Raw genomic sequence first — 55,197 nt, 5'->3', positions numbered from 1 at the left:
GTGGCGACCCCCCGCCGGTCGTGCGCTGCGACCGGCCGGGGGGGCGAGCGGGCCGTGGTGTGAGCGGGCCCGCCGTGGTGCGAGCGGACTCAGCCCACGCTGCCCAGGGCGGCGCCGAGGAGGGCGGCCGGGTCCGTCGGCCACCACTGGCCGTAGTCGATCGCGTAGACCCGGTTGAGGTCCGAGACCACGCCCCCGACCGTCACCTGCTGACGGATCGGGAGCTGATGGATCGTGGCGCTGGGGTTGAGGCGCCCCCCGGAGCCCCAGTCGTGCTGCCAGAAGTACTGGCCCAGCCCACGCTGCCGGCACCAGTCGATGGTCGGGGCGTTGGCGTACACGCCGAGCTTCATCCCCGCGCCGTGCAGGTGGACGCGCCACCGCTCGAGGTACGGGGCGATCTGGTTGTCGAACTGCCACCGGGTGGGGTTGTCGTCGATGGCCACGTACATGGGCACGCCGCCGGGGCCACCCGCCGAACGGTGGATACCGAGTCCGATGGGAGCGTGGCGGTCGCCGCCCGCGGCGCCCTCCTTCCAGTCGGCGGTGGCCTCCCTGCCGAACTGGTAACACGAGACCATGTTGAGGCCGTGCGCCCGGAAGTCGTCGACCTCACGACGCAGGAGCGGCTTGCCGGTCATCCACTCGGCCCCGGGACGGCGGTTCGAGCAGTACCGCACAGCGCCCATGTGACCGGCCGCTCGGACGGACGCGGCCGACGGCGGGCCCGACGCGTAGTCGAGCAGGGTGCCGATCGGGACGCCCGCGCCCGCGCCGGGGAGCGCGCCGAGCGGCTCGGGAATGGATGACTGGGCGCCGGCCGCAGGGGTGAGACCCGCGGCGAGGGCACCGGCTCCGGCCGCGCCGAGGCCGGCGCGACGGAGGAAGGTACGGCGGTCGAACGTCATGGCGGAACTCCGAGATCTCGGTCTAAGACGAAGGGCGGGTGTGACGCGTGGGATCCCACCCGCCTCACGCGAGTGTGTCACAAGAACATCGCGGCGTCTCCCCCCGCGTTACCACACGGGTGCCGGACCACGGCGCAGGCGCGACTGGTTGACTGTCACACATGAGCCGCACGCCCCGTTGGTCCGCCTCCGACATCCCCGACCAGACAGGACGTACGGTCGTCGTGACCGGGGCCAACGCGGGGATCGGACTGGCCACCACGCAGGCCCTCGTCGCGCGTGGCGCGAGAGTGGTCATGGCGTGCCGGGACCTCGGGAAGGCCGAGGCCGCCCGGGCCTCGCTACCGGCCGGGGATCGGGACAGGGCGCAGGTCCGTCAGCTGGACCTGGCCGACCTCGACTCGGTGGACGAATTCATCGCTGGAACCGCGGGCCGGGTGGATGTCCTGATCAACAATGCCGGCGTCATGAACCTCCCGCACTCACGGACCGCCCAGGGCCATGAGATGCAGTTCGGCGTGAACGCACTCGGTCACCATGCACTCACCCAGGGTCTGCTGCCGCAGGTCGACGATCGCGTGGTCTGGCTCGGGTCACTCGCGCACCTGCGGGGGCGTGTCGATCCCGACGACCTGAGCATGGACCTGCGCGGGTACCGACCCATGGCGGCCTACGCCAACTCGAAGCTGGCCTGCATCATGCTCGCCTACGAGTGGCAGCGGCGGCTCGGCCGGGAGGGCAGTGCGGTCCGGTCGATGGCCGCGCATCCCGGGTACACCGCCACCGAGCTCCTCCGGCAGAGCGGTCGCCCGGCCGCCGACCGGTTCTTCGAGTTGGGCAACTCGATCTCGTGGGCCGGCCTGACCCCGGAGATGGGAGCGCTGTCCGTGCTCTACGCCGCGACCGTGCCGGACCTGCCGGGCGCGACGTTCGTGGGCCCCGATCGCCTCGGTGGACTGAGGGGCCATCCCGCCGTCGCCCGATCGAGCCACCGGTCCCACGACAGGCGCGTCGCCGCAGCGCTCTGGGAGCGGTGCTCGGAGATGGCAGCGTTCCGGTAGCCCGTTCCGCGGTGGGGAAAGGGCTCCGCGGTGGGGACAGGGCCCCGCGGTGGGGTCAGGCGAACCCGGACGCGGCCAGTCCCTCGCGGAGACGGTCGAGGTGCTCAGGCGGGCCCTGGAGCAGGGGCATGCGGAGTCGATCGGAGTCGATCAGGCCCTGCATCTTGAGAGCGGCCTTGATCTGGATGGCCCCCTGCGAGGTGTGCATGATCGCGTCGACGGCCGGGATCAGGCGGGTGTGGATCTCGCGGGCCCGGGGCAGGTCGCCGGCGTCCACGGCGTCGATCATGGCCCGGTAGTCGTCTCCGGCCACATGCCCGACCACTGACACGACCCCGGTGGCCCCCAGCGCGAGGAACGCGAGGTTGAGCACGTCGTCTCCGGAGAACCACAGCAGGTCGGTCTCGGCCATGAGCCGGCTGGCCTCGAACAGATCGCCCTTGGCGTCCTTGACCGCACGCAACTCCGGGATCTCCGCCAACCGCCGGATCGTGTCCGTGGCCAGCGCGGTACCGGTCCGCCCCGGGATGTCGTAGGCCATCACCGGGCGGCCGGCGGCATCGGCGATCATGCGGAAATGCTCGACGATCCCGTGCTGCGTGGGCTTGTTGTAGTACGGCGTGACCACCAGGAGGGTGTCGGCGCCCCGCTTCACCATCTCGGTGGCCGCGCGGATCGAGTGCTCCGTGTCGTTGGTGCCGCACCCGGCCATCACCGCCACGCGGTCCCCCACCGCCTCGACGACGGCGGCGACCGCGTCGTAGTCCTCCTCGTCGGTGGTGGTGGCGGACTCGCCGGTCGTGCCGTTGACCAGCAGCCCGTCGTGACCGTGATCAGCCAGATGGACCGCGAGTCGCTGGAGGCCGTCGAAGTCGATCGAGCCGTCATCGTGCATGGGGGTCACCATCGCGGTGATGACCCGACCGAAGGGATTGTCCGACATGGGCACCAGGATAGGCGTTCCCGGATGATCGTTGGTCCGGTGCCGTCCCCGCCGCGGACGACCGGAGGCACGCGGGGCTCCTCACGGTTAGGGTCGTCACCACCCCGCACACACCACCCCGCACGCACCACCACAGGAGGACCGCATGAGTTCGGAGAAATCCCCCGGGACCCCGGAGGACCTGGGCAACACGATCGACGGCACACGGGTCGGCGACGGCAGCGTGCCGGATCCGGCGACCGCGCAGGACGCCTCCGGCATCGACCCGGATGCGCCGGGCAGCGGTGGGCACAGTGACGGACATGGTGACGGGCAGAGCGTCGGCCAGGACGGGACCGTGACTACCGGCTCGCGCGGCCTGGAGGAGCAGAAGCGGATCTACCAGACCCCGGAACAACCCGACCGCGCCCTGGGCGGAAGTGAGGGGACCGCCGACGGGATGTAGGCCCACGGCGGTTCCTACGGCGAGGGTCAGCGCACCTTGTCCGGGTTGGTGTCGAGGAAGCGACCCAGAGTGTTGTCGACGACGAGGTGTGCCACCTCGTTGGTCGTGGCGACCCCCACGCGCAGCGTGGCGACCAGAGCGTTCTGCAGCATCGAAACCTCCCAGCGAAAGATGTGACTGCGGTCACTGCCGAATGTCACCGTACGCCCGGGCGCGGAAGACCGTAGCCGTATCAGCGAAAAATGTTGGACGACCGTTCTGTTCGCCCGGCCCGGCCCGGGCGAGATCCACGATACTATTGTTGTTGTATCAGCTAAGGGTGGGGGTGCCGTGTCCGGTCCAGGGGTCAGAATCCATCGCTCGTCAACGCGTTCCCACACCGGCGGGGGATGGCTGGACTCGCGCCACTCGTTCTCCTTCGCCCGCCACCAGGACCCGATGAACACCCACTTCGGGCGGCTTCTGGTGAACAACGACGACCGGATCGCGCCGGGCAGCGGGTTCGACACCCACGGCCATCGCGACATGGAGATCATCACCTGGGTCCTGTCCGGCTCTCTCGTCCATCAGGACTCCGAGGGCCACAGCGGGATCATCTACCCCGGGCTCGCGCAGCGGATGAGCGCGGGATCGGGAATTCTGCACTCCGAGCGCAATGACGGCTGGCGCGACGGATCGATCCAGCACTCCGATCCGCCCACCGAGCCGGTCCACCTGGTCCAGATGTGGGTCGTCCCCGACTCCACGGGCGGGGACCCGGGCTACGACCAGCGCGAGATCGAACACGGCGAGCTAGAGAACCGCTTCGCCGTCGTCGCCGGAGGCCTCCGCGCCCACGCCGACCGGGCCGCCATCCGCATCCGGAACGACACCTCCGCGCTACTCGCGGCGCGCCTGCAGCCGGGCAGGTCGGTACAGCTCCCCGACGCGCCCTACCTCCACCTCTACGTACCCGTCGGCTCGGTCGACCTGGAGGGCTGCGGAGAGCTGTCGACCGGCGACGCCGCCCGGCTCACCGCCACGGGCGGCCGACGGGTCACCGCCGGCACGGACTGTACAGACGGTGCCGAGATCCTCGTGTGGGAGATGCACGCGGGGATGACGATGCTCGACGTCAGAGGGCACTGACAGTCACTCCCAGCCACAGACAGCAACAGACAGCTACCTCAGTCGGGGTCGGTGGACTGCGCGAGCGGGTTCGGCGCGCCGTCGTCCTCCTCACCGTTCGGGATCCGGTGCAGCGGGCCGATCGGTTCCGGCGAGGGAGTGGTCTCGTTCTTCTCGAACTCCTCGGGCGAGTACGCGCGGTCCCACTGCCTGGTCACCGTGGGCGTACGTTCGCCCAGATCGGCGGAGATCCCCTTGACCAGGCTGTACATCATCACGAAGCCCATGACGAAGAAGGGCAGACCGATGACGGTGATGACCTCCTGGAGAGCGGTGAGTCCGCCCGTCCCGGTTCCGGCGAGCAGCGTCGCGGCGACAGCACCCATGAGGACGCCCCAGATCACACGCTGGTGAATGGGCGACGGCGAGACCGTGTCGTCCTCGCCCGAGGCCATCATGTCCACGACCATCGCGGCGGAGTCGACCGACGTGGTGAAGAAGATGACGACGATCAGCACCGCAATCCCGGAGACGAGTGTCGCCAGCGGGTAGTTCGACAGGAACGCGAACAGCGCACCCGGGATGTCACCGTCGTCGACCACCGCTTCCACCAGTCCGCCGGGCCCGTTCAGTTCGATGTCGAACGAGGCCATGCCGAACACGCCGAACCACACGATGGAGAAGGCCACCGGGAGGACGAGTACACCGAAGACGAACTCGCGGATGGTCCGGCCGCGGCTGATGCGGGCGATGAAGATGCCGACGAACGGCGACCACGTGATGGTCCACGCCCAGTAGAAGACGGTCCAGGTGTTCTGCCACGTCGCCAGGTCACCGTCGGCCGGGAATACGTTGTTCCAGAACGCCAGTTCGGGCAGGGTCGAGGCATACACACCGAAGGTCTCCACCGTCCCCTTGAGCAGGAACAGGGTGGGACCGGCGATCACGATGAAGGCGAGCAACGCGACGGCCATGGCGATGTTGAAGGTGGACAGCCGCTTGATCCCCTTGTCCAACCCGGCCGCGACCGAGATACACGCGATCGTGGTGACGACACCGATGACGAGCACCTGCACCAGCGGCGACACGGTGATCCCGAAGAGCTCGTTGAGTCCGGCGTTGATCTGGAGGGTGCCGAGGCCGACGGAGGTCGCCACACCGAACACCGTGCCGACCAGCGCCACCACGTCGATGGCCTTGCCGATCGGTCCGTAGACGCGGTTGCCGAGGATGGGCGCGAAAATGGAACTGACGCGCGGGGGCATCTTGCGCTTGTAGATGAAGTAGGCGAAGGCCAGGGCGGGCAGCGCGAAGATCGTCCAGGTGTGCAGCCCGAAGTGGTAGAGGGTGAAGGCCATGGCCTCCTGGGCGGCCTCCCTGCTCCCCGGGTCCACCCCGCCGCGGGGCGGGGTCGCGAAGTGCGAGATCGGCTCGGCCACACCCCAGAACATGAGGATGGTGCCGATCCCGGCGGCGAACAGCATGCCGAACCAGGCCGCCGTGGAGTGCTCAGGCTCCTCGTCGTCGGCACCGAGCCGGACGTGGCCGAACCGGCTCAGCGCGATCCACAGCAGGAAGAGCAGGAAGATCGAGACCCCGGCGATGTAGAACCACCCGAGGTTGGTCATGATCCATCCCGAGGCGGCGCCGAACACCTCTCCCACCCAGTCCCCCGCCACGAACGTGACCACCACGAAGGCGACGATGACCGCCACCGTCGTGAGGAAGATCCCCGGGTCCGTCCTGAGTCTCAGTGCTCGCGTTATCCGTTCGGACATGGTCTCCCTCGTCTGTTCGGTGTGCTTGGCGGCGGACCCGCTCCCCGGAGCCCCGTGCTCAGTAGGCGAAGTTGTGCACCACGAACACTTTGCCGCCGGCGGAGTAGGCGATCCCCATTCCCGCCGAACGGTACCCCGGATCAATCAGGTTGTCGTTGTGGCCGGGTGAGTTCTTCCACAGGTCGACCAGACATACGGCCCCGCAGTGCGTCCCCGCGGCGACGATGTTCTCCCCGAAGCCCCGGCTCAGCAGGGCCTGGTTGTGGTAGACGGCGTCCTGGGCGGCCAGCCTGTCGGCCCAGGCCTGCGCCTCGCGGTCCAGATCGGAGTTGGGGGCGAGGGCCCGGAGGCCCTTCGACACCCGGTAGGAGTCGATCTCGCGGACGATGCCCTCGCGCAAGCCCCCTGAGACGTTCTGGTACATCATCTCCGTCGACCCGACCGCGGCCCACACCTCGGCGGGCACCGCGGCACGGGCCTGTGAGATCAGCCCGTCGACCACATGCTGCGGGATGAACGGCGGCAGGGCCTGGGCGGAGGCCGTGGAGACCCCACCACTCATCAGAGTGGCGGAGGTGACGGCGATTGTCGCGAGTGACGCGGTGAGCCTGGAGCGCATGGAGGTGATCATGCCGTTCCGGCGCGCCTGAAGCGAGTCGATTGACGGATGAGGTAGCGCCCGAGCGTAACAGCCGCGACCTGCGTAAATCAGTGTTACTGATGGTACTAAAGTTAACCTGGTACCAGGAACAGGCCGGCCCCCGGCAGGACCTCGACGGTCACCGGAAGTGGTGCCACGGCGTCACCGTCGGCGAACGCCTCCACCTCCGGAGCATCGATGCGCACCGTCCTGCACCGCCTCGTGGTGACCCCACGGAGGCCCACGTGGGTGCCGGAGTAGATCCTGCGGAAGTGCCACGCCAGCCGCGGTTTGGAGATCCTGCCGACGTAGCACACATCGAACAGACCGTCGGACCGATCGGCGTCGGGGGCGATCCTCATGTCTCCGCCGTAGGTCCGGGTGATGGCGAAGGCGCTGAGCAGGACCTCCGTCTCGACGGTCTCCTCCCCTGGCTCGCCGGCGTCGAAGGTCATGCGGAACGGACGGGGCCGGTAGGTCGGGAACTCGATGGCCGAGGCCAGGACGTATCGAAGGGGTCCCCGGAGAATCGACATCTCGTTGACGCGACGGTTGACCGCCGAGTCGAGCCCCGCGCACAGGACGGACGCGAAGAGGCGGGGCTCGCCACCGTCCGGGGTGGCCTGGCCCAGGTCCACCTGTTCCGCGCGACCGGCGACGACGACATCGGCGGCGTCCTCGGGACTGGTCAGCGGGATTCCGTACTCACGGGCGAGGTCGTTCCCCGTGCCTGCCGGGATGATGCCGATCGGGACACCCGAGAACGCCTGCGCCTGCACGGCCAGCGAGACCATCCCGTCCCCTCCGCACACGACGAGGGCGTCCACCCCGTCGGCGACGGCCTGTCGGGCGAGGTCGAGGGACTCCTGCGCGTGAGCCCCCCTCAGGGAGTCGACCTCGAGCCCATACGAGCGCAGCCTCGCTGCCGCCCTCTCCGCGATCCGCTCGCCGCGCCCCCCACCGGCGGCGGGGTTGACCAGCATCGCGACCGTCCGGATGCGGCGGTCGGACGGTGTCGCGCTCACGGGACCAGTGTCCCCGGGTTGCACACGCCCCGCGGGTCAACGGCGTCTTTGACCGCTCGCAGCATGCGCACCCCCACCTCGCCGATCTCGGCCGCGAGGTAGGGCTTGTGGTCCACTCCGACAGCGTGGTGGTGGGTGATCGTCCCGCCTGCACGCACGATGGCCTCGGACGCCGCCCGCTTGGCGTCCGTCCACTGGGCGATGGGGTCCTCGCCACGCTGGCCCGCCACCACGGTGAAGTAGAGCGAGGCCCCCGTGGGGTAGACGTGACTGATATGGCACATGACCAGCGCGCGGGTGCCGCTGGACTCGAGCGAGGCGCTCAGGGCCCCGGCGACGGCCTCCCGCAACGCGGGCAAGTTGGACCAGTCGGTGGCGGTCTCCAGGGTCTCGACCAGAGCGCCGTTATCGATCAACGAGTCTCGCAGCACGGGCGCACCGAAGCGGCCGTGCTCCCACGCCTCGGCCGGTCCGGCACCCAGCGACACGCCCCCGTGGGCGAGCAGCAGCGCCCGCGTCTCGGCGTGGCGGGACCCGGTGTGGTCGGCCGTGCCCTCGAAGAGTGTGAGGCACAGGCATCCGGCGGCCTGCCCCTCCCCGTCGTCCGGCCCCTGGCCGATCGCCTCGGTGGCGGTGGCCAGGTTCACGGCCGTCTCCGACTCGTCGGACAACCGGATGACGGTCGGCCCCGTGCCCTGTTGCTCGACAGCGCGCAGTGCCGCCGCGCCGGTGGCGAAGTCCGGGAAGCGGAACGCCTCGTGTCGGACCGTCTCCGGCACCGGGTGGACCCGCAACCGCACCCGGGTGCACACACCGAACGCGCCCTCGGACCCCAGCAGCCACTGCCGGAGGTCCGGCCCGGCGGCCGAGGCGGGAGCGCGGCCCGCCTCGATCACGCCGACCGGCGTCACCACGGTCACCCCGCGGACCATCTCGTCGAAGCGCCCGTAGCCGGCCGAGGCCTGCCCGGACGACCGGGTCATGGCGTACCCGCCGAGGGTCGCGTAGGGGAAGGACTGCGGGAAGTGGCCGAGCGAGAACCCGTGGTCGGCCAACAACGCCTCCGCCCGGGGGCCCGACAGGCCCGCCCCCAGGACCGCATCCCCCGACTCGGGATCGATCGACTCCAGGGCGTCGAAGTGCGCGAGGTCCGCCGAGATCACGGCCCGGTGGTCGCCGGCGTCCGGATTCAGGCCCCCCACCACGGAGGTGCCGCCGCCGAAGGGGACGATCGCGACCCCCTCGCGTCCGCACCACTCAAGGAGGGCCGACACCTCGTCGTCGTCGCGGGGTGCGACCACCGCGTCAGGGCAGTCCACCTGCGGCCTCAGCCGCCAGGACAGCAGGTCCGGTGTCGACTTCCCCCTGGCCCGCGGCAGTCGCTGCGCGTCGTCCGCGGAGACGTTGCCCTCCCCCACGATGTCGGCGAGAGCCATCAGGTCGGATTCGGTGAGGCGGGACGGGGAGGCCGTCACCGCGCCGGGATCGAAGCGTAGGCCGCTCTCGGCGGTCACCCCGAGCACGTCGCGCAGCAGGCCACGGACGCCCTCGCCCAGGTCCCTGGCCTCCGCCTCGGTGCCCCACCGGGACAGAGCCATGGGGGGCAGCGGGAGGTTGTCAGCGGAGTTCATGTCGCTCATACTGGAACAGTAAACCTCAATCTGTTCCGTTTTCGACTATTCCCCTCAGGAGGTCCGGTGACCTCGACCGCCCCGGCACCGTCGGCCGCCCGCACCGTCGGCACCCGCGACCGCGCGCTCACGGCCGCCCGCACCTCGATCCTCGAGATCGGCGCCACGCGGACGACGATGGTCGCGGTGGCCCGCCGCTCCGGAGTCGGACGGACCACCCTCTACCGCCACTGGCCGGACGCCACCGCCCTCTTCGCCGACCTGCTCACCCGCGAGCTCACCGAGGTCATGGAGGGCATGGAGGGCATGGAAGGCATGGCGGTCACCGAGTTCACGGCGCGGGTCGACCCCGCGCTACCCGGATCCGCGCCCCGCGACGCGGACGACCTGGTCCGGTTGCTGTGCACCTTCGCCGACGAGGTGCGGACGAACCCGCTGCTGGACGCGTTCCGCAGGCACGAGTCCGCGATGCTCTCCGAGTACGTCTTCCACAGGCTCGGCACCTCACAGCGCCACCTCATCGAGGTGCTCCGAGCCCTGCTCTCTCAGGTGATCACGAGCGATCCCAGACTCGCGGGACGCGACGCGGACCGGACCGCCGCCATGCTCTTCCTCGCCGTCCAGGGCCTGGTCCTGTCGGCACCGCTCGCCGATCCCCCGCTCGACCCGGACGGCTGGCGCACCGAACTGCACCTGCTCATCAGGGGGTACCTCGGCCTATGACCGCTCACGCCGCACCGGGCGGCTCGGCTCGCGCCGAGTCGCCGCACACCACCGCCCTGTCCGCCGCGCGGCGGGCGCGCGAGCTCGCTGAACTGCGCGAGCGCGACACCCCCGTGGATCTGGTGGTGATCGGCGGGGGCATCACCGGTGCCGGGATCGCGCTCGACGCCGCCTCCCGCGGGCTCGAGACCGTCCTCGTCGAGGCACACGATCTGGCGTTCGGCACCAGCCGGTGGTCCTCCAAGCTCGCCCACGGAGGGCTGCGCTACCTCGCCACCGGCAACGTCGGAATCGCCCACCGCTCGGCCGTCGAGCGCGGGATCCTGCTCGAGCGCACGGCCCCCCATCTCGTGCGCCCCCTGGCACAGGTCGTCCCCGTGTACCGGGACACCCCGCCGCTGGGGGCGGTCCTCCCCGGACTGGGGTTCGCCGCCGGCACGTTACTGTCCCGCCTCGCCGGCACGCGGGCCGACAGGCTGCCCGGCGCGCGCGTCCTGCGCGCGGGGTCGGTCGCGCGGTACGTCCCGGGGGTGAGGCGCCACGGGCTGGCGTTCGGACACCTCAACTGGGACTGCCAACTGGTCGACGACGCACGGCTGGTCACCGCGGTGGCTCGGACCGCGGCCGGGCACGGAGCCCGGGTACTCACACGGGTGCGCGTCCTGGAGGCGACCGGAACGCAGGTCACCGTCCGCGACGAGCTCGGCCGGAACCCCGGGGAGGAGGAGGGAGACGACGAGTTCACCATCTCCGCGCGAGCCGTTGTGAGTGCCACCGGCGTCTGGGCCGGCGAGACCACACCGGGCGTGCGCGTGCGACCCTCGCGCGGCACCCACCTCGTGATCAGGTCGGCCGCGCTGGGCGATCCCGCGGGCGCCCTCACCGTGCCCGTGCCTGGCGAGACCAACCGCTTCTGCTTTGCCATCCCCGCCGAGTTCGATCGGCTCCACGTGGGCCTGACCGACGTGGACGCCCCCGGGCCGATCCCCGACGTGCCGACGCCCGACCGACACGAGATCGATTTCCTTCTCGACGTGATCAACCGGGCCCTCGAGACCGAACTGACCCGGGACGATGTAATCGGGACGTTCGCGGGACTGCGCCCGCTGGTCGACTCGGGTGACGGCGACACCGCGGACCTCTCGCGCGAACACGCGCTGGTCACCGCGGACAACGGTCTCATCACCATCACCGGCGGCAAGCTCACCGAGTACCGACTCATGGCCGAGCAGGCGGTCGACCTGGTCGTACGGAAGACCGGCGTCGCCGCGGCACCGTGCCGCACCGCCGACCTGCCGTTGGTCGGGGCCCCCGGCCACCACGAGCGCGTGCGACCGAGCGCCCCGGCGAGTGCGCTCCCCGCCACCCCCTCGGACGGGCGACCCGCTCCTCCGGCCGATCGGGGCCGCCTACCGGCGTCGCTGGTGGCGCGTTTCGGGCAGGAGTCCGCCACCGTGGTGACCGAGAGTCTGCTGGACCGGCCCCTGGAGCGCGTCGCGGACGGGCTCGACGTCACCCGCGCGGAGTTCTCCTATGCGGTCACGCACGAGGGCGCACTGACGGTCGATGACATCCTCGACCGACGCAGCCGTGTCGGGCTGGTGCCCGCAGACCGCGCGGCCGCCGAACCCGTCGCGCGGGAGGCACTCGACGCCGCGCGGTGATCTGCGGACCGGCGTCAGGACAGCGTGCGGGGTGCCTGGAACTCGGCCTCGAACCGCTCGAAGGAGAACGCCCCGATCGCCCGAGCCCGATCGAGTCCCAGCTCGCGGATCGCCCCGGCGAGCCGGGCGATGTCTGGGTCTCCGTCCTCGGCCCCGGCGGTGATAGACACGCGCGCACCCCCCAGCGGACGGAACCGGCCGCCTGCGACCTTCGCGCCAGCGCTGACCAGGACCGGCTTGCCGTCGAGGACCTGGATGCAGTTCATCCCGAGGGAGTGACGACCGGGCACCGGCACTCCCATGCGGGTGTCGAGCCTGAGGTCGATCCCCCCCGTCCCGGAGGACCCGACAGCCCCCAGACGGGCGTCGTCGAGCGCGCCGCCGGCCGTGCCGACCATGTCGCCCTTCCACTTGGGGAAACCCCAGAGCTCATTGCCGGCCGCGAGGGTGAAGTCCTGGTCGACCGGCAGCTCGTGGATGTGCTGCCGCACCCCGACTCCCGGGACCTTGACCTGGAACGCCAACCCCACCTCGTGATAGCCGCCCAGGACATTGCCCGGGACATCGTGGTAGCGGACGTGGATCATCGTGACCGGCGTCCGGCCACCCGGCAGCGAGACCGGCTCGGCCCCGGCGGAGTCCAGGACGGCGGACTGGGGCCCGGCGGCGATCAGCCGCCGGGCCACTGTCGTCCGCGACAGGAATGCGGCGCCCGAAATCGAGGCGGAGACGACGGGGACCGGGAACGTGATCTGGCGACCCGCGACGACACGGGTGGTGGGAGAACTCATACCCCGACGTTAGCCGCTGCGGTAACAGGTTTCAGTGCATTTCGGGGCTAACGTCCCGGTCCGACCGGCACCGCAGAACCCCCGGCCACCCTCACCCGTGACCGGGGTGCCCGGTGTCTCAGGTGGGGTCCGACAGGTCCTCGGAGGGTACGGCCGCAAGTTGACCGCTGGACTTGCCCTTGTACCGGGGCCGCAACAGGTTCGACGGCGAGAGGATGTCATCGACCTCCTCCGCCGAGAGCAGACCCATCTCCAACACGACCTCGCGGACGCCGCGACCCGATCGCGCACATTCCCGCCCCACCAGGTCACCGTTGTGGTGCCCGATGACCGGGTTGAGATACGTGACGATCCCGATCGAGTCCATGACGTTGCGGCGCGCCACCTCCACGTTGGCGGTGATGCCCCGGACGCACTTCTCCGTGAGGGTCTCCATCGCGGACGTGAGCAACGAGATGGACTCGAACATCGCCTGGGCGATCACCGGCTCCATCACGTTGAGTTGCAGCTGGCCCGCCTCGGCCGCCATCGTCACCGTGACGTCGTTGCCAATCACCTTGAAGCAGACCTGGTTGACCACCTCCGGGATCACCGGGTTCACCTTGGCCGGCATGATCGAGGACCCCGCCTGGAGCTCCGGGAGGTTGATCTCGTTGAGACCCGCCCGCGGACCGGAGGACAGCAGGCGCAGATCGTTGCAGATCTTGGACACCTTCGACGCGGTCCGCTTGAGGGCCGCGTGGACGTTGACGTAATCGCCGGTGTCGCTTGTCGCCTCGATGAGATTCATCGCCCCGGTCACCGGCAGACCGGTCACGAGCCGCAGGTGCTCGATGACCGCACGCCGGTAGTCCGGTGGCGTGTTGACCCCGGTGCCGATGGCCGTGGCGCCCAGGTTCACGTCGAGCAGCATCCGGGCCGCGGCGCCGAGGACGTGGAGCTCCTCGTCGAGCGTCACCGCGAACCCGCCGAACTCCTGCCCCAATGACATCGGGACCGCGTCCTGCAACTGCGTGCGACCCATCTTGAGGACCTCGCGGAACTCCTCCGACTTGTCGTAGAAGGCCTCGCGCAACGCGACGATGGCAGGCTCGAGCCGCTCGAGGGAGTGCCACAGCGCGATCCGGAACCCGGTCGGGTACGCGTCGTTGGTGGACTGCGAACGGTTGACGTCGTCGTTGGGGCTGATCACGTCGTAGGCGCCCTTCGGCTGCCCGATCCGCTCCAGCGCGAGATTGGCCACCACCTCGTTGGTGTTCATGTTCACCGACGTCCCGGCCCCACCCTGGTAGACGCACGAGGGGAACTGGTCCATGCAGCGGCCGTCGACGAGTATCTCTTCGCAGGCACCGACGATGGCCTCGGCGACGTCCGGGTCCAGGACACCCATCTCCACGTTGGCCAGCGCCGCGGCCTTCTTGACCATGACCATCCCGCGGATGAAGTCCGGGATGTCGCTGATGGTCGTGGAGGCGATCGGGAAGTTCTCGACCGCCCTCACGGTGTGGATCCCGTAATAGGCGTCAGCCGGAACCTCCCTCTCGCCGAGGAGGTCTCGTTCCACACGGGTCTGGGTCATTCGTCCTCCGCTGGTCGGGTCGCCACGATCCACAGTATCCACGTCCCCCGGCCCGCGGGCGGTGTCACTGTTCGCGGGGATCCCCCGCCGCCGCACCACTGTGCCTAGGGTGTGGTCATGTCCCGCACGACGACCTCCCGTCGCACCCGGACCCTGACCGCGGCGAAAGACGTCCTGCGCCCATTGGCCCCCTCCGACGGGCTCCTGGGGAGCATCGTCGACAGGGGCCAGGAACCCCTGCCTCGAGGAACCTGGGTGGTCTTCGGGGTGGCCTTCGCGGGCTTCGCCGTGCCCGTCATCGGGTTCGTGGAACTGGCCGAGAGGATCAGGTCCGGCGCCAAACTTCCCTTCGACCGGCCCGTCATGCTGTGGCTGCGTCGGCGGCACACACCACGCACCACTCGGATCGTCAGGGCCGTCACCGAACTCGGCGGGGTCACCGCGGTCCCCGTCTTCGCCCTCACCGCCGCCGGCTACCTGGCGTACGTGCGGGGCAGTCGTCGCCCGGCCGCGCTGCTCACGGTGTCCCTGGTCGGGTCCACCATCATCAACTCGGTCCTCAAACTCCTGTACCGGCGCGACCGCCCCACCTTCTTCACCCACATCGTGCAGGAGAAGAGCTATTCGTTCCCCAGCGGACACGCGATGGCGAGCGCGGCCCTCGCCGGGTGCGCCTGCGTACTCGCCTGGCCCACCGGATGGCGGTACCCGGTGATCGCGGGATCTGCAGCGTACGTCCCCGCGGTCGGGGTGACCCGCATGTATCTCGGGGTCCATTTCCCCAGCGATGTCCTCGCCGGCTGGTGCGTCAGCCTGGCCTGGGTGGGCGAGGTGGCCACGATCATGTGGCTCGCCGACCGCCTCGACTACGTCCCGCGGCTGCTCTCGCGCCCGGAGGCGTGATGGACCCCCACCCGCGGGGTGACCGGAGGGCGGGCCCGGAGGTGATCCTGACCGAGGCCTTCGCTCCCTGGGTGGTGCTCACGGTCGGCTCGCTCCACCTCGGGCGCCGCGTGGGCTCGCCCGGCTGGGGCCTCGCGACCGCTTCGGGGCTGGGGCTGGTGCCACAGGCGGCCATCGCCTGGAGGGTCCGACGTAAGGCCTTGTCCGATCACCACGTCACCCGGCGGGAGGACCGCCCGCTCGTGATCGCCGGCATCGCCGGGTCGGTGGTGACACTGATGGTGGCCCAACGACGTCGCGAAGCACCGCCCGAGTTGAGGCGCATGACCCGGGCCGCCCTCGTGGCACTGGGCGTCGCGGGCGCCGCCACCACTCGGGTCAAGGTCTCCTTCCACATCGCGGTCCTGGCCGGCGTCATCGCGGTGCTGGCCCGGGAACTGTCGCACCGTTACTGGCGGCTGCTCACTCTGATTCCCCCCGTGGCCTGGGCCCGGGTCCGGATCGATCACCACACTCCGGTGGAGACCGCACTGGGCGGCGTGATCGGAGCTGTCTGCGGCTACTGGGGAGGCGGCCGGCGCCCCGCGGGATCCGACCCGGACACCCGCGGGGCGACGATCGACTGACCGTTCGTCAGATCCGGTCGACCAGCAGTCGGGCGAACGCAGCGGGGTCCGACAGCGTCCCGCCCTCGGCCAGGACCGCCGCACCCGAGAGCAGGCGCGCCGACTGGGCGAGCCCCGGGGCCGACGGGTCCTCGGCATGCTGCGTCCGCAACCGCTCGACCAGAGGGTGCGACGGGTTGAGTTCCAGGATCCTCTTGCTGGTCGGCAACTCCATGCCCGAGGCCCGGTACATGGCCTCGAGCTGCGGGGTCATGTCGAACTCGTCGCCGACCATGCACGCGGCGGACTCGGTCAGACGATGCGAGAGTCGCACCTGCTTGACCTCGTCGGCCAACTCCTCGCCCAGCCAGCCGAGCAACCCGGCGAACTCCGCGGAATCCGCCTCGCCCGTCGTGTCCTGGCCCTCGGCTCCGATACCGGACAGGTCCACATCACCCTTGGCCACGGAGCGCAGCCGCCTGCCGTCGACCTCGCCGACCGCGTCGACCCACACCTCGTCGACCGGGTCGGTGAGCACCAGCACCTCCACACCCCGTGCCCGGAACGCCTCCAGATGCGGGGAGTTCTCCACCGCCGCACGGGACGTGCCGGTGAGGTAGTAGATCTCCTCCTGCCCCTCGACCATCCGGGAGACGTACTCGGCGATCGTCGTGCCCGCCTCGTCCTCGCCCCCGGTGCCCTCGGTGCCCTCTGAACCCTCGGGAACCTTGGTGACCCCGTCGGACTCCTCCGGACGCGGACGAGTGGACGCGAACGTGCTCACGGCCAGCAGCTGCTCGCGGGCGTCGACATCGGAGATCAGGCCCTCCTTCAGAACCGCGCCGAAGTTCTTCCAGAACGAACGGAACTCCTCGGGACGCTCGGTCCTGAGCTGCTCGATGGTCTGCAGCACCCGCTTGACCAGTCGCTTGCGGATCGCGCGGACCTGACGGTCCTGTTGCAGGATCTCGCGCGAGACGTTGAGCGAGAGGTCCTGGGCGTCGACGATGCCCTTGACGAAGCGCAGGAAGGGAGGCACCAGCTCCTCGCAGTCGTCCATGATGAAGACTCTGCGGACGTAGAGCTGAACGCCGCGCTTGGCGTCCGGCGAGAACAGGTCGAACGGCACCTGGGTGGGCAGGAACAGCAGAGCCTGGTACTCGAACGTCCCCTCCGCCTTGAGGGTGATGGTCTCCAGCGGCTCGTCCCAGGCGTGGGAGACGTGACGGTAGAACTCCGCGTACTCCTCATCAGTCACCTCGGAGCGGGGCCGCGTCCACAGTGCCTTCTGCGAGTTGAGCGTCACGGTCTCGGTGAGCGCGCTCTCCGCGGCGGGGTCGTTCCCCTCGTCGTCATCCCCCGTCGGCTCCGGTGCCGGGCGCTGCACCTCCATGCGGATCGGCCAGGAGATGAAGTCAGAGTAGGTGCGCACGACCCGGCGCAGCGTGGACTCCGCGGCATAGTCCGGCAGCGCAGCGTCCCCGCCGGCGGGCTTGAGCCGGAGGACCACCGAGGTGCCCTGAGGGGCGTCGGGGGCCTCCTCGATCGTGTACGTCCCCTCGCCTCCCGACGTCCAGCGGGTACCGGTGGTCTCGCCGGCCTTGCGGGTGACCAACGTGACCTCGTCGGCGACCATGAACGTGGAGTAGAACCCGATACCGAACTGCCCGATGAGATCAGCGGTCACCTGCTCGCTGGCCTCGCCCGCCTCCTGCGCCGCGCGCGCCGCCGCGAGAGCCTCCCGCATCTGCCCGGTGCCCGATTTCGCAAGCGTGCCGATGAGGTCCACCACCTCGTCGCGGGACATCCCGATGCCGTTGTCGCGGATAGTCAGGATGCGGGCCTGCTCATCGGGGATCAGCTCGATGTGCAGGTCCGAGGTGTCGACCCCCAGCGAGGAGTCCTGGATCGCGGCCAGCCTCACCTTGTCCAGCGCGTCCGAGGAGTTGGAGATGACCTCTCGGAGGAAGGTGTCCGGGTTGGAGTAGATCGAGTGGATCATCAGATCCAGCAGCTGCCGGGTCTCGGCCTGGAACTCCCGGGTCTCTGCTGCACCGGAGGTCTGCGGGCTCATGGCGGGTATCGGTCCTTTCTCGTCACGACTGAAGGGCTGGCGCGATCTGGTCACACCGTCCCAGTCAACCTAGTGTGAGGGCCAGTCATTCCTGCAGATGAGGTACCCGTGACCCCGACCCCGTTGAGCCCGGAGGACCTCGCGGTCCTCGACCGCGCCACCACCTTGTTCGGCCGCGCGCTCGCGGCGGGTCTCGACGGCGACTGCGACGCGTGCCCGGGATGGAGCCGCCGCGACTGCGCCAACCACGTCCTGGGCGGCGGGCTGCGCTACGCCGCGTACTTCCCGCGGTTGCCGGAAGCGGAGATCGCGTGGACCCGCACCGCCGACCACGCCGGCGAGAAGCCGGTCCCCGCCCTGCACCGCACGTCCGCCGGCCTGCGAAAGGAATTCGCGCGGGCCCGGGACGCCGACGCGCTGGTCCCGCACCGACTGGCCGAGATCCCGGTTCGCGACCTCCTCGCATTGCGGGTGTTCGAACTGCTGGTCCACGCGCACGATCTCGAGCCGCGGACATGGGAGTCCGAGGAGGCGGAGGACCTGGCCGCCTGGACCCTCGACCACGCCCGGAGCGTGGTGGAGCTGATGCGGTCGTTCGGCGTGCTCGACGAAGCGGGCCCGGTCTCGCTCGGGGCGGATTCGCGTACCCGCCTGCTCGCACTGGCCGGCCGGCGACCCGCATCGGCCGGACCGAGCGGCGACGGCGCCGCCGCGACCGGAGACGACGACGGCGAGATTTAACGTGACCAGTGCCACGTGTAGGTCTAGCGTGGCGTGTACCGGGTCGCACCGGCACGCGGTCACCCGTGACGAGAGGCTCCGATCATGGCCATGACCTGCGTCCCCTACATCTCCTTCCCCGGCAACGCAGCCGAGGCGTTCCCCTACTACCAGGAACTCTTCGGGGGGACGCTCGAGGTGATGACCTACGACCAGTTCCCCTCCACAGAGGACTTCCCGTTCGACCCGCCCCACGGGTCGGTGGCGCACGCGACCCTCGAGGCCCCCGGGATCACGCTGACCGGTGGAGATGCGATGGGCGAGACCCTCCCGCAGCCGAGGAACGATGTCTATTCGTTCCTCCTGGGGTTCGACACCGAGGACGAGGCCCGTGCGTTCCTGAACAAGGTCACCGGTAGCGGGGGCGAGATGGCGATGCCGTTCGAGGTCGCCCCGTGGGGGGACCTCTACGGGCAGGTCCACGATCGATTCGGCATCCGGTGGGACGTGGTGGTCGAGGGCCAGGCAGGCTGACTTCCCGACTGAACGACCCGTGTCCGCGATGTCGGCCTCGTCTGCTTGTTACGGTTCTGGCATGGATATCTCCGGAGCAAGTGCAATCGTCACAGGCGGTGCGTCAGGAATCGGCGCCGCCGTCGTCCGTCAGCTCGCCGCACAGGGGGCGAAGGTGGTCGTCGCCGACCTCAACGCCGAGAAGGGCGAGGCCCTGGCGAATGAGGTCGGAGGCGCGTTCGTAGCTGTCGACGTGACCAAGACCGAGGACAACGTCAAGGCCGTCGAGGCCGCTCTCGAACTGGGTCCGCTGCGGTACCTGGTCAACTCGGCCGGCATCGGGTGGGCGCAGCGCACGATCGGCCGGGACGGCGAGTTCGCCTCCGCCTTCGACCTCGACTCGTTCCGCAAGGTCATCGACATCAACCTCATCGGCTCGTTCGACATGCTGCGGTTGGCCGCCACGGCCATGTCCCGCGGCGAGGCCGACGACGACGGCCAGAAGGGCGCGATCGTCAACATGGCCTCCGTCGCCGCGTTCGACGGCCAGATCGGCCAGGCCGCGTACTCCGCGTCCAAGGGCGGCATCGTGGGCCTGACCCTGCCCGTCGCCCGAGACCTGTCGGCCGCCGGTATCCGCCTCAACACCGTGGCCCCCGGCCTCATCGACACCCCCATCTACGGTGAGGGCCCCGATTCCGAGGCGTTCAAGGCCAAGCTCGGTGAGAGCGTGTTGTTCCCCAAGCGCCTCGGCTCGGGCGACGAGCTGGCGTCGATGGTCATGGAGCTTCTCACCAACCCGTACATGAACGCGCAGACCGTCCGCGTCGACGGTGGCATCCGGATGCCACCGAAGTAGCACGCCCCGCCATCGAAAAGGACGTTCCGCGCCTGCCCTCTCGGGCGATGTGTGCGGAACGTCCTTCTCGACGGTGCGGGTCTCTGGCGGTGCGGGTCACTGGCGGCGCGGCGCGGCGGGTCACTGGCGGCGCGGCGCGGCGGGTCTCTGGCCGAGCGCGGAGCGGCGGCTCAGGCCCTGGCGCGGCGCTTCTTCAGCCGACCTTCGAGGTACACGGCGAACTTGGTGAGCGAGTAGTTGATGACGACGAAGAGGATGCCCGCCACGATGTACGCGGGCACGGTGTTGGCATAGGCGGACCCCAGGGTCTTGGACCAGTTGAGCAACTCCAGGTAGGTGATGCCGTAGCCGAGTGCGGAGTCCTTGAGGACCACGACGAGTTGGCCGACGAGCGCCGGGAGCATGGCCGTGAGTGCCTGCGGGAGCTGGATCGAGCGGAGCACCTGCCCCGGGGTGAGGCCCACGGCGAGCCCGGCCTCCGTCTGCCCCTTGGGCAGTCCGTGGACTCCGGAGCGGACGAGTTCCGCGATAACCGCACCGTTGTAGAGGGTCAGGGCGGTGACCACCGCGGCCAGCGGCGCGTGCTGGTTGGGCACGAGGTTCGAGGTAGCGAAGTAGCCGAAGTAGGCGAACACCATCATCAGCAGCACCGGGACCGAGCGGAAGAACTCCACGATCACGCCGCAGAACCACCGCAGCGGCGCGAACGGCGAGAGTCGGCCCATACCGAAGAGCAACCCGAAGATCACCGCGAGTACGACCGAGATCGCCGCCGCGGTGAACGTCCCCTTGAGACCGGGGATCAGATAGGAGGTCCACACCTGCGGGTCGGTGACGAAGGGCTCCCACATGAACGCCTGCAGCTGGCCGGCGGCCTCGAACTGGACGTAGACCACGTAGGCGATCCCGACGGCGATCAGGGCACCGATCACCGTGAAGATCTTGTGGCGTAGGCGGGCCTTGGGGCCCGGGGCGTCGAACAGGACGGCCTGGGTGCTCATCGCTTCACCGCCAGCTTCCGTGAGAGGGAGGTGGTCCAGAGCCCGATCGGGAGGGTGAGGACCACGAACACCATGGCGAAGAAGAAGAACGTCGGCAGGCTGGCGCCCTCGTTCTCGGTGATCACCTGCAGGAGCCCGGCGGAGTCACCTACGCCGATGACCGCGGCGACCGTCGAGTTCTTGATGAGCGCGATGATGACCGAGCCGAGGGGGGCGATGGAGCCCCGGAAGGCCTGCGGGAGGATCACCTCGCGCAGCGACTGACCGAACCCCAGCCCGATGGACCGGGCGGCCTCGGCCTGCCCCACCGGCACCGTGTTGACCCCGGAGCGCAGCGCCTCGCAGACGTACGCCGCGTGGTAGACCGCGAGCATGATCGCCGCCCACCAGAAGGCGTTGCGGGCGAAGTTGTCCGAGACGGACAGTTGGAGGATGAAGGACAGGCCGAGGATGCTGAACACCATCAGCAGGGTCAACGGCAGGTTGCGGAAGATGTTGACATACGAGGTGCCGAGGCCCCGGAGGACGGCCACCGGGGAGACCCGCAGGATCGCGACGATCGTCCCCAGCACCAGCGCGCCCGCCGTCCCGAGCAGCGATAGCTGGATGGTGACCCACACCGCCCCGAAGACGTCGTAGTTGGCGAATATGTCGCCCATGGTCGACCTTCCCTCATGTGGAGTGGAGGTCCTCCGCGTCACTGTTCAGGGTGACGCGGAGGACCTGGGTGGTCAGATCAGGCGCAGGCGTCCGGGTTGGGCGGGTTCCCCTCGCCCGGGACGAACCCGGCCGGGCCGAGGTTCTCCTCGACGGCGGCCTCCCAGCTGCCGTCGGAGATCATCTCGCGGATGGCCTCGTTGATCTGCTCGCACTTCTCGGTGTCACCCTTCCGGATGCCGATCCCGTAGAGCTCCTCTGAGAACGGGGAGCCGACGACCTTGAGCTGGCCCTGGTACTGGTCCTGCGCGGCGTACCCCGCGAGGATCGTGTCGTCGGTGGTCAGCGCGTCGACCGCGTTGGACACCAGTGCCGAGACGCACTCGGAGTAGGTGCCGAACTCCTGGAGGTTGACCCCGGGGACCTCTTCCTGGACGTTCTGGGCCGAGGTGGACCCGGAGACCGAGCACAGGCGCTTGCCCTCGAGGGACGCCGGGCCCGTGATGCTGTCGTCGTCCGCGCGGACCAGAAGGTCCTGGCCGGCGATGAAGTACGGTCCGGCGAAGTCGACCTTCTCTTTACGGGAGTCGGTGATCGAGTAGGTGGCGACGATCATGTCCACCTGACCGGTCTCGAGGAGGGTCTCGCGCTGCGCGCTCGGCGCCTGGACCCACTCGATGTCCTCGGCGGGGGTGCCGAGCTTCTCGGCGATGTACGTGGCCACGTCCACGTCGAGCCCGGTGTAGTCGTTGCCCTCCTTGAGCCCGAGGCCCGGTTGATCGAACTTGATGCCGATCCGGAGCTGGTTCTCCCCGCCGTCGTCGTTCCCGCACGCGGCGAGGCCGAGGGCGAGGGTGACCGCCGCTGCGGCCGATCCGATCCGTCGGAAGTTCATGGGTTCTCCTCGTGAAATGGGTGGGTAGGGATGGTGGGAATAGGTGTCGGTTCGGGGGGAACAGGCGGGGGTGGGATCACCGGCCCGGACCGAGTCAGTTGGTCAGGATCTTGGACAGGAAGTCCTTCGCACGCCCACTCTGCGGGTTGGTGAAGAATTCTTCAGGGGTCGCCTGTTCGACCAGCTCCCCATCGGCCATGAAGATGACGCGGTCGGCCGCCTTACGGGCGAATCCCATCTCGTGGGTCACCACGACCATGGTCATGCCGGACTTGGCCAACCCCGTCATCACGTCCAGGACCTCGTTGATCATCTCCGGATCCAGGGCGGACGTGGGCTCGTCGAAGAGCATGACCTTGGGGTCCATCGCCAGGGACCGGGCGATCGCCACGCGCTGTTGCTGGCCACCGGACAACTGCGCCGGATACTTGGCCGCCTGGTGGCCCACACCGACGCGATCGAGCAGCTCCATCGCCCGCTTCTCGGCGGCGGCCTTGGACTGTTTACGCACCTTGATGGGCCCGAGGGTCACGTTCTCGAGGATCGTCTTGTGCGCGAACAGGTTGAAAGACTGGAACACCATGCCCACGTCCGCACGGAGCCTGGCGAGGGCCTTTCCCTCCTGGGGCAGTTCCTTGCCGTCGATCGTGATCGAGCCCGATTCGAAGGTCTCGAGCCTGTTGATCGCGCGACAGAGAGTCGACTTCCCGGAGCCCGAGGGCCCGATGACGACGATGACCTCGCCCTGTTCGATGGACATGGTGATGTCCTTGAGCGCCTGGAAGTCACCGAAGTGCTTGTTGACGCCTGAGATCTCGACGAGTGCCATGCGGAGATCATAAGCGCCTGAGGATTTATCGAGTATCGACTCGCCGATTCGAGATAACGGTCGACAACCCCGCCACCCCTCCGTACCGTCTCCATATGGCGATATCAGACGTACAGGAATACGCGCATCTCTCCGCCGAGGACGTCGAGGAAATCGGCCGGGAACTCGACGCGATCCGCCAGGAGGTCGTGGACTCGCTCGGCGAGTCCGACCGGCGATACGTCAACAACACCATCCGACTCCAGCGCGGCCTGGTGGCCGGTGCCCGGGTGGTGCTCCTCTTCTCCGGATATCGCCCTGCGTGGCTGGTCGGCACCGGCATGCTGGCCGCCGGCAAGATCATCGAGAACATGGAGCTCGGCCACAATGTGATGCACGGGCAGTGGGACTGGATGAACGACCCGGAGATCCACTCCACCACGTGGGAGTGGGACATCGTGGGCACCTCGGAGCACTGGAAGGCCACCCACAACTATCACCATCACAAGTACACCAACATCGTGGGAATGGATGATGACGTGGGGTATGGCGTGGTGCGCGTGACCCGCGATCAGCCCTGGCATCCGGGGTACTCGCTCAACATCCTGTGGAACACGATTCTCGCGTTCACCTTCCAGTGGGGGGTCGGGGTCCAGCATCTCGAGATCGCGCCCGGGACGATCAACGCCTCGGGGCGGCCCGAACAGAAGCGACGTATCGGTCAGTTCCCCCGGAAGGCACGTCGCCAGGTGGGCAAGGACTACGTGTGGTTCCCGTTGCTCTCCGGGCCCAACTGGAAGTCGACGATCGCGGCCAACGCCACCGCGAACGTCATCCGCAACCTGTGGTCGAACGCGGTGATCTTCTGCGGACACTTCCCGGACGGCGCCGACAAGTTCACCCTCGAGGACCTCGAGGAAGAGACGCAGGCCCAGTGGTATCTGCGACAGATGCTCGGCTCGGCGAACTTCACCGGGAGCGATCTCACCCATTTCATGTCGGGCAACCTGTCGTTCCAGATCGAGCACCATCTGTTCCCGACCGTTCCGTCGAACCGGTACAAGGAGCTGTCGGAGAAGGTCCAGGACGTGTGTCGCCGGTGGGACCTGCCCTACACCACCGGCCCGCTGTACAAACAGTACTGGCAGTCATGGCGCACGATCGCCAAGCTCTCCCTTCCCAACCGGTTCCTCAAAGCCAGCCCGGACGATGCGCCGGAGACCAGGTCGGAGCGCATGTTCGCCGGCGAGCCGCGCACCTATACCGATCCCGCGGGGCCTCGGTCGGGCCTGGTCACAGCGCTGAAGCACCACACCGACCCCGAACAGCTCCGGCGCCTGACCCGCACGGTCTGACGGTGGCGGACGACCGAGCGGGCGGCCGGCCGGACGACCCGGCGGACGAGGGTGTCGGCATCGACGACCGGACGCCGAGCGTCGATGAGTCCCATCGGCGTCCGGCGGGGGCGACCGACGCCGAGGTGGAAGCCGCCGGCACTGCGAGCGAGGCACTGGAGTACATCGAGCGGGCCCGCGGGCGCCTGTACGACATGCACCAGCTGATCGGGCGGGCCGACCTGCTCTACCAAGAGGCCGCGGACCAGCTGGACGCCGTGGGTCGAACGGAGCTCGCCGAGACGATCCGGTCGGAGATGGTCGGGGTGAACGTCCTCCACGGACGGTGGACGTTTCAGATGGTCGAGGAGTTCGACGACGGCTTCTGGACCACGGCCCGCCGCGTCAGCCGGGCGGTGGTCGATGAGGTCACCGGTGGTCGGCGGCACGTGCACGAGGCCGAGATGAAGGAACGGAACCGGTCAGCCGGGCGCCACGGCCACGAGGCGACCCCGTAGGCGCCTCGTCGAGCCGCCTACGGGGTCGGTGACTGACTGCGGTCAGCCGGTTCGGTGCCGACCGGCCATGGCGTGACGCTCGGACTCGGTCGTCCCACCCCAGACGCCGTACAGCTCCTTCGACTCCATGGCGAATTGACGACAGGGGTCGAACACGGGGCATGTCTGGCACACCGCCTTCGCCTTCTCCTCCTTGCGGCGGCGCTGCCCCTTGGATTCGTCGTCCGCATTGTAGAACAGGTCTTCGAGATCGATACACGCGGCGGAGTCACGCCACGACCAAAACTCTGCGGTGGGTTCCAGATTTCTGTATCGGGGCATGGGCGTCTCCTCCTCGCCATACTGAAGTGCCCTGCCATGAGCCCTGGAAGTTCAGAATGCGATGACCTCATCGTGTCAGGCGACAGGAACACGTCAAACGCACGCAGCCCCACCAAGGCCTGCCTAACCACGCCGAAACGCCTGTGGCGCTGGGATAATTAGGGGACTCTTCCTGAGATTAAAGTTAGGCAATCGAACCGAACTCGCGACCTGTCACCCCACGAGCCCTCTCGTGGCGGCCCTGATGACCTCGGCGGCGCGGGCGGCCGCCCCGTCGACACCCCACCACGATCTGATCCCCGTCGACGCGCCGTCCCGAGAGCGATGGACCTGGGCGGAGACGGCGTGGGCGACAGCCGTCGGGCCATCGCCGTACCTCATCACGGCGGCCCCGGGGATCCCGTGGAGAGCCTCGGCCGTCGCGTCCTGCTCACCGTACGGCCGGCGGCCCGGGACCACCACGAGCGGGACATCGGCGCAGGCCGCGTCCGCCACCGATGCCTGCCCCGCCCCGGTCACCACCACGTCCGCCGAGCACAGCTCCGGCCACGGGTCCTCGAACCACGGCCCGTCGGGGCCGCCGATCTCCAGCCAGTCGGCGACCCCGAGATCGCGTACCGTCGTCCTGACCGCCCGCCAGAACCGGTGGTCGCCTCCCGTGCCGGAGCCGTTCAGGTGGACCACCCTCGGCCGGTTCGGGTGGTCACGTGGTTCGGTGGCCCGTTGCTCGAACCGGGACACGCCACCGATCTCGGCCACCGCGCCCTCGGTACGCCGCAGGGTGGCCTGGTGCACCCCCGGTGGCCAGGCTCCGATCAGACGCTCCGCCGCCCGGACCGACAACAGGTAGGGCTCGTCGTCCCTCACCCCGGGCGGGAGGGTGCTGACCATCGGGATGCCCGTCATCCGCGCAGCCAGGGACATCGCCGGCGAGGAGTCGACCCAGAAGGCCCGGGGTCGTGCGCGATCCATCCAGGCGACCGCCTCACGTCGGGCGCCGAGCGCGATCTCCTCCGAGCATTCTGAGGCGCCGGGCTCGGCGGGGAGATGGACGACCCGGATCCCGCTGGGCAGGAGTGCGTCGTCGAACTGCCCGGCGATCAGCATGGTCACGTCGAGGCCGCGCTCGCGGAGGGCGCCCATCACCGGGAGCACACGGTGGAGATGACCGCGACCGCGGTTGTGCACGTAGATGCCGATCACGTCCTCACCCCCTTGCGCTTGTGTCGCGCCGGCCCGTCCGGCGCCCGGCGGTCTAACCCACTGCGCGGATCGCCCCGAGGAGGGCGTCACAGAAGGCGGGGAGGTCGTCCGGGTTGCGGCTGGTGATCACCCCGTCTGAGGTGACCAGCTCCTCATCGACCCACTCCGCGCCGGCGTTCACCAGATCCGTGCGCAGGCTGGGGTAGGAGGTGACGCGTCGCCCGCGGACGACATCGGCCTCGATGAGAACCCACGGTGCATGGCAGATCGCCAGGACCGGTTTGCCCGCTTCGACCATCTCGCGGACGAGGGTCACCGCGTGGGCGTCTGTGCGGAGCGCATCGGGGTTGGCGACGCCGCCGGGCAGGACCAGCACATCGACATCTGCGGCGGTCACGTCGGCGGTCGTGCGGTCGACCGCCTGGGTGCCGGCCGGGCTTAGGTGATCGACGAGTTCGACCTCCCCGTCGGACGTGCTCACCAGTAGCGCCGTGTGCCCTGCCTCGGCCACGGCACCCCACGGTTCGGTCAATTCCACACGTTCGATGCCCTCGCCGGCCACGAGGAAGACGACGGTCCTTGTATCGGTGCTCACATCCTGGGTCTGGGTCATAGTCCGATCGTGGGGCCGGACCCCCCGGGACCGCAACCGGACCGCCGGTGGCCCCCGGCCCGAGGGTCCGGCACGATACGACAATGCGACGACGAGACCCGATCGACCGACGAGGACGGCACGACCGCCGGCGAGGCGGATGCGGCTGCTCGCTGCTCGTGTTGCTGCTACTGGTCCTGGGGCTGGCCGTGGCCGCGGAGTTCGGGGCCCGCTGGTATCTGTCGGACCGGGCGGAACGCGAGGCCTCGGCCCGACTCGGCGCCCCGGTGTCGGTGGGGTTCGGCCCCACGCCGATCCTCTGGGACCTGGCCACCAGCCGGGCCGTCGACACGGTCCGGATGACCTCCCCCGGTAGCGGAGACGTACCCCGGATCGACGTGACCGGGTACTCGGTCAGCATGGTCGACGGCAGCATCGTGGCCGCGTCGGCGGACGGGACCGCCACGCTCAGCGGTGACCAGCTCGCGGCGGCGGCAGCCGAGGGCAACCCGGCCGCTGACTCCCCGGTCGCGGGGCTGACCGAAGTCCGTTCGGTGCAGCCCGACGCGCAGGCCGGTCTACTTCGAGCGGACATCGGCGGGATCGCCGAGATCGGCGTGGCCCCCGGGGTCTCGGGCGGCCGACTCACGCTGACCCCGGAGCAGACCGAGGTGCTCGGCCTCCCCCTGCCGGACGGGCTGTTCTCCGGGATCACCGGCACCGTCGACTCGACGGTCGCCTCGCTCCCCGAGGGGGTGTCGATCCACGGGGCCCGCGTGGTGCCCGACGGGCTCGAGGTCGCGCTCGTCGGGACGGACGTCGCGCTGAGGTAGCGGCAACGCCGTGGTCCGCCGGGCGGCCCCGGGAGTCGTCAGGCTCCCGGGACGCACAGCTCCGTGGGTTCGGACCGACCCCGGACCACCTCGGAGCCGACCCGGGTCCACCAGGCGGCCTCCTCCGCCCCCGCCGAATCCACGGCGACGCCGGAGGCCAGGACGAGTCCGGACTGCTTCTTCGCCAGCTCGCACAGCCGGGACGCCTCGTTGACCGCGTCTCCGATGACCGTGTACTCGAAACGGTCGTCGGCGCCGACGTACCCGGCGACCACACCCCCGTAGGAGGCCCCGATCCCGGCCTGGCATCCCGGCACCCGCTCGGGCAGCCGCTCGCCGAGCACGCGGGCGCAGGCCAGTGCGGCGGACGCCGGGTCGTCCATCGGCCGGGGCGCGCCGAACACGACGAGTGCGGCGTCGCCGAGGAAACTGTCCACGATGCCGCCGTACTCGTCGACCGTCTCCACGACCACCCGGAAGAACCTGTTGAGCACGTCGACGACCTCCGTCGCCTCGGACCGCACCGCCATCTCGGTGGATCCGATGATGTCCACAAAGACGACGCCGACCTCGGAGGCGCTCCCGCCCAGTTCGGGGTCACGCTCCTCGGCGGCCTCCGCGACGTCACGACCCACGTGACGACCGAACAGGTCCCGGAGCCGTTCGCGTTCCTGCAGCCCGGCGGCCATGCGGTTGAACCCACGCTGGAGCTCACCGAGTTCCGTGCCGTCGTAGACCACCACCCTCCGGTCGAGCTTCCCGTCCGCGACGTCCTCCATGGCCCAACGGACGCTCCGGAGCGGACCGACCACGGATCCCGTTGCGAGGGAGACGAGCAGGAACCCGGCGAGGAGCGAGGTGGCGCCGAGCACGATCGCGATGACGGCGAGGCGTTCCAGTGTCAGGGCGCGCCCCGCCAACGTGTAGATCGCCACGATGATGAGTCCGGAGATCGGCACCCCGCTACCGACTGCCCACGACACCCGGAGGCGGGTCATCGCACCCAGGAACCGTGCGCGGGGGGCCGGACCGCTTGCGAGCGCGACCGCGGCCACGGGGCGGAGACCGAAGTCGGCGAAGAGGAACGCCACACCACAGACCACGAGTCCGGAGAAGACGATGGTGAACCCGACGGTCGGGATGGTCTCCGGGTCGATCACGCCGAACGCCGGCGTCACGACGGCTGCGCCCAGCAACCACAGGAAGGCCTGGATCAGCGTCATCCGGGTGGGCAGGCGGAGGGCACGCACCCGCTCCCGGTCCGTGGGCTCGCGACCGTCGAGAAACCACCGGACCCGGCGATAGACCACGCCGCGAACCCAGACCGTCCCGACCACGGTCGCCAGGGACACGTACACGGGAACCACGACGGCGTTGGGCACCAGGAACTCCCGGGACAGCAGGGCCGGACCCGGGAGCACGAAGAGGATCAACACCGCGGCGACGGCCACGCCGACGAGGTTGGACGCCAGCAGGGTCAGCAGCAACAGGACCCGGACCCGGATGGCCCGCATCCGCGCGGACTCCGTCTCCCGCCCGAGCAGCACCGAGCCGAGTTCCGGACGCCGAAACAGGGAGAGGTCGAGTCGCACGGTCCACATCGTGCCATCTGCGGGTCCGGAATTGAGGACCTCGTCACATCAGACCCGTCGAACTGTGGGGCCGGGACCGCGGGGCGTAGGGTGGGCGTGTCGGCCCGCACCACTCTTGCCTCGGGCCGCGTCGGATGTCGACCTCCCGTGGTCGCGCACCGGGCTCGTCGTTCACCTGCGACGAGGTGACCCAGGAGCGCGCCGGGCAAGACGCCCCATCTATGTACGGAGATTCCTCCCTTGTCACGTTCCTTCGCCGATCTCGGCGTACCTTCCCCCCTGCTCGACGTCCTCGCGGGCGTCGACATCGTCACCCCCACCCCCATCCAGTCGGCCACGTTGCCCGATGCGATGTCCGGTCGCGACGTCCTCGGCCGTGGCCGCACCGGTTCCGGTAAGACCTATGCGTTCTGCCTCCCGCTGGTCACCCGCCTCGCCGCGTCGGCGACCGCCGGCGGTCGCCGCAAGCGCAACGCCCCGCGCGGGCTGATCCTCGCCCCCACCCGCGAACTCGCCCGTCAGATCGACGAGACGCTCGCGCCGCTGGCCCGGGCGATGGGTCTCAAGACCACCGTGATCTTCGGCGGCGTCTCGCAGGGACGCCAGGTGAGCGCGCTCGATCAGGGCGTCGACATCGTGGTGGCCTGCCCGGGCCGGCTCGAGGACCTCATGGGACAGAAGCACTGCCGCATGGACTCGGTCGAGGTGAGCGTCCTCGACGAGGCCGATCACATGGCCGACCTGGGCTTCCTCCCGGGAGTCACCCGGATCCTGGCGGCCACGCCCGCGGGCGCACAGCGGCTGCTCTTCTCCGCGACGCTGGACCAGGGTGTGGACAAGCTGGTCAAGCGCTTCCTCGACACCCCCGTCGTCCACGAGGTCGACGACGGCTCCGCCACCCCCGGAGCGACCGCGCACCACGTCGTCCACGTGGACCCGGACGACCGCGTCCGCGCATTGGCGGACCTCGCCGGGGTGAACGACCGGACCGTCATGTTCACCCGCACCAAGCACGGCGCCAAGCGGCTCGCCAAGCAACTCTCCGGCCGCGGTGTGACCAGCGTGGACCTGCACGGGAATCTGTCGCAGAACGCGCGCGTGCGCAACCTCGAGGCGTTCTCCTCCGGTCAGGCGAGCGTGCTCGTGGCCACCGACATCGCGGCCCGCGGTATCCACGTCGACGACGTCGGGTTGGTCGTCCACGCGGATCCGCCCGCCGAGCACAAGGCGTATGTGCACCGCTCGGGTCGGACCGCCCGTGCGGGTGCCGTCGGCACCGTCGTCACCGTGGCCACCTCCGACCAGGTCCGCGAGGTGCGCTCGCTCCTGCGCTCGGCCGGCGTGACGGCCGGTGAGATCGTGCTGCCCGTGGGCGCGAACGCCGCCACCGCGTTGGCCGAGGCCCCCGAGCCCCCCGCACACGTCCCCGGGGATGCCGCCCCCGAGGGTCGGCCGAGTCAGGGGCAGAGCCGCCAGAGCCACAATCGGCAGCGTCAGGGCCGCGCCCAGGGCGGTCAGGGCCAGAGCCGCCAGGGCCGGGGCCGTGACGGGGCAGAACGCGGCCGTGCCGGCGCGGAGCGCGGTGGCCACGGCCAGGAAGGATCCGGGTCGGGCGGCAGTCGTCGTCGTCCCCGCCGTCCCCAGGCTGCCGGGTCACAAGGTTCAGGGTCGCAGGGTTCCGGGTCGCAGGGTTCCGGGTCGCAGGCGTCCCGAGGCCAGCGTTCGGCCGCCACCCACACGATCGCCCAGAGTGCGGGGCAGCCGCGGGGCGGCGAGCGCCGGAGGGCCAGCCGCCCCGCCGGCTGAGTCCGCCCCCGCGAACAGTGCTCCGGGCGGGCAGAAGCCCGATCGATCAGCCGCCGGCCGTCACCCGAACACCGTGATGGTCTGGCGGCTGATCGCCGTCAGTGCCCCGCCCGGTCCCCACAGCATGGCGTGCGTGTGCGCGTACCCATCGCGGGAGGCATCGGTGGTCGCCTCGTAGGCGAAGATCGCCTCTGGCGGGATCGTGTCGGGACCGACCTCCGCGACGAGCTCCAGCGTCCAGGTCAGACTGCTGGCGGGCGCGAAGCCGGAGAGCATCTGGATGGTCGCCGGCGGCCACGCGTCGGCGAGCACCAGCAGGTGCTCCTCGTGGAACTCCTCCGGGGTCTCGCGCAACTGCGCCCAGCCCGACAGATCGCCGGTCTCGGCTCCGCTGAAGGGCAGGGCGCCACCCACCTGCCTCAGGGCGAGGAACCGGTAGAACTCGGGGGTCACCTTCTCGATGTACGGAAACGGCTCGATCGTTTCGGGTTCCGGCAGGTCCGGAACGGGATGTCTCGGTGTCACGACGATGGTGGAGTCGCGATGCTTCCCGAACGCCGCCAGCGCGGTTGCGACGATCTCCCCGCCCTGCCGCAGCGTGGCCTGGCCCTGCGTCACGTTCGTGCCGACCCGCAGGATCTCCGCGTGGATCTGGACTTCGCCCGTCGTGGCGGGACCGACGAACGAGACGGTGAACGACCTCAACGGATGTGGAGACGCGGCACCGCCGCGATCTGCCACACCCGCGCGGTCGCCTGTCCCTGCCGCGTCCCCTACTCGGCCCTTGATCGCCGCGAGCAACAGGGCTCCGGTCAGCCCCCCGTAGATCGCCCGGCCCTGGGTCCAACCGTCCGCGATCTCGACGGTCCCACCGGCCGAGGCGGCCTCCAACATGCTCTGCAGCGACATGCCGGACAGTCTGCCAAAGGGGTCAGTGGACCAGTTGGGCGCGCCCCCTCTGCCGGAGCGCGACCAGGGCGGATGCCAGACCGGGCATCTTCGGCACCCGGTCGAACATCTTCTCGCTGCGGGTCTCCGCCGCGTCGTCGGCGGTCCGCTGGAGGAACCTGTCGGGCAGCGAGAGTCGCGCGATGGTGCGCCAGGACTGCAGGTACTGCTTCCACAGTGGCCCGCTCACGTAGGGCAGGTCGTACCGGTCGCACAACTCCCTGACCCGGAGCGAGATCTCCGCGTACCGGTTGGACGGCAGGTCGGGGAACATGTGGTGCTCGATTTGGAACGACAGGTTGCCCGACATGAGATTCATGACCGGGCCACCGTCGAGGTTGGCACTGCCGAGCATCTGGCGCAGATACCACTCGGCCTGCGACTCGTACTTCACGTCCTTGGCCGTGAACTTCTCGGCCCCGTCCGGGAAGTGCCCGCAGAAGATCACCGCGTTGGTCCAGATGTTCCGGATGATGTTAGCGGCGATGCTCGCGGTCAGCGCCTCCCGTCCGGCCGGCCCGGCCAGAACGGGGAACAGGATGTAGTCCTTGAGCACCTGCTGGCCCGCCTTGCGCAGGAACGTGCGGGCGGTGCGCTGATCGGCCGGGTCGGCATCGGAACCCGGGAGCGCGTCCTGGATACGGACCCCCTGCAGCCCGATCCCCCATTCGAATCCCGCCATGAGGGCCGTGTTGACGAGCAGGTTCGCGGAGAATCTGGGTTCCCACGGAATGTCACGCGTGACCCGCAGGACCCCGAACCCCACGTCGTCGTCCATCCCGACGATGTTGGTGAACTTGTGATGCAGGTAGTTGTGCGTGTGCTTCCAATCCGCGGAGCTGCCGACCAGGTCCCATTCCCACGTGGTGGAGTGGATCTCCGGGTCGTTCATCCAGTCCCACTGTCCGTGCAGGACGTTGTGCCCGATCTCCATGTTCTCGAGGATCTTGGCCACGGCCAGGGCCCCGGTACCCAGAACCCAGGCGGTCCGGTTCCGCGCGCCGAGGTACAACACGGCCCGGGCGCCGAGTTCGATCCCCCGCTGCAACCGGATCACGCTGTGGATGTACCGGTAGTCCCGCTCCCCGCGCGAAGCCAGGACGTCGGCCCTGATGGCGTCGAGCTCCCGCCCCAGCGCGTCGATCTGCTCGGGAGTCAGGTGCGCGTACTCGCCTACATCAGAAATGGCCATGGATCAACTGTAGGCACGCTCGGGGGCATGCGGCTACCGGCGAGTAGGAAGGAGGGTCGGATACGTGACCAAGGGCACGCGACGACGGCCCTCTCAGCCAGTCCACGACCGGCGCAGGACCTCGAGTGCTCCGTGCACCCGCTCACGGCTCGAGCCCACCGGGGCAATCATCAACTCGTCCGCGCCCGCGCGTTCGGCGAAGTCCGCCAGGTAGTCGCGGACCTCCGATCCGTCGCCCACGGCGGTGAAGGAGATCATGTGCAGGATCTGACGACCGGCCGCCGACTCCATCACCATGTCCAGCTCCTCGTCCGAGAAGTGGCGGCCGCGTCCGGCCATGAGCCTGACGCGCTGACGGCGGTACCAGTGCAGCTCACGGTCCGCTCGCTCCGTGTCGTAGTCGGCCACCACGTTGACCGCGGCGATCATGTACGGCTCGGCCAGCTGATCGCTGGGCTCGAATCGGTCTCGGTACACCGCCGAGGCCTGCTCGAGCGCATCGGGCGCGAAGTGCGAGGCGAACGCATAGGGCAGCCCGTACGCGGCGGCCAGCTGTGCACCGAACAGCGAGGACCCGAGTATGTACAGCGGGATCCTGGTCCCGCGTCCGGGCGTCGCCGTGATCCCGCGGGTGCGGGCGAGGTCCGAGGGCGAATCTCCGAGGAAGGCCTGCAGTTCACGGACGTCGTCGGGGAAGCGCTCGGCGGCTGACGGCTCACGACGCAGGGCGCGGAACGTCTGCGGGTCGGTGCCCGGGGCTCTCCCCAGTCCCAGGTCGATCCGGTCCGGGTGCAGCTCGGCGAGGGTGCCGAACTGCTCGGCGATCACGAGCGGCGAGTGGTTGGGCAACATCACCCCGCCGGACCCCAGCCGGATCCGCCGGGTCTGCGAGGCGATGTGCGCCATGAGCACCGCCGGAGCCGAGGAGGCGATGGACCCCATGTTGTGGTGCTCGGAGTACCAGACCCGCTCGTATCCGAGTTCCTCCGCCTTGCGGGCCAGGGCGACCGAGTCCCGCAGCGCGTCACCGACGGACTGCCCGGGGCGGACCGAGGCGAAGTCGATCACGGACAGGGGCAGCGCGGAGGGGGTCATGACGGGTCCAACCCCCGTCCTGCGAGCCCTATTCCGTCCCGCGTGCGGGCGGGGGCGGCACACTGGGGGGATGTCCGAACCCGGCTCCGGTCCCAGCTCCAGCTCCGTCGACATCGCCCACCTGGTCTCGGCGATGCGCCGGACCGAACCGTTGGTGCACTGCCTCACCAACTCGGTGGTCCGTCAGGTCACGGCCGACGTCCTGCTCGCCGCCGGTGCGGCGCCGGCGATGGTCGACCACCCCGAGGAGGCCGCCGACTTCGCGGCCGTCGCCACCGGGGTGCTGGTCAACGTGGGGAACCCGACGGCCGAACAGGTGGAGGGCATGCACGCGGCGATCGCCTCGGCCCGGGAACACGGCACGCCGTGGGTTCTCGATCCGGTGGCGGTCGGAGGGCTGACGTTGCGTACCGGGCTCGCCACCGACTGGCTCGACCACGGGCCCGCGGCGATCCGCGCGAACGCCTCGGAGACCGTCGCGTTGGCGGGGGCCGGGGCGGGTGGCCGCGGCGTGGACTCGACGCACGACGTCGCGGCCGCGTTGCCGTCGGCCCTCGTGCTCGCCGAGCGCACCGGCGGCGTCGTCGCGGTGACGGGAGCGCAGGACGTCGTGGTCACGAACTCCGGCGGGTTGACCGTCGCCACCTGGATCACCTCGGGGCATCCGCTGTTGCAGAAGGTGATCGGCACCGGCTGCGCGCTCGGGGCACTGACGGCCGCCTACCTCGGCGCGGCCCGGGCAGCCGGCCTCCCCGACCACGACGCCGTGGTGGCCGCCCACGCACACGTCGGAGCGGCAGGAGCGGCCGCGGGGCGCGTCGCCGCGGGTCCGGGCCTGTTCGCGGTGGCGTGGTTGGACGCGCTGTACACGCTCACCGCCGAGGAGATCGCGGAGTCGGTCACACTGCTCGACGCCACCCCGTGACCCACCCGACCTCAGGAGCCCGCGCGACCACCCCGAGCGGACACGCCCGCTCTGCCGCCGCCGTCGACTGGCGGGTGTACCTGGTCACCGACCCCCACCTCGGCGGTGACCGGGACGCGGTCCCCGGCATCGTCCACCAGGCCGTCCTGGGCGGGGTGGGGGTCGTCCAGGTCCGGGACAAGGAGTGTGACGACGACGAGTTCGCCACCCGCGCGGCCTCGGTGGCCGATGCCGCCCGTCGGGCCGGGGCTCGGGTCGGTCGCGAGGTCCCGGTGTTCGTCAACGACCGTCTGGAGGTGGCGCGCGAGCTGGGACTCCATCTACACGTGGGGCAGAGGGACGTCGCGTTCGGGCGGGCGCGCGCCGAACTCCCGGAGCATCTGATGCTGGGCCTGTCGATCGAGTCGGACGAGCAACTGCACGTCGCGCTGGGCGGACCCGGGCCCGTGCCGGACGTGATCGGGGTGAGCCCGGTGTGGTCCACGGCCACCAAGACCGACACCGCCGCCGCACTCGGTCCGTCAGCGGCCGACCGGCTCGCCCGGGTGGCCCGTCGACGGGGCGTGGCGGCTGTGGGCATCGGCGGGATCACCCCTGCGAACGTCGACCTGCTCGCGGGCACCGCTCTGGACGGCGTGTGCGTGGTGTCGGCGGTGATGGGTGCGTCCGATCCACGCGCCGCCGCCCTCGATCTGCTCTCCCGATGGGACAGGTCCCGGGCTCGCGGCTGAGCTGGACGCCCGCCTACTCGTCGGCCCACCCTCCGCCCACCCACCGGTCCGTCACCGTCGGTTCTCCCAGGGGTGGCACACGCCGAATCCGCCGTAGCCGGTCCCGATCGTCGGATGGGTGGACAGGGTCAACTCGTCGCGGTGGCCGTTGATCAGATAGACGTACCGGCTCCCGGGGGTGGACGACCCGGCGCCGGTCGGCCTCAGCCGGAAACCGAGCGGTCCGACCGCGCCGCGGACCTCCTCCACGACCTGATCCCAGTCGCCGGGGACGAGGGCCGCGGGATGACGCATCTCGCGGGCGTAGTACTTGCCGATCCCGGTGCCCATGTGCCCGGCGGCGTCGCTCCTGCTGGGGCAGGCGACCTCCTGAGCGGCTCGGGACTCCCTCCATCCGCTCGCCCCGATCGCCCCCTCCAGGACCCGCCGGATCTCCGCCTGCCCCGCCTCGAGCGCGGCGCGTGACCCCGCCACGTCGATCGTGGTGTCGAGCGGGACGTTGGCCGCGCCGATCGGGCCGGTGCTCGTCGGCGGAGAGGGCGCCGGGGTCGGAGGCGGGGTCAAAGGCGGGGTCGGCGTCGGGGTCGGCGCGGGACCCCCCGCGCACGCGGTCGCGGCGACCAGAGCGGGGGTGACCAGGACCGCACAGAGAGCTCGAAACCGCGCCACCGCACCCATGGTGCCCGTACCGTCGGCCGCATGCAGGACAGCGCCCCGGACCAGATCACGATGGTCGAGTTCCCCAGTTCCTCGATGCCCGCGACAGCCGAGTTCCTGGCCACGGTGTGCGGTTGGACGCCCACCGTGTACGGGTCGTCGTACACCGACCTCACCGGCGGCGGGATCGAGGTGGGGATCCAGGGTGACGACGACGAGCAGTCACCGGCGCCGCTGATGGTGATCCAGGTGTCCGACCTGGCCGAGGCCCGAGGCCGGGTCGAGGCCGCGGGCGGCGTGGTGACCCTCGAACCCTTCTCCTTCCCGGGCGGCCGACGGTTCCACTTCCGCGAGCCCGGCGGGAACGAGATGGCCATGTGGGTGCCCGAGTAGCCCCCGACCGGGCTGCCGCGGGCCGCCGCCTCACGCGCTCGGCTCGAACCCCTCCGGAAACGCGAGCCGCGTGAGTTTGTCCGGGTTGGAGTGGAAGTAGACCCGCGTGACGCGGCCGTCGACCACACCCAGCTGGGCCACCCGGACGACCCCACGGGAGACCACAGCCAGCGCGAACTCCCCGTTCACCTCGACCGGAGCGATCATGCCGTCGGACAGCTCCGCCGCCTTGATGAGGAAGTACGCACACTTGCGGGCCCCCACGATGTCCCTGCGGGCGGCGTTGACCTTCCCGTCGCTGTCCGAGACCACCCGGGCGTCCGCGGTGAGCACCTCGATCGTCTGCTGGAGGTCACCGGCCAGGACGGCCTCGACCAGCCGAGAGATCACCGCATCCGGTGCACGCTCCGGCGGACGCAGGTCGGTGTCCAATCTGCGCCTCGCCCGGCTCACCCACTGACGGACCGTGGGCACGGCCGCGTCCAGCGCGCCGGCGATCTCAGCGTAGGGCAGGGAGTAGGCCTCGCGCAGGACGAAGGCCGCGCGCTCCTCGGGGCCGAGCTGCTCGTAGGCCAGCAGGACGGCGATCCGCAGGTCGTCGCGCTGCTCGGCCAGCTCCGAGGGCAACAGGGCGGTGTCGACGGGTTCGGGGAGCCACGCCCCCACGTAGTCCTCCCGCCTGCGTCGCCGCAGCCGGTCCAGGCACAGGCGCGTGGTGACCGTGGTGAGCCACGCCTCGGGGTTGTCGGGCGCCGATCCCGCCTCGAGACCGACCAGGCGGGCCAGGGCCTCGTCGGCGGCGTCCTCCGCGTCGGCCCACGTCCCGGTGATGCGGTACCCGACCCCGAGGAGCCGTCCCCGGACCCGGTCCACCGCGGCCCGGTCGAGTCCGGCGAGCGCACCGGCCGTCGTCACCTCGGGCGAACGGGATCGATGTCCTCCCGGCGCACGCCCCTGAGCGAGCCCGGATCCTTCCGGGTGGCCACTGCGATCCGGTTCCATGCGTTGATGGTGACGACCTCCATCAGCAGCTGTCCAGTGCCCGACTCGCCCCGGTGTCGGACCACGTCGTCCCAGAGCTCGTCCGAGACCGAGTCCTCGCCGCGGATGTGGGTGACCGCGTCGGCGAACCGCAGGACCGTGAGGTCCCCCTCGGACAGCTCACCGGCGTGGGCGGGCCAGTCCTCCGCGGCGACGATCCGGGCGTCGTCCCAGCCGTCCTTGCGGGCGTCGCGTCGGTGCATGGCCGTGCAGAAGCGGCACTCGTTCACCGCCGAGACTCGGAGTCTGATGAGGTGGCTGTCGGAGCGGGAGACCCGGGCCCGGGTGTAGGCCTCGAGCGCCAGCATGGGCACCATGGCGCCCGCGCTGACCTGTGTGCGCTGTTCGTGCGTGTGCGGTCCGTGGTCGTTCCGATGCGTACTCATACCCCTTCGACGCACCAGCACTCCCGGATGTGACAGCGGATCGGTGTGATCACCTATGGCGATCTCCGGGACCCCCTCCTAGCCTGGTCACATGACCGATCCCGATGATCTGTTGCTCTCCGACTCCGAGCGCCTGCACGCCCTCACGGCGCTGGGCGACCACTATGCCGCGGGCCGCCTCGACGACCCGGAATTCCACTCCCGGTCCGGTGACATCGCGGCCGCGCGCACCCTGGGTCAACTGCGGTCATCGTTCCGCGATCTGCCGGGCGGGATGCCCCTGAGCAGCGTTGACGGCATGATCGTGCAGACGGCCGCGGCGGGAGGTGGTGAGCTGGCGCGCACCTCGTCGTCGTCACCGGCGGTATCGGACCCGGATCGCGAGCTCCAGGATCTCCGCAAACGGGGCAAGACGGTGGAGACGCTCGACGGGTTGGTCCTGGGGGCGACGCTCGTGGCGTTCCTCGTGCTGCAGTTCGTGGTGGGTTGGGATTACGCCTGGATCGTGTGGCCGTCGCTGGTCCTGACCCTCGGGGTTCCGCGCGCGATCCTGCAGTTCACCGACTCGGACGAGGAGCTCTACGAGGAGCTCAAGGAGTCCGACGACGAGGCGCGCAAGGAACGCCTCCGCGCGGCCACCGAGCGGATCCGCGAGCTGGGCGACGGGCGCGAGACGCGGGACTGACCCCTTCGGCACCCGCGGCCTCCGCGCGCCCGGCGACGAGCGCGAGACGGGTCAGGTCTCCTCGAGCGCGACGCCCTTGCGCTCCGGGAGGGTGAACGCGGCGAGGGCGGCGACGACGAAAGCCGCCGCGAACACCCCGAAGACCACCACCGTGCCACCAGCGCCGAGCATCACCGGGACCAGCAGTGGCGCGATGATCGAGGCGATCCGTCCGAACGCCGCCGCCGCGCCGGTGCCGGCCCCACGGGTGGAGGTGGGGTAGAGCTCGGGGCCGATCGCGTACAGCGCACCCCAGGCGCCGAGGTTGAAGAACGACAGCGCCATTCCGGCGGCGATGATCGTGGTCGGCGTCCCCGCGAGACCGAACAGTCCCGCGGCGACCGCCGACCCGGCCAGGAACACCGCGAGGGTGACCCGGCGGCCCCACACCTCGATAAGCCATGCCGCCGCCGCGTACCCCGGAAGCTGCGCGAGCGTGATGACGAGGGTGTAGCCGAACGACCTGACCAGATCGAAGCCCTGTGAGACCAGCAGGCTGGGCAGCCAGATGAACGCGCCGTAGTAGGAGAAGTTGATCCCGAACCACACGATCCACAGAGCCCCGGTCCGCCGTCGAAGGCGCGGGGACCAGATCGACTCGCGGGCGGACTCCTCGACGGGCTCGAGCCGGCCCGTCGCCGCGCCGGCGGTCGCGCCGGCGGTCGCGCCGGCGGTCGCGGTGGCGGGCGGCTCGACCCCGGCCGAGTCGGCGGGCGGCTCGACCCCGGCCGAGGCCTCGTACTCGCGGACGATGCGCTCGGCCTCGTCGACCCGGCCCCTCGACTCGAGGTAGCGCACCGACTCGGGCAGGCCGAATCGCACGACGAGCGCGTACGCCGCCGGGACCAGTCCGATGGCCAGCGCCCAGCGCCACCCGTCGTCGCCGATCGGTACGACGAAATATCCGATCACCGCCGCCATGATCCAGCCGACGGCCCAGAACCCCTCGAGGATCACCACCACCCGGCCGCGGATACGACGCGGCGCGAACTCGCTGACCAGCGTCGAGGCGACGGGCAACTCGGCGCCCAGGCCCAGGCCCACGATGAAGCGCAACACGATGAGCATGGCGATACCGGTCGACAGCGCTGCCGCGCCCGTGGCCAGTCCGTAGACCAGCAGGGTCGCGGCGAAGACCTGGCGGCGCCCGATCCGGTCGGCGAGCAGCCCGCCGAGCGCGGCACCGATCGCCATGCCGACGAACCCGATGGACCCGATCCAGGACAGTTCGGTCGGGGTGAGCGCCCAGTGCACGGCCAGGGCGGCCATGACGAAGGAGATCAGTCCCACGTCCATGGCGTCGAGCGCCCACCCGACGCCGGATCCGACCAACAGCCTGCGGTGCTTGCGGGTGAACGGTAGGCCGTCGAGGCGCTCCGTGCGTGTGGTCATGCGCGACAACGCTACTCGCCGGACAGAGGACGGGCGGCGCAGGAAGTTCCCCACGAACCCTGGACTTGGACCAGCGTCCGGGCAGCCTGGTGAAGTATGTGTTTTGTGTCACAAACCAGGGAGTGCCTCGTGGACACCACCGATCACGCCAGCCCGGGCGGCGCCGACTTCGACCTCGTGATTCGCGGCGGGACCGTCTACGACGGCACCGGCGCTCCCGGCGTCCGCGCCGACGTCGGGATCCGGTCCGGCGTCGTCGCGGCGGTGAGCCCCGCCCCCCTCCCCGTATCGGCGGGCACCCGCGTCGTCGAGGCCGACGGCCGATGGGTCACGCCCGGCTTCATCGACACCCACACCCACTACGACGTGGAACTGCTGGTATCCCCCGGCCTGGGCGAGTCGGTCCGCCACGGGGTGACCACCGTGCTGGTGGGCAACTGCTCCCTGTCCGGCGTGTACTCGGACACCGTCGATGTGGCCGACCTGTTCAGCCGCGTGGAGGCCCTCCCCCGGGACGCTGTCCTCGACGCACTGGAGCGCACCAAGTCGTGGTCCGATGCGGCGGCGTGGCGGAGCGCGGTCGAGTCCCTGCCGCTGGGGCCCAACGTGGCGAGCTTTCTCGGCCACTCCGACGTCCGCGCCTCCGTGATGGGACTGGGCCGATCGACCGACCCGGAGCGCTCCCCGAACCGGCAGGAGCGACGCGAGATCGCGCGGCGCGTGGACGAGGCCCTCGACCAGGGATTCCTGGGGGTCTCCACCATGACCAACCCCTGGGACAAGATGGACGGCGACCGCTACCGCTCGCGCACCCTGCCCTCCACGCACGCCTCGTGGAAGGAATTCCGACAGATCAGCCGGATCCTCCGCCGGCGCGACCGCGTCCTGCAGGGCGTGCCGAACCTCAACACCAAGGTCGACGTGGCCTTCTACGTGGCCACCAGCACGGGGCTGCTGCGCAAGCCGCTCAGGGTCTCACTGCTCGCCGCCGCGGACACCCTCGCCGAGCCCTGGGTCAACCACATCTTCCGGCCCCTGGCCTGGGTGGCCAACTCGCTGGGGCGGGGCAGGTTCGTGTGGCAGCACCTGCCCACCACGTTCAAGGTGTGGGCCGACGGGATCGACCTCGTGGTCTTCGAGGAATTCGGCTCCGGGCGCGAGGCGCTGCACCTCAAGGACGAGATGGCCCGCACCGACCTGCTCGCGAAGGAGGGCTACCGGCGTTGGTTCCGGCGGGACTTCGAGAAGCGGTTCAGCCCGCGGGTGTGGCACCGCGACTTCGACGACGCACTGATCGTCGCCTGCCCCGACGAGTCGCTGGTCGGCAGCACCGTCGGCGACGTCGCCCGCGACCGGTCACTGCATCCGGCGGACTGCTTCCTCGACCTGGTGGTGGAACACGGTTCCGACCTTCGGTGGACCACCACCATCGCCAACGCCCGCGAGAAGGTCGCCAACCGGCTGGCCCGGACACCCGGCGTCACCATCGGCTTCTCCGACTCGGGCGCACACCTGCGCAACATGGCCTTCTACAACTTCGGCGTGCGCCTGCTCGAGCGAGTACACGCCGCGGATCGGCGCGGCGCCCCGTTCCTGTCCGTCGAAGAGGCGGTGTTCAAGCTCACCGGGGAACTCGCCGACTTCTACCGGCTCGACGCGGGACGGATCGCCCCCGGGCGCCGGGCCGATGTGGTGGTGATCGACCCGGCCGGGCTCGACGGCGAGTCGCTGGACTACCACGAGGAGGCGATGCCGGAGCTCGGTGGCATCCGCCGCATGGTCAACCGCAACGACCGGGCGGTCACCGCGACGATCATCGGCGGCCGGGTGGTGTGGGAGGACGGCCAGTTCGCCCCGGGCTACGGCTCGGACTACGCGTCGGGCCGGTTCCTGCCGGCGGGCCGGCGGATCAATCCGGCCCCGACCGGTTCCGTGCCCCGGGTCAGCCGCTCGGCGGTCCACGGCCAGGTGAACAGCACGCACACCACGGCGACCACGGCCGCCGCGACGACTATGTAGACCGGCCAGGGGCCCATGAGATCCAGCGGCGAGCCCTCCGGTGGGGCGTGACGGAGATACCCGTAGTTCGCCCCGGTGGTCAGGTTGACCGCCGAGGCCACCACGGCCCAGAACACCGTGAAGAGGAAGGTGAAGCCGCACCCCCGCCAGGTCGGTCGTAACCCCAGCCCCCACACCAGTATCACCGGGGCGATGAAGGCGGCGATATGGGAGAACCAGAACATCCCGTACTCCACCGGCGGGGAGAAGCTGTAGTTCAGGTCCGGGGTCAGCAGCGCCATCAGGTTCAGGGACAACCCCCAGAAGTACGCCACCGCCACCGCCCACCCGGCGCGGGTGATCAGCGCCACCGGGATGATGATCCGGGCCCAGTCCGAGAGGTCGGCCGGGATGGCCTGGGCGGGATCGAACCGGCCGGGCATCAGATCCCAGACGATCCAACCCACCCCGACCAGCAGCATGAGCCACCCGGCGATCGTGATCGCCCGGTCCACCGCCCGGGAGCCGCGGTGCCGACGCACCACGCCCAGCAGGACCGCTGTCAGCACCACCGTGGCGGCCAGGGCGGAGAAGTGGGCCACGCCGAAGAGCGGCATCGAGCCGAGATCCTCCTCGGCGGCCAGAATGGTCGCTCCGGTGATCATGAACCCACCCTAACCCGATCCCCGCGGGGGCCCGGCGGTCACTCCGTGGGCATTCCGGCGTCCTCCCACGCGGAGTAGCTGCCCTCGAGCTCGGCGACGTCGTAGCCGACGCTGCGCAGCGCACTGGCGACGACCGAGCTCCGCGCGCCGGACTGACAGTAGGCGACGATCGTCCCGGACCCGGGCAGCCCGTCGCGCTCCCACATCACCTGCCCGCCGTGCACCCGGGTGGCGCCGGGGACGTGGCCATCGGAGTACTCGGTCGCGGCGCGGACGTCGAGCACCATCGCGTGCTGGTGCGACTCCAGGTCGCCCGGCGCGACGATCTCGGGCCGGTAGGTGGGCAGTCCGTCGGTGGAGGCGACGTACCCGCGCGTGGAGTCCACGCCCACGCGGAGAACGTGCCGCCGCAGTTCATCGGCCGCCTCGGCGTGTTCGGCGAGGAACACCAGGCCGCGGGTCTCGGCCTCCGGGTCGACCGCCCACCCGGCGTAGGTGGCGGCCTGACCGGCCGGGAGGTTGAGGGCGCGCCGGACGGTGCCGTCGTGGACCTCGTCGGCTGGCCGGGGGTCGACGACGACGAGGTCACCGGACTCGATACCGGAGGCCACCTCCTCGGCGGGCAGCTCGGGCAGCTCCGGCAACGGATGGCCGAGGACGGCGGGGCCGTCCCTGTTCTGGCGCTTCATCCTCCCGAAGTACGCCGGCACGTCGGGTTGGCCGTCGAGGAGCTCGGAGACGAAGCCCTCCTCGTCGTCGTCCTCCACGTACGTCGGCCACCACGCGAACTTCCGCTCGTATCCCACCGAGCTGGACGGCAGCGCCCCAAGGGACTTGCCGCACGCCGAGCCCGCGCCGTGGGCGGGGAACACCTGGACGTGGTCGGGCAGGGTGAGGAACCGGTCCCGCAGGCTGGCGAAGAGCTGCCGGGCGCTGGCGTGGCGGGTGTCCTCACCGGAGCCACCACCCGCGTCGGCGCTGCCCGCGTCGCCGTGGCCGCCGGTCTCGTCCAGCAGGTCCGGGCGGCCCAGGTCGCCGCAGAAGACGAAGTCACCGGTGAGCGCGTAGCCGGGCTCGTCGGCGAAGGCGCCGTCGGTGACGAGGAACATCAGGTGCTCGGGCGTGTGACCGGGCGTGTGCACGGCCTCGAGCCGGACGTTGCCGAGCTCGATCGTGTCGCCGTCCCGGAGTCGCTCACCCTCGAAGGCATATCGCCAGTCCTCACCGCCCTCATCCGAGAGGTGGATGGTGGCGCCGGTCGCGGCGGCCAGTTCGCGGGTGCCGGAGAGGTAGTCGGCATGGATGTGGGTCTCGGTGACCTTGACGATGGTCATGCCGTGCTGGTCGGCCATCTCGAAGTAGGCCCGCAGGTCGCGGCTGGGGTCCACGACTATCGCCTCACTGCTGCTCTGGCAGCCGATGAAGTAGCTGGCGTGGGCGAGGTCGTAGTCATAGATGCGCTCGAAGAGCATGGGGTGTCCGTTTCCGTGGGGAACAGGTACACCTCCCACCGTAAAACCCTTGGGGGTATAGCGCCACCCCGCGGCGGCGACGACGCGCACACTGGACCGGAGAAACCGCCGCCGACGAAAGGACCCACGCCCGTGTCCGAATCCCGCACGCCCGACTCCACGCCGACCGCTGATCTGCTGACACCCGACCTCCGCCGCCTGCTCGCCCGGCCGAATCCGTGCGTCATGGCGACGCTGCGCAGGGACGGCTCCCCGGTGACCGTGCCCACCTGGTACCGACTGGTCGGAGACCGCATCCACCTCAACCTCGACGCCGGACGGGTACGCCTCCAGCACCTGCGGCGCGACCCGCGGGTGGCGCTGTCCGTGGTGGAGGCCGACGACTGGTATTCGCACGTGAGCATCCAGGGTCGGATCACCGAGATCGCCGAGGACCCGGACCTGTCCGGCATCGACGCGCTGGCCCGGCACTACACAGACCAGCCGTATCCGGTCCGCGATCGTGCCCGTGTGGATGCCTGGGTGGAGATAGAGCGGGTACACACATGGGGGTCCGCGGCACGATCCTGAGTCGGCAGGGCCCGACGCGGCATACCGTCAGGGCACACCACACTCCCGGGAGCCGCACATGTCCGACCGCTACCCCCTCGCCGACCTCGCCACTCTGCCCGATGACCTGCGGGAACGCATCCTCGCGGAACAGGAGAAGGCGGGGTTCGTCCCCGAGGTGTTCCTGATGTTCGGGCGCCGCCCGGCGGAATGGCGGGCGTTCTTCGCGTACCACGACGCCGTGATGGACCGCGAGGGCTCGAACATGTCCAAGGCGGACAAGGAGATGATCGTCGTGACCATTTCCGCGCAGAACAACTGTCAGTTCTGCGTGGTGGCGCACGGAGCGATCCTGCGGATCGTCAAGAAGGACCCGTACCTCTCCGATCAATTGGCCGTGAGCCACCACAAATCCGACCTGACCCCGCGCGAGCGCGCGATCTGCGACTTCGCCACCAAGGTCAACCTGCGGTCCGACGAGCTCGTCGACGCCGACTACGCCGCGCTTCACGAGCACGGCCTGGACGACGAGGACGCGTGGGACATCGCGACGATCACCGGCCTGTTCGGACTGAGCAACCGGGTGGCCAACGCCACCGACATGCGGCCGAACCCGGAGTTCTACCTGATGGGTCGCGCGCCACGGTCGACGAGCTGACGAATCCCACACCGGTCCGTTCGGAGTCGGGCGTTCACCGGTTGACCGGGGTCGTCGGGGCCCAGTGGAAGCCCCGGTCGAACAGGTAGCGGAATTCGGGGTCCTCGGCGAGGGTGACGTCGACCCCGTCCCCGCTCAGCGCCATCCCTCCGGGGGCCGGTGACCACGTCAGGGTCAGAGTGCGCTCGGGGTCCCTCACCAGACCGTACGTGCCCTCGCGGACCGGATACAGCTCGACCGTGATCACCTCGCCGTCGACGGAGTAGCGCCCGTCGTAGAAGTCCCCGTTGGCCAGGCGCAGTCCGAGGCGGGCCCGGTCCGCGCCGTGCTGTCCGAAGGCCACCTGCTGCCAGCGGTCATCGTCGGCCAACTGCTCGGCGGGCGACGCCGTGTCCTCGACCACGCGATAGACCCCGGCGACCTGGGAGAACGCGGACTGCGTCCCGCCAGACGCGGCCATCACACCGAGAGCCGCGCCCGGGACACAGACGGCCACCACCGCGAGGATCGGCCCCGTCCACCTGGTCACGCGCTGACCCCGGGGCCAGGGGATCGGGGTGGGGAGCGTCGCGGCGGGCACGGGCCGGCCCGCGAGGATGCGCCCGACGCGCGCGAACCACGGGGCCGCGACCACCAGCCCGGCCACGGCCATCGCCAGGGAGAGTTGTTTGACCGGGACGTCGAAGGTCATGTTGAGCAGAAAGACGACGGCCATGGCCGCGGCGGCGAGGAGGCCACCCAGCCAGGCCGTGCGACGGAAGAGCAGGAGCGCGGCGGCGATGACCTCGGCCAGACCGGCCAGGACCTGGACCACCGGGGAGAACGCCATGAACCGCCAGAGAAACCCCATCGGGCTCATCTCGCCGAACGCGGTCAGGGCGTCCCCGTAGTCGGCGACCCCCATCTGCATGAGGAACACCTTGGGCCATCCGTACACCAGCAGCACGAGAGCCAGCCAGACGCGCAGGATCCAGTGGGCGATCCACCCCGCCGTGACCCACCAGCGGGGGCCGGGGTCGGCGGCGGTGGAGGCGGTGGTGGAGGTGGCGGTGGAGGCGGCGGAGACACTGTCACCGGACGACGATGTCGCCGAGAGGGATCCCTGGGTCATGCCGCCGATCGTACGAACCCTGAGAACGCCCTCGTTCGCCTCAGGGTCAGCCACCGGGTCAGCCTCAGTGGCGCGATCCCGCTCCCCCGGCCGGCGAGTCTCTACAGCTGTTTGTGTGGAATCCCGTTGATAGTTCCGCCGTCCACCACGAACTCGGTGGCGGTGGCGTAGGAGGACTCGTCCGACGCGAGGAACAGCACGAAGTTGGCCACGTCCTCGACCGTGCCCAGTCGGCCCAGGGGGATGGGGATCATGTCGTCCGGGATGCCCTCCGTGATGGGGGTGCGGACGAGACCCGGGTGCAGTGAGTTGCAGCGGATGCCGTGCGGTGCGAGTTCGAGCGCGACCGACTTGGTCAGTCCCCGGACCGCCCACTTGGCCGCCACGTACCCGTGCGCCCACGGGGTGCCCCGCATCCCCTCGATGGACGAGACGTTGATGATCGAACCACGGCCGGCGGCGATCATCGTCTCCGTGACCGCCTGGCACCCGTAGAAGGTCCCAGTGAGATTGACGTCGAGGATCTGCTGCCACTTGTCGTGCCGGAACCAGTGCAACTCGGCGCCGTTGGCGATCCCGGCGTTGTTGACCAGCACGTCGACCCCACCCCAGTCGGCGACGGTCTCCTCGACGACGGCCTTCCACTGCTCCGCATCGGACACGTCGAGGTGACGGTAGCGCGCATTCGCCCCGAGCTCGTCTGCCACGGCCTCGCCCTGGTCGTCCAGCACGTCGGTGAGCACGACCCTGGCGCCCTCCTCGACGAGTCGGCGCGCGTCGGCCTCACCCATCCCCCGTGCCGCGCCCGTGATGATGGCGACCTTGCCCTCGACCCGACCCATGACGACTCCCTCTCCTCGTGAACAGCTGTGGTGGTGACGCCGATCGACTGTTCAGCGTGCGCCGATGACGCCCGGGGCGCCGGTGAGCGGCAGATCCAGCGTCGTGGTCAGCCCCGGCGCAGCCGCCACGACGGCGGGAACGGCGTTGACGACCCTGCCGACCCCGGCGAGGATCGCCGAGTGGTTGTGGTCGCCGTCCGCGCTCTGCGCGGCCAGGTCGAGGACGTACGACGGTTCGCCGATCACCTCGACGCGGTAGGAGTGGCCTTCCTGCACGGCATACGGCCAGTCCGGTCGCAGGTCGTCCCGGGTCCGGGTGACGTGTTCGACCACGATGACGGGCTCGCCCGCCACCAAGCCGGTGATCTGGAAACGGAACCCCGCCTGGGTGCCCTCGGCGATGGTGCAGGCCGCGACCTCGTAGGTCTGGGGCGCGGGTTCGCGCTCGACGTGTTCGGTGATCTCGTCCACCTCCACGCCCAACCCGGCGGCGAGCAGGTGGATCGACGCCCCCCACCCCGCCGTCAACACCCCGGGCAGGAAGAGCAGCGGGGTCTGGTCGAGGGGGGTGCCGAAGCCCATGACGTCGACCATGGATTCGGTCGAGTCATAGGTGGCGTAGTCGGAGAACTCGGTACAACGGACCTGACGCACCTCGCGGCAGGTGCCGGTGATCGCCAGTGGCAGGAGGTCGTTCGTGAATCCCGGGTCGACCCCGGAGACGAAGAGCGTCGCCCCGCCCTCCACGGCGGCGGCCTCGAGCCGCTCGCGCGCGCTGTCGGGGACGCCGACCGCGGGGTTGATGAGCGGGGTGGGCGCGGTGCCGACCACATTGATCCCGGCCGCCAGGTACTCACGGATGTCGCGGGCTGCCTCCACTGGGCGGGTGTCGCTCATCGCGCAGTAGACCACGCAGTCGGGCGCCGCGGCGATGATGTCGGCATGGTCAGTGGTGGCGGTGACGCCCGTGACCGCCTCGAGACCGGCGAGTTCACCCGCGTCCCGGCCCGCCTTCTCGGCCGAGTGCACCCAGACGCCCACGAGGTCGAAGCGCGGGTCCTGGATCAGCTGGCGCAGGGCGATCGCCCCGGCGTTCCCGGTGGCGATCTGCGCGACCCGGATGGCCATGTGTTCCCTCCCGACGTGAGGCGGGCCGCGGTGGCGCGCGCCTGCTCGCGGCGGACGCTACCAGAGCATGCCGCCTGATCGGGGGCTTTTCGGACACGTGACCGGACAGATGTCCGGTCACGTGTCCGCGGACCGTCAGCCGATGACGACGCCGCAGGCGATCCGGCTGCCTCCGTCCCCTGCCATGAGCGTGTCCTCGTCGGGCCCCTCCGGCGCGTAACGCTCCGGGATGTGCGCGAGGTTGTCCGGGTCCTCGTGGATCATCACGGCCGTGCCGTCGTCGTCCAGCAGCAACTCGCGGTCCAACCGGTCGGTCAGGGTGGTGATGCGCGCGGTCCCGTCGCCTGCGACGTACAGCGGGGGAAGATCGCCGGCGTGGTCGGGATGGCTGGCCTCGTCGTCCGGTCCGACCAGGTGTCCACCGGCCGAGAGGAACGCCCCTCGCTCCTCGGGGTCGTTGGGATTAACACTGTCCGGCTCGCACAGTCCGGTCGTGTGGATGTGCAGGCCGTGGAAGCCGGGCTCCAGCCCGGCGGCCTCGACGGTGACCAGGGTCCCGACGTCGACCTCGACGAACTCCACCGTGCCGAGCGACCCGCCCTCGGGGTCCACGAGGTCGGCGGTCGCGAAGGCCTGGCCGCCCTGCTGCTCATCCCCGCCTCCCGCATCGGCGGTGGTGGCGGCGGTGTCCTGCGGGCTGGCGGCCCCCTCGTCGGCGGGCGACTCCTCCCCTGTCCCGCACGAGGCGGCCAGGACGGCGGCGGCGGCAAGCGCGACGAACGCGCCGCCCCGGCGGGCTTGTCGGAGAGTGGGGACGGTCTGGTGGGGAGAAATCTGGTGGGCGGCGGTCTGCCCAGGGCGGGTCTGCGTGGTCATCCGGTGGACCTCCTTGTCGGCGTCGTGAATGTCGGCGTCGTGGCCGTCACCGTACCCAGGCTCGACACGGTTGCAACCGTGCCTCCGCGCGTCGACCCGCGCCGGATTCGGCGGGGCGGGACGCCGCCATGTGTCAGGCGGCGGCCCGGAATCGCCGGAGCCGCAGACTGTTGGCCACCACGAACACCGAGGAGAACGCCATCGCCGCGCCCGCGATCATCGGGTTGAGCATCCCGGCCGCGGCCAGGGGCAGCGCCGCCACGTTGTACGCGAACGCCCAGAACAGGTTGCCCTTGATGGTCCGCAGGGTGCTGCGGGACAGTCGGATCGCGTCCGCCGCCGCGCGCAGGTCCCCGCGCACCAGGGTGAGGTCGGAGGCCTCGATCGCCGCGTCGGTGCCCGTCCCGATCGCCAGACCCAGGTCGGCCGTGGCGAGCGCGGCCGCGTCGTTGACACCGTCGCCGACCATGGCCACGACCCGGCCCTGCGCCTGCAGCTTTCGGATCACGTCCACCTTCTCCGCTGGCAGCACCTCGGCGATGACGGTCTCGGAGTTCTCGGCGTCCGGACCGGGATCGATTCCCACCTGCCGGGCCACCGTCTCGGCGACCACGGCGTTGTCGCCGGTCAACAGGATGGGGGTGAGCCCCAGGCCGCGGAACCTCTCCACGGCCTCGGCGGAGGAGTCCTTGACCTGATCGGCGACCACGAGCACCCCGCGGGCACTACCGCCCCAGCCCACGGCGACCGCGGTGTGACCGCGACCCGAGGCCTCGTCGACCGCCCGCTCGAGCTCGGCCGGTAGCGGCATGTCCTGCTCGGCGAGTAGCGCCGGACGGCCCACCACGACCACCTCGTCGTCGTCCTCACGGTGGCCACCTGCGCTGCCGCCCGCACCGGGCGCGACCGACCCCGACACCCCAAGCCCCTCGGTGTTACGGAACCCCGCCACCGTCGGCAGGTCACCGACCCGCTCGCGGGCGCCGGCGGCGATGGCCCGGGCGATCGGGTGCTCGGAGGCGTCCTCCACCGCGCCGGCGTAGCGCAGCACCCGGGTCTCGTCCTCGCCGTCCGCGGCGGTGACCGAGACGAGCGCGGGCGTGCCCGAGGTGACGGTGCCGGTCTTGTCCAGCACGATCGTGTCGACCCGGCGGGTGGACTCCAGGACCTCGGGGCCCTTGATGAGGATGCCAAGTTGAGCGCCGCGACCGGTCCCCACCATCAGTGCCATGGGCGTGGCCAGGCCCAGAGCACACGGGCAGGCGATGATGAGCACCGCGACCGCGGCCGTGAACGCCATGGAGGTGCCGGATCCGGTGGTCAGCCAGAACGCGAACGTCGCCGCCGCGAGCAGCAGCACGGCGGGGACGAAGACGCCGGAGATGCGGTCGGCCAGGCGTTGCGCGGCGGCCTTGCCGGACTGGGCGTCGGTGACCATCTGCGCCATCTGCGCGAGCTGGGTGTCCGAACCCACCCGGGTGGCCCGGACGATGAGCCGCCCGCTGGTGTTGACGGTTCCGCCCACCACGGCGTCACCGACGGAGACCTCGGTCGGCACGGACTCCCCGGTGACCATGGCGGTGTCGACCGCGGAGGTGCCGTCGACGATCCGGCCGTCGGTGGCGATCTTCTCACCAGGGCGCACGACGAACTCGTCGTCCACCTGCAGGTGTTCCACGGGGATCCGGGTCTCGACGCCGTCGCGCACGACCGCCACGTCCTTGGCGCCGAGCTCGAGCAACGACCGCAGGGCCGCTCCCGCCGTGCGCTTGGACCTGGCCTCGATGTAGCGGCCCAACAGCACGAAGGTGGTGACCCCGGCGGCGGCCTCGAGGTAGATGTCGCCCGCGCCGTCGCTGGGAGAGAGCGAGAACTCGAACCCGTGGGTCATCCCCGGCATGCCGGCGTGGCCGAAGAACAGCGCGTACAGCGACCACAGCAACGCGGCGGACGTGCCGATCGACACCAGCGTGTCCATGGTGAACGAGCCGTGCCGGATGTTGATCGCCGCGGCGCGGTGGAACGGCCACCCGCCCCACACCACGACGGGCGCGGCGAGCGTCAGCGAGAGCCACTGCCAGTTGGTGAACTGCAGCGCGGGGATCATGGCCATGGCGATCACGGGCACGGACAGCACCGCGGAGACGATCACACGGTGGCGCAGACTCTCGACGCGATCAGGCGCCGCGGAGTCGTCGGTGGCGTCGCCCGCATGTCCCGTGGCGGCGGCGCCGTCGGCGACGTGGGCGCCCGGGGCGGCGGCGGGCGTGCGCGGCTGCGGCAACCTCGCCGTGTACCCCGCCTGTTCGACGGTGTCCAGAAGGAGCTGCGTCTCCACGCCGGGGGCGTACCCGACTCGCGCCTTCTCCGTGGCGTAGTTGACCTGGGCGGTCACCCCGTCGAGTTTGTTGAGCTTGCGCTCGATCCGGTTGGCGCACGAGGCGCAGGTCATGCCCTCGATCCGGAGGTCGACGACAGCGGTCGCCGGTCCGCTGGAGATCTCGGTGTCGGTCATGTCCGGTCAGCTCATTCCGCGTCGTGGAGGGTGTACCCGGCCTCGTCCACGGCCGCGCGGACGAGCGCGGGGTCGACCGGGTCGGGAGCGACGACGACGAGGCGGCCCGACTCCAGGTCGACGTCGACCTCGATCACGCCGGGGATCTCCGAGACCTCCTCCTTGACGGAGGCGACGCAGTGTCCGCAGGTCATCCCGGAGACGGTGAAGGTCGCGGTGGTGGTCATGTGAGTTCTCCTCGGATTGTGGATAGTCGGCGGCGCGCAGGAGCGGACCGTGCGTGTGTGTCTCAGGACTTGACCAGACGAGCGATGGCCGCGTTGGCCTCGGCGAGCTTGGCCTGCGCCTCCGGGCCACCGTGCTCGATCGCGCCTGCGACGCAGTGGCCGAGGTGCTCCTCGAGCAGGTTGAGCGACAGCGACTGCAGCGCCCGGGTCATGGCGGAGACCTGCGTGAGGATGTCGATGCAGTACTTGTCCTCCTCGACCATCTTCTGCAGGCCGCGGGCCTGGCCCTCGATGCGGCGCAACCGCTTGAGGTGGTCGTCCTTGTTCGCGGTGTACCCGTGCTCGGCCATGGTCGATACGGTACCCCCCTAGGGTACCCACGGCAAGGCCTGAGGCGACCCGGCGTACGACAACCGGCTACCGGATTCCGGTTACCGGGACAGGCCGCTACCGGTCAGGTTTCAAGCCGTGGTCGATTCCCCAGGCGACCGCCTGGGCGCGTGTGTTGACGCCCATCTTCCGGTACGCGGCACGGATGTAGGTCTTGACCGTGTTCGGCGACAGGTAGCACCTGTCGCCGATCTCCTGATTCGACAGGCCCTGCACGATCAGCCCCACCATCTCGGCCTCACGGGCCGAGAGGCCGGCATCCTTGGCGGGCCAGACGTTGGCGCCTGTGGCGGTGTGCCCCGGCCCCACCATCGTCACGATGCTTCCCGCCGCGATCTCCTCGATCCCACGCACCAGGTCCGCCGCGGGGAGAGCCTTGGACAGGAAGCCGTTCGCCCCCAACGCCAGGCTGTCGTCGACCGCGGCCTGGTCCGAGGCGAAGGAGTAGACCGCGACCGCGCGGATCGACGGGTCCTCACGCAGCGCGGCAAGACGCGCGTGCTTGCCCACCGGTGCGGCGAAGGTGTCGTACAGGGCCACGTCCACCGCCATCGCGCCCTTGGACACCGAGTGCTTCTCCACGACCTCGATGCGATCGGAGTACTCCGAGAGGATCGCGTTCACCCCGGCGACGACGACGAGGTAGTCGTTGACCACAGTCACCCTGACCGGCATGGACAGACAATAGCAACGAACCCCCCGGACCACCCGATACCGCTATCCCACCCCTGAGGGTGTGGTCGGCCCGCTTGCGTACAGCGGATGATGGACCGTTCTTCCGCGAACGGACCACGGACCGTCGCCGAACCGAAAGTGGGATGATCATGTGGCTGAGGCAGCCTTCACTGCGCTAGAAGAACGATGGCACTGGGCCGATCACGGGAACTGCGTGGGCCACCAGGACCTGTTCTACAACGACGACCACGACCTCAAGGGCACGAGGCGCAAGAACGAGGAACGCGCCAAGCAACTGTGCTCGACGTGCCCGGTACTCGACCGGTGCCGCACCTACGCCATCGAGGAGCGAGAACTCTACGGCGTCTGGGGCGGCATGACCGAGATGGAACGACATACCTTGGCGGGCCGACTGCGCACCGGCTGACCTGCGTCTGGGCCATGACGGAGCCGCGGTGACCGACGGTCGCGTTGGCGCACAACGGGTTCCGGACGATGATCGCGCACCCCGTTCCCTCCCGCCGATTCCGGGGATACTCTTCTGCTACCCGAGGCCGGAGGAGAGTCGATGCCCGGTTTGTCACGTCGACAGTTCCTGAGCCGCGTCAGCGCACTGGCCGCGGTGTGGGGGATGGCACCGGCCGCGCTGGGCGGTCGACTCGCTGCGGCTCAGAATCTTCCCGAGGTGCCGCGGTCGACACTGTCGGGAACTATTCTCCGCAGAGAGGGCGCCGCCCGCTCCTACCGCACTCTGGCCGCGGGCCCCGGCGAGGCCTATCTGCCTCGGCTGGACATTCTGCGTGCGTCCGCGTCTCCGGCACGAGCGGGCACCCGCCGTTCGCTCCTTTACCTCGGCCACCTGTCCGACATGCACGTCATCGACGCTCAGTCCCCGTGCCGCATCGAGCCGATGATCGTCCAGGATCACGCCACGTGGGGATCGGCGTTCCATCCCCAGGATCCGCTCACCGTGCACGTGACCGCGGCGATGGTCAAGTCGTTCGCCGACAACTCGATCAGCCCCGTGACCGGGGCGCCACTCGGAGCGGCGATCGTCACCGGAGACAGCGCGGACATG

Annotated in this window: 57 protein-coding genes and 1 pseudogene (1 of these 58 running past the window's edge); 23 read left to right on the top strand and 35 right to left on the bottom strand. The window is 70.1% G+C overall.

What is annotated here, in order from left to right; genetic code table 11:
* Positions 1-89: 89 nt before the first annotated feature.
* Entirely contained in the window at positions 90-908 is an 819-nt protein-coding gene (locus tag H483_RS31795; RefSeq protein ID WP_017837376.1) for a DUF1906 domain-containing protein, read from the bottom strand.
* Between the two features lie 161 nt (positions 909-1,069).
* On the opposite strand from H483_RS31795, the gene H483_RS31790 reads away from it, so the two are divergent.
* Positions 1,070-1,969: an oxidoreductase gene (locus H483_RS31790; RefSeq protein WP_031264971.1), complete on the top strand. Its 900-nt coding sequence runs from the start codon at positions 1,070-1,072 to the stop codon at positions 1,967-1,969.
* Between the two features lie 55 nt (positions 1,970-2,024).
* On the opposite strand, the gene dapA is transcribed toward H483_RS31790, so the two are convergent.
* Entirely contained in the window at positions 2,025-2,912 is an 888-nt protein-coding gene (gene dapA, locus H483_RS31785; protein WP_017837374.1) for a 4-hydroxy-tetrahydrodipicolinate synthase, read from the bottom strand.
* Positions 2,913-3,057: 145 nt separating this feature from the next.
* Here dapA and H483_RS31780 point away from each other — a divergent pair, with 145 nt between their 5' ends.
* Positions 3,058-3,357, top strand: a complete 300-nt coding sequence (locus H483_RS31780; protein ID WP_017837373.1) for a hypothetical protein — start codon at positions 3,058-3,060, stop codon at positions 3,355-3,357.
* A gap of 26 nt (positions 3,358-3,383) precedes the next feature.
* Here H483_RS31780 and H483_RS40385 read toward each other — a convergent pair whose 3' ends face one another.
* Complete coding sequence (locus H483_RS40385) at positions 3,384-3,509, bottom strand: hypothetical protein (protein WP_017837372.1); 126 nt, start codon at positions 3,507-3,509, stop codon at positions 3,384-3,386.
* 178 nt (positions 3,510-3,687) lie between these two features.
* On the opposite strand from H483_RS40385, the gene H483_RS31775 reads away from it, so the two are divergent.
* Entirely contained in the window at positions 3,688-4,485 is a 798-nt protein-coding gene (locus tag H483_RS31775; RefSeq protein ID WP_031264970.1) for a pirin family protein, read from the top strand.
* A gap of 38 nt (positions 4,486-4,523) precedes the next feature.
* On the opposite strand, the gene H483_RS31770 is transcribed toward H483_RS31775, so the two are convergent.
* The 4 genes from H483_RS31770 to H483_RS31755 form a co-directional block, all read right to left on the bottom strand.
* Positions 4,524-6,242, bottom strand: a complete 1,719-nt coding sequence (locus tag H483_RS31770) for a BCCT family transporter (RefSeq protein ID WP_017837370.1) — start codon at positions 6,240-6,242, stop codon at positions 4,524-4,526.
* Positions 6,243-6,300: 58 nt separating this feature from the next.
* The gene (locus H483_RS31765) at positions 6,301-6,861 is read right to left on the bottom strand and encodes a CAP domain-containing protein (RefSeq protein WP_238556314.1); all 561 of its coding nucleotides are present in this window, start codon (positions 6,859-6,861) and stop codon (positions 6,301-6,303) included.
* A gap of 113 nt (positions 6,862-6,974) precedes the next feature.
* The gene (locus tag H483_RS31760) at positions 6,975-7,907 is read right to left on the bottom strand and encodes a diacylglycerol kinase (RefSeq protein WP_017837368.1); all 933 of its coding nucleotides are present in this window, start codon (positions 7,905-7,907) and stop codon (positions 6,975-6,977) included.
* Positions 7,904-9,505, bottom strand: a complete 1,602-nt coding sequence (locus H483_RS31755) for an FAD-binding oxidoreductase (RefSeq protein WP_042329917.1) — start codon at positions 9,503-9,505, stop codon at positions 7,904-7,906. Before H483_RS31755 ends, H483_RS31760 begins: the two co-directional genes overlap by 4 nt.
* Positions 9,506-9,604: 99 nt before the next feature.
* Here H483_RS31755 and H483_RS31750 point away from each other — a divergent pair, with 99 nt between their 5' ends.
* Positions 9,605-10,261 carry a TetR/AcrR family transcriptional regulator gene (locus tag H483_RS31750; RefSeq protein WP_017837366.1) on the top strand — a complete coding sequence of 219 codons (657 nt, stop codon included), beginning with the start codon at positions 9,605-9,607 and terminating at the stop codon, positions 10,259-10,261.
* Entirely contained in the window at positions 10,258-11,925 is a 1,668-nt protein-coding gene (locus H483_RS31745; protein ID WP_017837365.1) for a glycerol-3-phosphate dehydrogenase/oxidase, read from the top strand. Before H483_RS31750 ends, H483_RS31745 begins: the two co-directional genes overlap by 4 nt.
* Positions 11,926-11,939: 14 nt before the next feature.
* On the opposite strand, the gene H483_RS31740 is transcribed toward H483_RS31745, so the two are convergent.
* Positions 11,940-12,716 carry an acetoacetate decarboxylase family protein gene (locus tag H483_RS31740; protein WP_017837364.1) on the bottom strand — a complete coding sequence of 259 codons (777 nt, stop codon included), beginning with the start codon at positions 12,714-12,716 and terminating at the stop codon, positions 11,940-11,942.
* 118 nt (positions 12,717-12,834) lie between these two features.
* Positions 12,835-14,295: an aspartate ammonia-lyase gene (gene aspA / locus H483_RS31735; protein WP_017837363.1), complete on the bottom strand. Its 1,461-nt coding sequence runs from the start codon at positions 14,293-14,295 to the stop codon at positions 12,835-12,837.
* A gap of 117 nt (positions 14,296-14,412) precedes the next feature.
* Between aspA and H483_RS31730 the strand changes: the two genes are divergently transcribed.
* Both H483_RS31730 and H483_RS31725 read left to right on the top strand, forming a co-directional pair.
* On the top strand, positions 14,413-15,198 hold the full coding sequence (locus H483_RS31730) for a phosphatase PAP2 family protein (RefSeq protein ID WP_017837362.1): 786 nt from the start codon (positions 14,413-14,415) through the stop codon (positions 15,196-15,198).
* On the top strand, positions 15,198-15,824 hold the full coding sequence (locus H483_RS31725; RefSeq protein WP_017837361.1) for a hypothetical protein: 627 nt from the start codon (positions 15,198-15,200) through the stop codon (positions 15,822-15,824). Before H483_RS31730 ends, H483_RS31725 begins: the two co-directional genes overlap by 1 nt.
* A gap of 7 nt (positions 15,825-15,831) precedes the next feature.
* Here the strand turns inward: H483_RS31725 and htpG are convergent, their stop codons facing one another.
* Complete coding sequence (gene htpG / locus H483_RS31720) at positions 15,832-17,877, bottom strand: molecular chaperone HtpG (RefSeq protein ID WP_017837360.1); 2,046 nt, start codon at positions 17,875-17,877, stop codon at positions 15,832-15,834.
* A gap of 108 nt (positions 17,878-17,985) precedes the next feature.
* On the opposite strand from htpG, the gene H483_RS31715 reads away from it, so the two are divergent.
* The 3 genes from H483_RS31715 to H483_RS31705 all read left to right on the top strand — a co-directional run bounded on the left by H483_RS31715 (position 17,986) and on the right by H483_RS31705 (position 19,969).
* Positions 17,986-18,618 carry a maleylpyruvate isomerase N-terminal domain-containing protein gene (locus H483_RS31715; protein WP_017837359.1) on the top strand — a complete coding sequence of 211 codons (633 nt, stop codon included), beginning with the start codon at positions 17,986-17,988 and terminating at the stop codon, positions 18,616-18,618.
* 90 nt (positions 18,619-18,708) lie between these two features.
* Entirely contained in the window at positions 18,709-19,131 is a 423-nt protein-coding gene (locus tag H483_RS31710; protein WP_238556313.1) for a VOC family protein, read from the top strand.
* A gap of 61 nt (positions 19,132-19,192) precedes the next feature.
* Complete coding sequence (locus H483_RS31705) at positions 19,193-19,969, top strand: SDR family NAD(P)-dependent oxidoreductase (protein WP_017837357.1); 777 nt, start codon at positions 19,193-19,195, stop codon at positions 19,967-19,969.
* A 170-nt stretch (positions 19,970-20,139) separates the two neighbouring features.
* Here the strand turns inward: H483_RS31705 and H483_RS31700 are convergent, their stop codons facing one another.
* The 4 genes from H483_RS31700 to H483_RS31685 form a co-directional block, all read right to left on the bottom strand.
* Positions 20,140-20,970, bottom strand: coding sequence for an amino acid ABC transporter permease (locus H483_RS31700; RefSeq protein WP_017837356.1), 831 nt, complete (start codon positions 20,968-20,970; stop codon positions 20,140-20,142).
* On the bottom strand, positions 20,967-21,629 hold the full coding sequence (locus H483_RS31695) for an amino acid ABC transporter permease (RefSeq protein ID WP_017837355.1): 663 nt from the start codon (positions 21,627-21,629) through the stop codon (positions 20,967-20,969). The genes H483_RS31700 and H483_RS31695 overlap by 4 nt, the downstream gene beginning before the upstream one ends.
* A gap of 77 nt (positions 21,630-21,706) precedes the next feature.
* Positions 21,707-22,522 (bottom strand): glutamate ABC transporter substrate-binding protein, encoded by an 816-nt coding sequence (locus H483_RS31690; protein WP_017837354.1) that lies wholly within the window; start codon positions 22,520-22,522, stop codon positions 21,707-21,709.
* 94 nt (positions 22,523-22,616) lie between these two features.
* Positions 22,617-23,351, bottom strand: a complete 735-nt coding sequence (locus tag H483_RS31685) for an amino acid ABC transporter ATP-binding protein (RefSeq protein ID WP_017837353.1) — start codon at positions 23,349-23,351, stop codon at positions 22,617-22,619.
* A gap of 95 nt (positions 23,352-23,446) precedes the next feature.
* On the opposite strand from H483_RS31685, the gene H483_RS31680 reads away from it, so the two are divergent.
* Positions 23,447-24,685 carry a fatty acid desaturase gene (locus H483_RS31680; protein ID WP_017837352.1) on the top strand — a complete coding sequence of 413 codons (1,239 nt, stop codon included), beginning with the start codon at positions 23,447-23,449 and terminating at the stop codon, positions 24,683-24,685.
* 2 nt (positions 24,686-24,687) lie between these two features.
* Complete coding sequence (locus H483_RS31675; protein ID WP_017837351.1) at positions 24,688-25,182, top strand: hypothetical protein; 495 nt, start codon at positions 24,688-24,690, stop codon at positions 25,180-25,182.
* A 42-nt stretch (positions 25,183-25,224) separates the two neighbouring features.
* Here the strand turns inward: H483_RS31675 and H483_RS31670 are convergent, their stop codons facing one another.
* The 3 genes from H483_RS31670 to H483_RS31660 all read right to left on the bottom strand — a co-directional run bounded on the left by H483_RS31670 (position 25,225) and on the right by H483_RS31660 (position 27,319).
* Entirely contained in the window at positions 25,225-25,503 is a 279-nt protein-coding gene (locus H483_RS31670; RefSeq protein WP_017837350.1) for a WhiB family transcriptional regulator, read from the bottom strand.
* Between the two features lie 213 nt (positions 25,504-25,716).
* Positions 25,717-26,706, bottom strand: coding sequence for a glycosyltransferase (locus tag H483_RS31665; protein WP_017837349.1), 990 nt, complete (start codon positions 26,704-26,706; stop codon positions 25,717-25,719).
* Positions 26,707-26,758: 52 nt separating this feature from the next.
* Entirely contained in the window at positions 26,759-27,319 is a 561-nt protein-coding gene (locus H483_RS31660) for a type 1 glutamine amidotransferase domain-containing protein (RefSeq protein ID WP_017837348.1), read from the bottom strand.
* Between the two features lie 83 nt (positions 27,320-27,402).
* Here H483_RS31660 and H483_RS31655 point away from each other — a divergent pair, with 83 nt between their 5' ends.
* Entirely contained in the window at positions 27,403-28,131 is a 729-nt protein-coding gene (locus tag H483_RS31655; protein ID WP_017837347.1) for an LmeA family phospholipid-binding protein, read from the top strand.
* 38 nt (positions 28,132-28,169) lie between these two features.
* Here H483_RS31655 and H483_RS31650 read toward each other — a convergent pair whose 3' ends face one another.
* The gene (locus H483_RS31650) at positions 28,170-29,732 is read right to left on the bottom strand and encodes an adenylate/guanylate cyclase domain-containing protein (RefSeq protein WP_017837346.1); all 1,563 of its coding nucleotides are present in this window, start codon (positions 29,730-29,732) and stop codon (positions 28,170-28,172) included.
* Between the two features lie 231 nt (positions 29,733-29,963).
* Here H483_RS31650 and H483_RS31645 point away from each other — a divergent pair, with 231 nt between their 5' ends.
* Complete coding sequence (locus H483_RS31645) at positions 29,964-31,529, top strand: DEAD/DEAH box helicase (protein WP_017837345.1); 1,566 nt, start codon at positions 29,964-29,966, stop codon at positions 31,527-31,529.
* 60 nt (positions 31,530-31,589) lie between these two features.
* Here H483_RS31645 and H483_RS31640 read toward each other — a convergent pair whose 3' ends face one another.
* From H483_RS31640 to H483_RS31630, 3 genes are all read right to left on the bottom strand, one after another.
* Positions 31,590-32,438, bottom strand: coding sequence for a thioesterase family protein (locus tag H483_RS31640; RefSeq protein WP_017837344.1), 849 nt, complete (start codon positions 32,436-32,438; stop codon positions 31,590-31,592).
* Between the two features lie 22 nt (positions 32,439-32,460).
* Positions 32,461-33,669 carry an acyl-CoA desaturase gene (locus tag H483_RS31635; protein WP_017837343.1) on the bottom strand — a complete coding sequence of 403 codons (1,209 nt, stop codon included), beginning with the start codon at positions 33,667-33,669 and terminating at the stop codon, positions 32,461-32,463.
* A 93-nt stretch (positions 33,670-33,762) separates the two neighbouring features.
* On the bottom strand, positions 33,763-34,764 hold the full coding sequence (locus tag H483_RS31630) for an LLM class flavin-dependent oxidoreductase (RefSeq protein ID WP_017837342.1): 1,002 nt from the start codon (positions 34,762-34,764) through the stop codon (positions 33,763-33,765).
* A gap of 70 nt (positions 34,765-34,834) precedes the next feature.
* Between H483_RS31630 and thiM the strand changes: the two genes are divergently transcribed.
* Both thiM and thiE read left to right on the top strand, forming a co-directional pair.
* Positions 34,835-35,689, top strand: coding sequence for a hydroxyethylthiazole kinase (gene thiM, locus H483_RS31625; RefSeq protein ID WP_017837341.1), 855 nt, complete (start codon positions 34,835-34,837; stop codon positions 35,687-35,689).
* Positions 35,686-36,420 (top strand): thiamine phosphate synthase, encoded by a 735-nt coding sequence (gene thiE, locus H483_RS31620; protein WP_017837340.1) that lies wholly within the window; start codon positions 35,686-35,688, stop codon positions 36,418-36,420. The genes thiM and thiE overlap by 4 nt, the downstream gene beginning before the upstream one ends.
* Positions 36,421-36,471: 51 nt before the next feature.
* Here the strand turns inward: thiE and H483_RS31615 are convergent, their stop codons facing one another.
* Entirely contained in the window at positions 36,472-37,089 is a 618-nt protein-coding gene (locus tag H483_RS31615) for a hypothetical protein (RefSeq protein ID WP_152427986.1), read from the bottom strand.
* 30 nt (positions 37,090-37,119) lie between these two features.
* Between H483_RS31615 and H483_RS31610 the strand changes: the two genes are divergently transcribed.
* The gene (locus H483_RS31610; protein WP_017837338.1) at positions 37,120-37,470 is read left to right on the top strand and encodes a VOC family protein; all 351 of its coding nucleotides are present in this window, start codon (positions 37,120-37,122) and stop codon (positions 37,468-37,470) included.
* Between the two features lie 30 nt (positions 37,471-37,500).
* Here the strand turns inward: H483_RS31610 and H483_RS31605 are convergent, their stop codons facing one another.
* Both H483_RS31605 and H483_RS31600 read right to left on the bottom strand, forming a co-directional pair.
* Positions 37,501-38,385 carry a sigma-70 family RNA polymerase sigma factor gene (locus tag H483_RS31605; RefSeq protein ID WP_017837337.1) on the bottom strand — a complete coding sequence of 295 codons (885 nt, stop codon included), beginning with the start codon at positions 38,383-38,385 and terminating at the stop codon, positions 37,501-37,503.
* On the bottom strand, positions 38,382-38,897 hold the full coding sequence (locus tag H483_RS31600) for a carboxymuconolactone decarboxylase family protein (RefSeq protein ID WP_152427984.1): 516 nt from the start codon (positions 38,895-38,897) through the stop codon (positions 38,382-38,384). The genes H483_RS31605 and H483_RS31600 overlap by 4 nt, the downstream gene beginning before the upstream one ends.
* 91 nt (positions 38,898-38,988) lie before the next feature.
* Between H483_RS31600 and H483_RS31595 the strand changes: the two genes are divergently transcribed.
* Complete coding sequence (locus H483_RS31595) at positions 38,989-39,582, top strand: DUF1707 domain-containing protein (RefSeq protein WP_017837335.1); 594 nt, start codon at positions 38,989-38,991, stop codon at positions 39,580-39,582.
* Positions 39,583-39,633: 51 nt separating this feature from the next.
* Here H483_RS31595 and H483_RS31590 read toward each other — a convergent pair whose 3' ends face one another.
* A complete protein-coding gene (locus H483_RS31590) occupies positions 39,634-41,013 on the bottom strand; it encodes an MFS transporter (protein ID WP_017837334.1) in 1,380 nt (459 codons plus the stop codon).
* A gap of 129 nt (positions 41,014-41,142) precedes the next feature.
* Here H483_RS31590 and H483_RS31585 point away from each other — a divergent pair, with 129 nt between their 5' ends.
* The gene (locus tag H483_RS31585; RefSeq protein ID WP_017837333.1) at positions 41,143-43,032 is read left to right on the top strand and encodes an amidohydrolase family protein; all 1,890 of its coding nucleotides are present in this window, start codon (positions 41,143-41,145) and stop codon (positions 43,030-43,032) included.
* Here H483_RS31585 and H483_RS40120 read toward each other — a convergent pair.
* Positions 43,026-43,628, bottom strand: a pseudogene (locus tag H483_RS40120) (TIGR02206 family membrane protein); the annotation flags it as partial. The gene H483_RS31585 and the pseudogene H483_RS40120 overlap by 7 nt on opposite strands.
* An 86-nt stretch (positions 43,629-43,714) precedes the next feature.
* Positions 43,715-45,148, bottom strand: coding sequence for a rhodanese-like domain-containing protein (locus H483_RS31580; RefSeq protein ID WP_017837330.1), 1,434 nt, complete (start codon positions 45,146-45,148; stop codon positions 43,715-43,717).
* A gap of 132 nt (positions 45,149-45,280) precedes the next feature.
* Between H483_RS31580 and H483_RS31575 the strand changes: the two genes are divergently transcribed.
* The gene (locus H483_RS31575) at positions 45,281-45,718 is read left to right on the top strand and encodes a PPOX class F420-dependent oxidoreductase (RefSeq protein ID WP_017837329.1); all 438 of its coding nucleotides are present in this window, start codon (positions 45,281-45,283) and stop codon (positions 45,716-45,718) included.
* A 58-nt stretch (positions 45,719-45,776) separates the two neighbouring features.
* Positions 45,777-46,355, top strand: coding sequence for a peroxidase-related enzyme (locus H483_RS31570; RefSeq protein ID WP_017837328.1), 579 nt, complete (start codon positions 45,777-45,779; stop codon positions 46,353-46,355).
* A 34-nt stretch (positions 46,356-46,389) separates the two neighbouring features.
* On the opposite strand, the gene H483_RS31565 is transcribed toward H483_RS31570, so the two are convergent.
* The 8 genes from H483_RS31565 to H483_RS31535 form a co-directional block, all read right to left on the bottom strand.
* Positions 46,390-47,466 carry a hypothetical protein gene (locus H483_RS31565; protein WP_017837327.1) on the bottom strand — a complete coding sequence of 359 codons (1,077 nt, stop codon included), beginning with the start codon at positions 47,464-47,466 and terminating at the stop codon, positions 46,390-46,392.
* Positions 47,467-47,567: 101 nt separating this feature from the next.
* Positions 47,568-48,308: a glucose 1-dehydrogenase gene (locus H483_RS31560; protein WP_017837326.1), complete on the bottom strand. Its 741-nt coding sequence runs from the start codon at positions 48,306-48,308 to the stop codon at positions 47,568-47,570.
* Between the two features lie 51 nt (positions 48,309-48,359).
* Entirely contained in the window at positions 48,360-49,436 is a 1,077-nt protein-coding gene (locus H483_RS31555; RefSeq protein ID WP_017837325.1) for a hypothetical protein, read from the bottom strand.
* Positions 49,437-49,571: 135 nt separating this feature from the next.
* Positions 49,572-50,312 (bottom strand): superoxide dismutase family protein, encoded by a 741-nt coding sequence (locus H483_RS31550; RefSeq protein WP_017837324.1) that lies wholly within the window; start codon positions 50,310-50,312, stop codon positions 49,572-49,574.
* A 133-nt stretch (positions 50,313-50,445) separates the two neighbouring features.
* Positions 50,446-52,827 (bottom strand): cation-translocating P-type ATPase, encoded by a 2,382-nt coding sequence (locus H483_RS31545; protein ID WP_017837323.1) that lies wholly within the window; start codon positions 52,825-52,827, stop codon positions 50,446-50,448.
* Between the two features lie 11 nt (positions 52,828-52,838).
* Entirely contained in the window at positions 52,839-53,054 is a 216-nt protein-coding gene (locus H483_RS31540) for a heavy-metal-associated domain-containing protein (RefSeq protein ID WP_017837322.1), read from the bottom strand.
* A gap of 62 nt (positions 53,055-53,116) precedes the next feature.
* Positions 53,117-53,404 carry a metal-sensitive transcriptional regulator gene (locus H483_RS0119765; protein WP_017837321.1) on the bottom strand — a complete coding sequence of 96 codons (288 nt, stop codon included), beginning with the start codon at positions 53,402-53,404 and terminating at the stop codon, positions 53,117-53,119.
* A 97-nt stretch (positions 53,405-53,501) separates the two neighbouring features.
* Positions 53,502-54,119 (bottom strand): response regulator transcription factor, encoded by a 618-nt coding sequence (locus H483_RS31535; protein ID WP_031264960.1) that lies wholly within the window; start codon positions 54,117-54,119, stop codon positions 53,502-53,504.
* A 151-nt stretch (positions 54,120-54,270) separates the two neighbouring features.
* On the opposite strand from H483_RS31535, the gene H483_RS0119760 reads away from it, so the two are divergent.
* The gene (locus tag H483_RS0119760; protein ID WP_031264959.1) at positions 54,271-54,546 is read left to right on the top strand and encodes a WhiB family transcriptional regulator; all 276 of its coding nucleotides are present in this window, start codon (positions 54,271-54,273) and stop codon (positions 54,544-54,546) included.
* A gap of 141 nt (positions 54,547-54,687) precedes the next feature.
* Positions 54,688-55,197 carry the beginning of a TIGR03767 family metallophosphoesterase gene (locus H483_RS31530; RefSeq protein WP_017837318.1) on the top strand. It continues 1,278 nt past the right edge of the window, so only the first 510 of its 1,788 coding nucleotides appear in the window; it begins with the start codon at positions 54,688-54,690; its stop codon lies off the right edge, out of view.

The organism is Dietzia sp. UCD-THP, assembly GCF_000349585.1.
Taxonomy (GTDB): domain Bacteria; phylum Actinomycetota; class Actinomycetes; order Mycobacteriales; family Mycobacteriaceae; genus Dietzia; species Dietzia natronolimnaea_A.
Note: the sequence above shows the minus strand (reverse complement) of the source record. Positions and strands in the feature narration are given on the sequence as shown.

Bases quoted from the DNA above. Each gene is read 5' to 3' on its own strand.
- H483_RS31795 (WP_017837376.1), bottom strand. From the start codon at position 908: ATGACGTTCGACCGCCGTACCTTCCTCCGTCGCGCCGGCCTCGGCGCG.
- H483_RS31790 (WP_031264971.1), top strand. From the start codon at position 1,070: ATGAGCCGCACGCCCCGTTGGTCCGCCTCCGACATCCCCGACCAGACA.
- dapA (WP_017837374.1), bottom strand. From the start codon at position 2,912: ATGTCGGACAATCCCTTCGGTCGGGTCATCACCGCGATGGTGACCCCC.
- H483_RS31780 (WP_017837373.1), top strand. From the start codon at position 3,058: ATGAGTTCGGAGAAATCCCCCGGGACCCCGGAGGACCTGGGCAACACG.
- H483_RS40385 (WP_017837372.1), bottom strand. From the start codon at position 3,509: ATGCTGCAGAACGCTCTGGTCGCCACGCTGCGCGTGGGGGTCGCCACG.
- H483_RS31770 (WP_017837370.1), bottom strand. From the start codon at position 6,242: ATGTCCGAACGGATAACGCGAGCACTGAGACTCAGGACGGACCCGGGG.
- H483_RS31765 (WP_238556314.1), bottom strand. From the start codon at position 6,861: ATGCGCTCCAGGCTCACCGCGTCACTCGCGACAATCGCCGTCACCTCC.
- H483_RS31755 (WP_042329917.1), bottom strand. From the start codon at position 9,505: ATGGCTCTGTCCCGGTGGGGCACCGAGGCGGAGGCCAGGGACCTGGGC.
- H483_RS31745 (WP_017837365.1), top strand. From the start codon at position 10,258: ATGACCGCTCACGCCGCACCGGGCGGCTCGGCTCGCGCCGAGTCGCCG.
- H483_RS31740 (WP_017837364.1), bottom strand. From the start codon at position 12,716: ATGAGTTCTCCCACCACCCGTGTCGTCGCGGGTCGCCAGATCACGTTC.
- aspA (WP_017837363.1), bottom strand. From the start codon at position 14,295: ATGACCCAGACCCGTGTGGAACGAGACCTCCTCGGCGAGAGGGAGGTT.
- H483_RS31730 (WP_017837362.1), top strand. From the start codon at position 14,413: ATGTCCCGCACGACGACCTCCCGTCGCACCCGGACCCTGACCGCGGCG.
- H483_RS31725 (WP_017837361.1), top strand. From the start codon at position 15,198: ATGGACCCCCACCCGCGGGGTGACCGGAGGGCGGGCCCGGAGGTGATC.
- htpG (WP_017837360.1), bottom strand. From the start codon at position 17,877: ATGAGCCCGCAGACCTCCGGTGCAGCAGAGACCCGGGAGTTCCAGGCC.
- H483_RS31710 (WP_238556313.1), top strand. From the start codon at position 18,709: ATGACCTGCGTCCCCTACATCTCCTTCCCCGGCAACGCAGCCGAGGCG.
- H483_RS31705 (WP_017837357.1), top strand. From the start codon at position 19,193: ATGGATATCTCCGGAGCAAGTGCAATCGTCACAGGCGGTGCGTCAGGA.
- H483_RS31700 (WP_017837356.1), bottom strand. From the start codon at position 20,970: ATGAGCACCCAGGCCGTCCTGTTCGACGCCCCGGGCCCCAAGGCCCGC.
- H483_RS31695 (WP_017837355.1), bottom strand. From the start codon at position 21,629: ATGGGCGACATATTCGCCAACTACGACGTCTTCGGGGCGGTGTGGGTC.
- H483_RS31690 (WP_017837354.1), bottom strand. From the start codon at position 22,522: ATGAACTTCCGACGGATCGGATCGGCCGCAGCGGCGGTCACCCTCGCC.
- H483_RS31685 (WP_017837353.1), bottom strand. From the start codon at position 23,351: ATGGCACTCGTCGAGATCTCAGGCGTCAACAAGCACTTCGGTGACTTC.
- H483_RS31680 (WP_017837352.1), top strand. From the start codon at position 23,447: ATGGCGATATCAGACGTACAGGAATACGCGCATCTCTCCGCCGAGGAC.
- H483_RS31670 (WP_017837350.1), bottom strand. From the start codon at position 25,503: ATGCCCCGATACAGAAATCTGGAACCCACCGCAGAGTTTTGGTCGTGG.
- H483_RS31660 (WP_017837348.1), bottom strand. From the start codon at position 27,319: ATGACCCAGACCCAGGATGTGAGCACCGATACAAGGACCGTCGTCTTC.
- H483_RS31655 (WP_017837347.1), top strand. From the start codon at position 27,403: ATGCGACGACGAGACCCGATCGACCGACGAGGACGGCACGACCGCCGG.
- H483_RS31650 (WP_017837346.1), bottom strand. From the start codon at position 29,732: ATGTGGACCGTGCGACTCGACCTCTCCCTGTTTCGGCGTCCGGAACTC.
- H483_RS31640 (WP_017837344.1), bottom strand. From the start codon at position 32,438: ATGTCGCTGCAGAGCATGTTGGAGGCCGCCTCGGCCGGTGGGACCGTC.
- H483_RS31635 (WP_017837343.1), bottom strand. From the start codon at position 33,669: ATGGCCATTTCTGATGTAGGCGAGTACGCGCACCTGACTCCCGAGCAG.
- H483_RS31630 (WP_017837342.1), bottom strand. From the start codon at position 34,764: ATGACCCCCTCCGCGCTGCCCCTGTCCGTGATCGACTTCGCCTCGGTC.
- thiM (WP_017837341.1), top strand. From the start codon at position 34,835: ATGTCCGAACCCGGCTCCGGTCCCAGCTCCAGCTCCGTCGACATCGCC.
- H483_RS31610 (WP_017837338.1), top strand. From the start codon at position 37,120: ATGCAGGACAGCGCCCCGGACCAGATCACGATGGTCGAGTTCCCCAGT.
- H483_RS31600 (WP_152427984.1), bottom strand. From the start codon at position 38,897: ATGAGTACGCATCGGAACGACCACGGACCGCACACGCACGAACAGCGC.
- H483_RS31595 (WP_017837335.1), top strand. From the start codon at position 38,989: ATGACCGATCCCGATGATCTGTTGCTCTCCGACTCCGAGCGCCTGCAC.
- H483_RS31590 (WP_017837334.1), bottom strand. From the start codon at position 41,013: ATGACCACACGCACGGAGCGCCTCGACGGCCTACCGTTCACCCGCAAG.
- H483_RS31580 (WP_017837330.1), bottom strand. From the start codon at position 45,148: ATGCTCTTCGAGCGCATCTATGACTACGACCTCGCCCACGCCAGCTAC.
- H483_RS31570 (WP_017837328.1), top strand. From the start codon at position 45,777: ATGTCCGACCGCTACCCCCTCGCCGACCTCGCCACTCTGCCCGATGAC.
- H483_RS31565 (WP_017837327.1), bottom strand. From the start codon at position 47,466: ATGACCCAGGGATCCCTCTCGGCGACATCGTCGTCCGGTGACAGTGTC.
- H483_RS31560 (WP_017837326.1), bottom strand. From the start codon at position 48,308: ATGGGTCGGGTCGAGGGCAAGGTCGCCATCATCACGGGCGCGGCACGG.
- H483_RS31555 (WP_017837325.1), bottom strand. From the start codon at position 49,436: ATGGCCATCCGGGTCGCGCAGATCGCCACCGGGAACGCCGGGGCGATC.
- H483_RS31550 (WP_017837324.1), bottom strand. From the start codon at position 50,312: ATGACCACGCAGACCCGCCCTGGGCAGACCGCCGCCCACCAGATTTCT.
- H483_RS31545 (WP_017837323.1), bottom strand. From the start codon at position 52,827: ATGACCGACACCGAGATCTCCAGCGGACCGGCGACCGCTGTCGTCGAC.
- H483_RS31540 (WP_017837322.1), bottom strand. From the start codon at position 53,054: ATGACCACCACCGCGACCTTCACCGTCTCCGGGATGACCTGCGGACAC.
- H483_RS0119765 (WP_017837321.1), bottom strand. From the start codon at position 53,404: ATGGCCGAGCACGGGTACACCGCGAACAAGGACGACCACCTCAAGCGG.
- H483_RS31535 (WP_031264960.1), bottom strand. From the start codon at position 54,119: ATGCCGGTCAGGGTGACTGTGGTCAACGACTACCTCGTCGTCGTCGCC.